This window comes from Klebsiella sp. 2-CIP_Kleb. (assembly GCF_050378715.1).
In the GTDB taxonomy this organism is placed as follows: domain Bacteria; phylum Pseudomonadota; class Gammaproteobacteria; order Enterobacterales; family Enterobacteriaceae; genus Klebsiella; species Klebsiella quasipneumoniae.
The window spans coordinates 1-55904 of sequence record NZ_JBNRLG010000003.1 but is presented as its reverse complement, the minus strand read 5'-3'; the positions used below and the strand labels follow the sequence as shown (position 1 = coordinate 55904).

Sequence of the window (55904 nt, the reverse complement as noted above, 5' to 3'; positions counted from 1 at the left end):
TATCGCCGGCTGGCGGACTGCCTCGCCGCCCCGCACGATGCGGTGCCGCTGGCCCCTCTGTTTGTCGCCTTCACCGACAGCGAAGCGCTTATCCATCGGGTTCGCGCCGAACCGCTGGGCACGTATGCCCACCCCTGGCCCCAGGCGAAAAACTGGCCGATGCGCGCCACCCTCGCCCGGGCCGAGGAGATCGCCCGCCTCACCGAAGGGTACCGGCTCAACGCCGCGCCGGGAGACCCGACCCTGGCCCGCTGCGCCGAACAGCTGCGGCGCTACGCCGAACGTATCGAACAGGAGGCAACGGCCCCTGCCGAACCGCTGGCCACCGACCTGGCTAACCCCTTTGGCCCGGCGCTGGCCGCCGCGCTGGCCACCCTGCCCGACTGGGGCCCGACACCGATAGCGACTGAGCAATAGGCTAAAACGTCATGATGATCCTTCCTTTCTCCGCGCGGCTGCGCGACACTCTCCTTACCCTGACGCTGACGCTGCTCAGCGGCTGCGCGCTGATTCAGGACGAGCCTGCCCAGGTCGCCATCGTCAATCCGCAGCAGGCCCAGCTGGCGCAGGTGATCCACCTGGCAAACAGCAACTGGCCGGCAGCCCGCTGGTGGGAGGCCTACGATGACCCTCAGCTCAATATGCTGATCAATCGGGCGCTGCAGAATTCGCCGACCATGCAGGCCGCCCGGCTGCGCATCTCCCAGTCGCAGTCTACGGTGGAACTCGCCCAGTCGGCGATGGGCCTGCAGGCTACCGCCGTCGCGGCGCAAAACCGCCTGCGGATCACCGACAAATCCTTTAGCTGGCCCTACTCCTACTCCCTGCCGGTGGATAAGAACGGTCCGTGGTATACGCTGAACACCGTTGGCGTCGGGGCGCAGCTGAATATCGATCTCTGGGGAGCCGATCGCGCCCGGGTCGCCGCCGCCATTGGCGAGAAAAACGCCCGGCTGGCGGAGACCGCCGGCATTGAGCTCGACATCGCCAGCAGCGTGGCGCAGCTCTATTTCGCCATGCAGGCGACATTCCAGAAAATCGCGCTGCTGCAGGAGCTGGAGGGCATTGCCCAGTTCTCGGTGGCGGCCCACGAGCACCGGACCCAACGCGGTGTGGAGGATAGCGTGGACGTGGCCAACGCCCAGGCCGAACAGCTCGCCGCCCGCCAGCAGATCATTAGCGCCGAGGGGATGCTGACCCAGTATCGTGAAACCCTGCGGGCGCTGATCGGCGCCGATGCGCAAAGCATGCCGGCGATCCATCCGGTAGCGCTGCCTGCGCTCCAGGAGACGCTGCCGCCGTCGCTCTCTTTCGAGCTGCTGGCCCGCCGCCCGGACCTGCAGGCGCTGCGCGGGTACGTGACCGCCTCCCTGAGCCAGGTCGACGCGGCGAAAGCGGCCTTCTATCCCCATTTTGATATCAAAGCGTTCTGGGGCTATAACGCCCTCAGCGTCGGGGATCTGTTTAAGTCCTCTTTCCAGCAGATCAACCTGCTGCCCGGGCTCTATCTGCCGATCTTCGACGGCGGTCGTCTGAACGCCAATCTGCAGTCGGTGCGCACCGCCAGCAATATTCTGATCAAACAGTACAACCAGGCGGTGCTGGACGCGGTTCGCGATGTCGCCATCAGCTCCAGCCAGCTTAACGACCTGAATCAGCAGCGTGCGCTGCAGCAGCTGAAGGTCACCGCGGCGCAGACCACCACCGACAGCGCTCGCGCCCATTATCAGCGCGGCCTGCTCAGCCGCTACGCCGCCGAAGAGGCCCGACGGGCGGTTCTTGCCCAGCAGTTGTTGCTCCTGGACATTGAGGCCCAGCGGCTGAGCACCGACATTACCCTGATCAAAGCCCTGGGCGGCGGCTACCGCGGCCAGTAACAAAAATGCCTTCCCCGGAGGGGAAGGCATTCAAACTGCAGCCAAAGGGCAATCTTCAGGGATTGCCCGGCGGCACTGCGCTTGCGCGGGCCTACAGCCAACCGCATAACGGTTTGATATTGCTGCCTTTCGTAGGCCGGGTAAGGCGAAGCCGCCACCCGGCAGAAATGCGGGCACAATAACCAAACAGGTTTGTCATCAGCCACCGGGCAATCTTCAGGGATTGCCCGGCGGCGCTGCGCTTGCGCGGGCCTACAGCCAACCGCATAACGGTTTGATATTGCTGCCTTTCGTAGGCCGGGTAAGGCGAAGCCGCCGCCCGGCAGAAAGGCGGGCACAATAACCAAACAGGTTTGTCATCAGCAAGAATGCCTTCCCGGATGGGGAAGGCATTTAACAGAAGACGCGGGATTGATGCGCGGCGATTACACCAGGGCGCGCAGCTCTTCGCGCATGTAGGTGGAAAAGAATTCCGGATGCTTAATCACCAGCCGTTCGCCGGCGGCGACCCGTTCAGCCCACTCCGCCACTTTGTCGGTAAACCCGGCGCTCCAGCCCTGCTGCTGACCGCGCTCAGCGACATCGGCCGGGCTGGCTGGCACGCCCAGTTCTTTCAAATATTTGAGAATTCCCTTCGCGGTACTTTCATCCATAGACTGTGGTACTGGCTCAGACGTATTCATACCACCAATGAAATCCAATGCTTTATCAATGACTGCTGGCATAGGTGTGTCCTTATATTAACCACATAGTAAACCTGACTACACTATGGACCGGAAAGCGACGTGATTTCAAAGAACACGCTCACGTTATGGGACATCGCGCATTCAGAAAAGGGGATTTTGCACAGCTGAGGCGGGGGTTGGACAAAAAACAAGCCGGTCCCGGGGGACCGGCCTGGGGATCGCGTCAGGCGTTGCTGACGGATTTTTGCGCGGCGCTGGACTGACTGTTCTCCAGCATCCGGCGGACCGGGACAATCAGCACGGCCAGTACGGCGGCGCAGATCAGCAGCGCGATAGAGCAGCGGGCAAAGAGGTCCGGCAGCAGCGACAGCTGATCGGCCTTCACATGACCGCCAATCAGCCCCGCCGCCAGGTTACCCAGCGCGCTGGCGCAGAACCACAGCCCCATCATCTGGCCGCGCATTCTCTCCGGCGCCAGCAGGGTCATGGTCGCCAGACCAATCGGGCTCAGGCACAGTTCGCCGAGCGTCAGCATCAGGATGCTGCCTACCAGCCACAGCGGCGACACACCGGCCCCGCCGTTGTTCAGGACGTTCTGCGCCGCCAGCATCATCAGGCCAAAGCCCGCCGCCGCGCACAGGATGCCAATGACGAATTTGGTCATACTGCCCGGACGGACGTTTTTGCGCGCCAGCGCTGGCCATGCCCAGCTGAAGACCGGCGCAAGCAGAATGATAAACAAGGCGTTAATCGACTGGAACCAGACCGCGGGGATCTCAAAACCGCCGATCATCCGGTTGGTGTAGTCGTTAGCAAACAGGTTGAAGGAGGTCGGTTTCTGTTCAAACGCGGACCAGAAAAAGGCCGCCGAGACCAGCAAAATAAAGCATACCAGCAGGCGCGCCCGCTCTTTACGGCTCAGGCCGGCGAAGACGAACAGCCAGATGAAATAGAGCGCCACGGAGGCGGCAATCACATAGACCAGCACGCTGGCCACCGCCACCGGGTTAATCACGATCGTGCCCAGGCTAATGAGCGTGACCAGCACCGCCACTCCCAGGGCCAGCGCCAGCAGCCACGCCCCAACGCCATTCTTTTTCGCCACCGGGCTGTTCCAGGTGGAATCGAGGCCAACCTCCGCGTCATAGCGCTTCATCGACGGTACGGCAAAGACACGGAAAATGATCAACGCCACCAGCATCCCGATCCCCCCGATGCCGAAGCCCCAGTGCCAGCCATGGGATTTAATCAGCCAGCCGGAGATTAACGGCGCGATAAACGAGCCGATGTTGATCCCCATGTAGAACAGCGAGAAACCACCGTCGCGGCGCGCGTCGCCTTTTTTATACAGGGTACCGACCATCACCGAGATACAGGTTTTAAACAACCCGGAACCGAGGACGATAAACATCAGGCCGATAAAGAACAGGTCGTTGCCCAGCCATGCCGACAGGGCGATCGACAGGTGCCCGAGGGCGATAAGAATCGAGCCGTACCAGACGGCGCGCTGCTGGCCTAGCCAGTTATCCGCCAGCCAGCCGCCCGGCAGCGCGGCCAGATACATACTGCCGGCAAAAATCCCGACGATCGCCGAGGCGTTCTCCCGCGCCAGCCCCATCCCGCCGTCGTAAACCGTCGCCGCCATAAACAGGATCAGTAAGGGACGGATCCCGTAAAACGAGAAACGCTCCCACATTTCAGTGAAGAAAAGGGAGCCCAGCGGATAAGGATGGCCGAAAAAGGTACGGCTTTCGTTTTTATTAACAGAGGAATGCATAAATTCTCCAGAAAAGGTGCGCCGCAGCGCAAGTTAACCGTATAAAGCGGGCTGACGATTTATAATTTGTTTGTCTTAACATCAGATACGAGCATTTTTAACCATTTGATAACCATGCAGTGGTTTTGTCCAGCCCCTTACCGTTCCTTTTTAGATGAAAAGTCGACAAACATCTAGTTTTATAGATTTAATGTTCGCAAAAACGTAAACGGCGTTGACATTATGCCATTGTGCAGAATACATAATTTTATTTATTAAAAACAGTAAGTTGATTGATTAACAAAGGACAAAAACCGTCGGTGCGGGCAGGGCATATAACGACAGGAAAAGTAAGGGAAACGGGCCGGAGGAGGCAGAAATAGCGCTAAGGGAGAATATTGTTAAGCCATCCAGGTGCTACCCCCGGAGAGCCAACCGTGCGGCAGGATTTACAAGGCTTGCCGGCTGCTATAGCCGGCGCCATTTTGCGCGCTATTTCACACGCTGCCCCGCCCGATCAATGACCCGCTCACCGTCTTCCTTCACGAAGGCGCCTTTTTGCGGCGCCGGCAGGATCTCCAGCACCACCTCTGACGGGCGACAGAGTCGGGTGCCCCGCGGCGTCACCACGATCGGGCGGTTAATCAGGATCGGATGCTGGAGCATAAAGTCGATTAACTGGTCATCTGTAAACCGGTCTTCCGCCAGGCCCAGCGCATCGTAGGGTTCGACGTTTTGCCGCAGCAGCGCCCGCACCGGGATCGCCATCGCGGCGATCAGCTGACGCAGCTCATCGCGCGACGGCGGCGTCTCCAGATAATAGATAATGGTGGGCTCAGCGCCGCTGTTGCGGATCAGCGCCAGGGTATTACGCGAGGTGCCGCAGTCAGGATTATGGTAAATGGTGATGCTCATAGCACGTTCTCATGGCTGATTGAAGGAAAGACGCAGCGCCAGCGCGGCCAGCGTCACAAGCAGCACCGGCAGGGTCATGATGATGCCGCAGCGGAAATAATAACCCCAACCGATGGTGATGTGCTTCTGCGTCAGCACATGCAGCCAGAGCAGCGTGGCCAGGCTCCCAATCGGCGTGATTTTGGGCCCCAGATCGCAGCCGATGACGTTGGCATATATCATGGCCTCTTTGATCGTCCCTGTTGCCGCGCTGCCATCAATCGACAGGGCGCCGACCAGCACGCTGGGCATATTATTCATGATCGAAGAGAGGAAGGCCGACAGGATACCGGTGCCCAGCGTCGCGGCCCACAGCCCGCGCTCCGCCAGCATGTTTAGCACCGTGGTCAGATAATCCGTTAATCCGGCGTTTCGCAGGCCATACACCACCAGATACATCCCCAGCGAGAAGATCACAATCTGCCATGGGGCGCCGCGCAGCACCTTGCCGGTGTTAATCACTCGCCCGCGCTTCGCTACAGCAAACAGGATCCCCGCTCCCGGCGCCGCGATGGCGCTGACCGGGATCCCCAGCGGGTCAAGAACGAAAAAGCCGACCAGCAACAGCAGCAGCACGCCCCAGCCGGTACGGAACGTCGCCGGATCTTTTATCGCCGTGGCCGGCGCTTTCAGTAACGCCATATCCCAGGCGGGTGGGATATCCTTGCGAAAGAACAGGTGCAGCATCGCCAGGGTGGAGAGGATCGCCGCGAGATCGACCGGCACCATCACCGAAGCGTACTCCCTGAAGCCAATGGCAAAGAAATCTGCCGACACGATATTCACTAAATTCGACACCACCAGCGGCAGGCTGGCGGTATCGGCAATAAACCCGGCTGCCATGACAAAGGCCAGCATCGTTCCCTTACTGAACCCCAGCGCCCGCAGCATGGCAATCACGATGGGCGTGAGGATCAGCGCCGCGCCGTCGTTGGCAAACAGCGCCGCCACCGCCGCGCCGAGCAGGATAATCCAGGTAAACAGCAGACGACCCCGCCCTCTTCCCCAGCGGGAAACGTGTAGCGCGGCCCATTCAAAAAAGCCGGACTCGTCGAGCAGCAGGCTGATAATGATCACGGCGATAAACGTGGCGGTGGCATTCCAGACGATATGCCACACCACCGGGATATCGGCTATCTGTACGCCACCGGTGACCAGCGCCAGCGCCGCGCCAAAGGCCGCGCTCCAGCCGATCCCTAAACCCCGCGGCTGCCAGATCACCAGCACCAGGGTCAGGACAAAAATCGCACCTGCCAGCAACATCGTTCCTCCACCAATCACATTCGAAAAATCATATATGATAAGATAAATTTTTTACCGGCAACCCGGCCCGTCAGTCAGTCTGCTGATCATCAGCCGCACATCGTCCTGCTGACTTAGCCAGGCCTGCTCAATCACCTGCGCCGCCCAGGCCGGCATCTGCGGAGAGAGGCGATAATGGACCCACTTACCCTGTTTTCGATCCCGCAGCAGCCCACTCTCCCGCAGCATTGCCAGATGGCGGGAGATCTTGGGCTGGGACTGGGCGAGCGCCGTACAGAGATCGCACACGCACAGCTCTCCCCGCGCCTTGAGCAACAGCACGATCCCCAGCCGGGTTTCATCGGCGAGGTTTTTGAACAGTTGCAGGGGTAATAAAGACATGGTTTCTCCTCAAGCGTGACGGACAGCATACGGGACCACGATTAAAGATCAATATACATTCGAAAATACATATATGTTTTTTTCACAGCTGCGATAAATCTCCCTGCAGTTGCAACACGCGCCTCCTGCTCAATAGCACGCAAAAATGCCGCGCTTTCTTTTATCCATCATTGAAATGTGTCAGGCTGAAGATCCCATCGGATTGACAGGGTTTTCAGGATGAGTACGATTTATGTGGTTGTTTTAACGTATATAAAACCGCTCGAAGAGATTGACAACGCGATCCCCGCCCACGTCGAATGGCTCAAAAAATGCTATGCTGACGGCCTCTTTCTCGCCTCCGGCCGCCGTATTCCTCGTACCGGCGGGGTGATTCTGGCGAAATGCGACAGCCGGGAAATTCTGGAATCGCGTCTGGGCCAGGATCCCTTCCAGCAGCTGGGCCTCGCCCATACGGAGATTATTCCCTTTGAGGCCAGCATGGCGTCGCCCGCGCTGCAGTCGCTGTTATAAGCCTGTTCCGGAGGAAAAATGCAGCCATCCTTTCACTGGATTAATGAACCTGCCGAGTGGCACCGCGATGCCGACGGCCTGACGGTGGTCACCGATAAGCATACCGACTTCTGGCGCCATACCTGGTATGGCTTCGAACGCTTCTCCGGCCATCTTTATGCCGCTGAGGTGGAGGGCGATTTTACCCTGCAGGCAAAAATCTGTGCGGATTTCACCACGCTTTACGACCAGGCCGGGCTGATGATGATGGCGGACGAGCAGACCTGGCTGAAAGCGGGGATTGAGTTTAATGACGATGCCCCGGCCATCGGCAGCGTGCTGACGTTAACCCACTCCGACTGGGCCACCGGGCTTTTCCCCGGCGACCCGCGCACTTTCTGGCTACGGCTGACCCGCAAAGGCGATGCGTTAAGGCTGCAGTATTCGACCGACGGCGAGCGCTGGCCGCTGCTGCGTCTTGGCTACTTTCCGCCAGGCCCGGTAAAAGCCGGCGTCATGTGCTGCTCACCGGAGCGCGGCGGACTGGCGGTTGCATTTCGGGATATTCAGCTTTCCCCGCCGCTGGACAAAGCGCTGCACGATCTGAGCTGAACGCTAGCGGGAAGACCCGACTTTCTCTGCATCCTGAGGGCCAGGATTGCAGGGTTCGCGGGTGCCGGGCAGGTAAAAATGGCCGTGCTTATCGGGATCGGTGCCGCCCGGGCACCCTGCCCGCCCCGAGGAATTATCGCTACTGCCGCCGTCCGAACCGTTGCCGCCGTCGGCGCCCGATATTACCGACTGGCCGTGATGGCCATGCGCTGCAGTCGCTGAAAACGCCACCAGCGCGAACACACAGACCATTAAGCGTCTGCCCATTGCTGCCTCTCCCTTATTGAAATTCCCCGCCCATCGCGTTGACGATGGGATAAGCCGTTACACCGCGATAAAAAACTGCTTTATCCGCAGGGAGTATAGGGTTAAGGCAGAGGGAAAGACAGTGCCGGTGTCTTCAGACATTTCGCACGCAAAATAGCCTTTATGCCGCAGTATGCGCTATCAGAAAATCAATCAGGGCTTTCACCCTTTTCGTTTTACCCGCGTTTTTCGGGTAATAGAGATAAACCGGCGGATAGGTTTTCCAGTAGTCCTCCATCACCGGTAGAAACTGTTCACGATCGGGCTGTAGCTGCCAGATAGGTTCAAACAAGCGGCCAATCCCCAGTCCATGGCGGATACCGTCTGCCATGACGTCAATATCATTGCTAATTAACTGCCCCGGCATCTCCACGGTGAGTTGCTCGCCGTGGTCATTGAGGATCAGCGGGAGGATACGGTGGTTGGTAATAAAGCGATAGCCAATCAGCCGGTGATGGATGAGATCGGCGGGCGACTCAGGCACGCCATATTCGGCCAGATAGGCTGAGGAGGCATATAACCCTTCGCGAAACGGTTTCATTAACGGGCGGGCGACCACCCCGCCTTCGAGAATATCGCCAAAGCGGATCCCAAGGTCGAATCGTTCTTCAATGATATTGACGGTACCGTCATAGACCGATATTTCCAGCTGGATCCCCGGGTATTGCTGACAGAAAGCCGCCATCGCCGGTTTAAGAATAAGCAGGTAGGCAAAGCGCGAGAGCGTAATTCTCACCGCCCCGGAGGGTTCCCGATTCTGGTCGCGGAGGCTCTCCAGCGATGTTTCCAGAACCTCGACCGCCGCAGCGGTTTGCTCCAGCAGCTGTTGGCCGGTTTCCGTCAGCTCGATTCGCCGGGTGGTACGCACAAAAAGCGGATGACCGATATGCTCCTCCAGCAGCTTAAGGGCATTGCTAACAGACGGCGGCGTGATTTCTAATTTCCTCGCCGCGGCCGAGATATTGCCTTCGCGCGCAATGCTCTGAAAGATGCGTATTTGATTATAAAGTGCGTTATTCATAGCATCTCCTTGCGACAGTCTCGCCTGATTATTAAGTACAGGCTAAATATTCTTAAGTCAATGACCGCCTAATCTTCACTCCCTGTGGCTCGTATACTTTTGTCTCTTCCCGCTGATAACGACTTTCCGGAGACAACGATGCGAATTTTATGTCTGGATATCCCCGCGCCCGGCGCAACGCTGGAACACTATGCGCCGCACCTTACCGCGGAAGCCCTCCATGCCTGGGGGCTGTATAAATCTGGCTTTATCCGCGACATCTATTTCCGTCAGGACCGACCCGGCGTCGCTATTTTCCTAGAGTGCGACACCGTGGAAGAGGCGAATAACGTCATGGCCGAATTTCCGCTGGCGAAGGCGGGTTTATTAACCTTCGAGTGTATTCCACTCGGCTCGTTTATTAACTGGGAAAACCTCTTCTCTGCCGAATTTAAACCTCAGGAGTAACGATGAGAAAGCCTCATATCCTTATCGTTTCCGGGCATCCGGATCTTAACCATTCCATCGCCAACGCCACCATCCTCGATGAGCTGGCGACCGCCCTGCCTGATGCGGAAATCCGTCGTCTGGACTGGCTCTATCCGGACGGCAAATTCAACATCGCCGCAGAGCAGGAAAGCCTGCTGCAGGCGGATGTGATTGTCTGGCAGTTTCCCTTTAGCTGGTATGGGCTGCCCGGGTTAATGAAACAGTGGCTGGACGAGGTCTTTGTCCACGGCTTCGCCCATGGCTCAACGGCGAAACTGGGTGGTAAAAAGCTGATCCTCTCCTTCACCACGGGAGCGCCACAGACGCTCTATACCGCTGACGGTTTCTTTGGCCATGCCATTGAGGAGTATCTCCTTCCCTTCGAGACCACGGCCAGGCTGTGCAATCTTGAGCTGCTGGCGCCGGTTTATACCTGCGGCATTAGCTACGCCGACCGGGATGCCGACAAAATCGCTCAGCAAAAAACGCGTGCCCGGGAACACGCGGCCAGACTGATCGCACGGCTTAAAACTCTGGTGGAATAACCCAAAGGGAGAAAATAAAGATGCAGTATACCCGGCTCGGGAAGAGTGACTTACTGGTCTCCCGCATCTGCATGGGATGTATGGGGTTTGGCGATCCGTCAACGGGCCAGCATCGCTGGACGCTGGACGAAACAGCCAGCAGGGAGATCATCCGCTACGCGCTGGAACAGGGCATCAATTTTTACGATACCGCCATCGCCTATCAGAACGGCTCCAGCGAACGGTACGTTGGCCGGGCGCTGCGGGAGATGGCAAAACGCGAGGATGTGGTGCTGGCCACCAAGTTTCTGCCACGAACCGCTGCCCAGATTGCCGGGGGGATCAGCGGAAAACAGGCGATCACCCGCTCGCTTGACCAGAGTCTGCGAAACCTCGGGATGGACTACATCGACCTCTACATTTACCACATCTGGGATTACAACACCCCGGTTATCGACGTGCTGGAGGCGCTGCATGCCGCTGTCGCCGCCGGCAAGGTGCGCGCGATTGGCATTTCCAATTGTTATGCCTGGCAGCTGGCGAAGGCGAACGCCCTTGCCGAACGCGAAGGGCTGACGTCCTTTGTTTCTGTGCAGAGCCACTACAACCTGATTATGCGTGAAGACGAACGAGAGCTGTTCGGGCTGTGCGCGGAAGATAATATCGCTATGACTCCCTATAGCGCACTGGCCAGCGGCCGTCTCGCCCGCTTAGAAGGCCACACGCGGCGAGCGGTGGAAGATGATTATGCCCGGGGCAAATACGACCGCACGGCAGAGCAGGATCGGAGCATTATTGCCCGCGTCGCCGAACTTGCCGAACGGCATCAGGTCTCCATGACCGAAATTTCGCTGGCCTGGCTGCTGACTAAAGTCACCGCCCCGGTGGTCGGTGCCACGCAAAAGCATCATGTTGACGGCGCGGTCAACGCTGTAGCCCTTCAACTGAGCCCGGAAGAAATCCGCTATCTGGAAGAAGCCTATCAGCCGCACTTCCTCACCGGCGTGATGGCGCAAAACACGCCGCAAACAAAAGACCATCCTCAGGTGTGGACGCGCTAACGATCCGCCCTGTGGATCGGAAAGGAGCAAATATGAAAAACGTGATTGCCGCGGCAGCCTTGTCGCTTGTGCTGTCTGATTTTGCTTATGCCAACGAACAAAGAGATGAAGCTATGATGAAAATTACCCCTTCTACCCTTACGGACGCTGATATTCAAGCGGTGTCGCCGGCGCTGGCGCGCTTCGGCCGCGAGGCCATCAGCAACGACCTCTGGCAACGTGACGCCCTGTCCGCCCGCGACCGTAGCATCGTGACCATGGCGATGCTGATTGCCCGCAACCAGCCAGGAGAGCTGAAGCACTATATTGCCGTCGCGCTCGATAGCGGCGTGACGCCAGCGGAAGTGTCAGAGATCATTACTCACCTCGCCTTCTACGCTGGCTGGCCCAATGCGATGTCAGCCGTCAGCGTCGCTAAAGCCATCTTTGAAGCCAGGGGCGTGACGGCAGAGGCCCTGCCCGCCGCCTCGCCGACGCTGCTGCCCCTCAATGAACAGGTAGAAAAGCAGCGTGCAGATACCGTGGAGAAAAATGTCGGCCCCATTTCGCCTGGCCTGGTTAAATTTACCGCCGACCCGCTGTTTCTCGACCTCTGGCAACGGCCCGCGCTTACCCCCCGCGACAGAAGCCTGGTGACGGTCAGCGCGTTAATCGCCGCCGGACAGAGCGCGCAGATTGGCTACCACCTGAACAGAGCGATGGATAATGGGCTTTCGGCTGAAGAGGCCGGAGAAGTGGTTGCCCAGGCGGCGTTCTACGCGGGATGGCCAAATGCGTTTACCGCTGCTCCTGTGGTCGGTGAGGTATTGCGATCGCGCGAGAGCAAAACTGAATAAAAAAGAATAAAGGGCAGGGAAGCTGTCCTTTATTCGTCGTTAATTGTTAATTTAAAGGTACCACGAGGGTTTTCGATTAGGTCTCACGGAATGAACATAAACGGTCTATCGAAGTATGGAGACTTCGATCGTGAGTCTGTTCAGATCGCTCATTGAGAAAATTTCCGTTCCGTATGCCGTCATGAGTCTCATCCTTTGAAAGCAGCGATCGCTGTGGCGAGACTGTAGCGCGGACATGTCTATTTGGTCAGGCCATGACTGACCTCCCCCCACCGCATATCGCAAGAATTTGCTTTCTCAGCCAGCGGTGACCGGGGTCGCGTTCCATCCTTGGGTGCCACATCTGCGATACCGTAATACGACGGCTTTTGAACGGCAGCTCGAAAACGTGTACCTGGTCCGTTACCTGCTGATTGAGTAAATAGAGTGCGGGTATCATGGCGATAAGATCCGATTCCAGCGCCACGGACAGTGCTGTCGGAAATCCCGGTACGACGCTCGCAATTTTACGTTTTGTCCCCAGTTCGGCCAGCGCATCGTCAACGGATCCGTGCAACGCGCCCTCGGGTGACGCTACCACATGGCCCCAGGCGACATAATCACCCACGCCTATTTCTGCCTGCTTAGCCAACGGGTGCCCTTTACGCACGACGCCAACAAACCGATCCTCAAACAGTCGTTGCAGCCGTATTTCTGGCCCCATATTACTCTGAACGCCAATCTCCAGATCAACCAGCCCTTCCCGAAGATAGCGCGACGTTTTTTCCGGCTTAGGCGCGAAGCGTATACAGACGTCAGGCGCGGCGTCGGCAACCGCTGCGATGAGCGCAGGCCCAAACGCCACCACAAAACCATCGTTTGCCCTGATGGTAAAAAGACGCGCCAGACTTCGCGCGCAGAACGTTTCCGTTGAGGGCTGCAATACTGCCCTGGCCTCGTGCACTGCACGCCTGGCGCGATCCCGGGTCGCTTCGGCCCACGGGGTCAGTACCATGTTACGCCCGGCGCGCACCAGAATCGGGTCTCCTGTGACATCGCGTAATCTGCTTAATGTTCGGCTCATGGCCGAGGTGCTGAGGTTCAGACGACGTGCCGCACCTGCGACACTCGCTTCACTCAGCAATATGTCGAGAGCTACCAGCAAATTAAAATCGGGATCAGACATTACCCTTTCTCCCAGCACATTAAGATAAGGCGTTTGATGCAACAATAAAGTGAAAATAGTGCGCCTTCCGCCTGGTAAAAGCCATCTTTATAGTTTTGTCATCCATACACTCTTCTCAGAGGACAAATGATGACGCTCTTTTCCAGCCAACCCGGCGACGAAGGACTGCCTGGCCCGGCGCGCGCACGGGTGATGGCCGCAATCATGACCACCACCTTAATGGGCGTGTTTGATGGCACCATGATCAACATTGCCCTGCCCTCAATGGCTCAGGAGATGCAGGTACCTGCCGGTATTGCCGTCTGGTTCGCCAACGGGTATCTGCTGGCGGCTGCGATGACGCTGGCGATATTCGCGGCGCTTGCGGCCCGTCTGGGTTATCGCCCCGTATTTCTGGCGGGCCTGACGACCTTTACCCTGACATCACTGGGTTGCGCGCTGGCGAATAAGCCCGAAGTGCTTATCGGTATGCGCGTGCTTCAGGGGATCGGCGGCGCGGCAACGCTGAGTATTGCCCCCGCAATACTCAGGTCCGTATTTCCCGGACGATTACTTGGCCGCATTCTGGGGTTCCATGCCCTGCTCATTGCCTCCAGCTCCGCTATCGGCCCGGTATTGGGTGGTACGATCCTTCACACCCTGAGCTGGCAATGGCTGTTTGCGATAAACGTTCTTCCCGGCACCCTCGCCTTACTGCTGGCGGTCAGAGCGCTGCCGCGGGATGCGATCCGTATACAGGCGCCCTTCGACACCCTGGGCGCCATATTGTCGGCGCTGCTGTTGGGTTCGACGATCATGGCGGCGAACAGCCTACAGAACGCCACTTATCAATTCGGCAGCCTTTGCTGGATGGCTCTCGCTGCGCTGAGCGGCATGGCTTTTATCTGGCAAATCCGCCGCACGGGTCATCCCTTACTGCCGCCGACCATGTTTAAAAATGAACGTTTTACCCTCGCGGCCTTCACGTCGATGATTGCTTTTGTCAGCCAGGGGATCACCTTTATTGCGCTACCCTTCCTGTTTCAGAGCGAATACGGCTACAGTCCGGTAGTGTCTGCCCTGCTGTTTACGCCGTGGCCATTAGGGATCGTGGTGATTGCGCCGCATGCAGGCCGTTGGGCGGACACGATATCAGCCCCGGCGATATCCACTCTGGGGCTGGTGATATTTGTCGTCGGTTTGATCCTGCTGGCGACGTTACCCGCCAGCCCTTCAATGTGGGATATCTGCCTGCGAAGTCTGGTGTGCGGAATAGGGTTTGGCTGCTTTCAGAGTCCCAATAACCGGGAAATGCTCTCAAACGTTATTCGTGAGCACGCGAGTTATGCGTCCGGTGTTTTATCCATTATGCGCACTTTCGGGCAGTGCCTGGGAGCCGCCGCTGTAGGCGTTCTGCTGGCAGCAGATGAAAGGGCAATTCATGTTGCGCTGTGGAGCGCCGCCGCGGCCTCTGCGGTATCGGTCGTCGTCAGCGCGAGCCGGTTGCGTAAAATCACTCATCCTGCGGAAACAGGATAAGTGCGAAAATATCACTAAACGCTACGACTCCAGCGCCAGCAGCGCAAAACGCCGATCCGGCAACCAAAGTGGAGTCCTCCGTCGGAGTTCAATAGACTAACAGAAAGCTATAACCGCTTATTTTTCAAGGGAAAATTGAGTTGGGTAGACTTCAGGAGACTTGAAATTGGAGCGGGCGAAGGGAATCGAACCCTCGTATAGAGCTTGGGAAGCTCTCGTTCTACCATTGAACTACGCCCGCGAAGAGGTGCGAGAAGCATTATAGCCCTTACGCACCCTGTGACAAGCCTGCCGGATGCTGACTGGCGATAAAATAACCTTTTAGCACTTAGGTTTACTTCCCTGCGGCGGCAGGTAACGCAGCGGATCGATGGCCGTCGCCCGGTAGCGGATCTGGAAATGCAGCCGCACTGAGTCGGCATCCGTACTGCCCATGGTGGCAATTTGCTGGCCGGCCTTCACGCTCTGGCCATTATTCACCATTAGCTTATCGTTGTGGGCATAGGCGGTGATGTAATCCTCGCTGTGCTTAATCATGATCAGATTGCCATAGCCGCGCAGCTGATTGCCGACGTAGACCACCTTGCCCGCCCCGGCGGCATACACCGGCTGACCGCGGGTTCCGGCGATATCAATGCCTTTATTGCCGCCATCGGCGGTGGAATAAGGCAGGACCACTTTGCCGCTGGTCGGCCAGCGCCAGCAGCGCTGTCCCACCGGCGGCCAGGAGGACTGAGGTACTGCGGACGAAGGCGTGACCGCCGCGGTGCGCGTAGAGGAAGATTTTTTCTTCGTTGTCTTCGTTGAACTGCTGCCGTTAAGCTTCAGCTTCTGCCCCACCTCAATGGTGTAAGGCGGGGAGATGTTATTCAGGCGGGCCAGATCGCGAACGCTGGTGCCGGTGGTGCGGGAGATGCCATACAGGGTATCGCCGCGTTTAACGGTGTAGGTCGTACCGGAATCGGAGGTGCTGGAGCAGCCAGCCAGCGCCAGGCTTACCACCAGCATCAGTGTCATATAAACGCGTTTCATCATCAGGCATCCTGCACTTAACACAACCACTTACCTCGCAATCAGGGCGAATATCATACCAGTCCGCGGCGCAGGGCGTCATCCCTGATGGCGAAACCAATCCCCCCAGCCATCGAATACGGCCCGTGACGAACAGTGATTACTGTTGGTGCCGCACGTCATGGTGGTCTTCCCCAACATGCGGGTGGCCGCTCACAGAGCCGCCTCCAGGGCTTGTTTTGGTAATGCCTTTCTGCCATTTATGGGCTAACCTAGTGGCCTGAGTACATGACCCGGCGGGTTTGTGCCGGGTCTTTATTTATTTTCAGGAGTCGTCATGGCCGGGGAACACGTCATTTTACTGGATGAGCAGGATCAGCCTGCCGGTATGCTAGAGAAGTATGCCGCCCATACGCTTGATACCCCTTTACATCTCGCGTTTTCCTGCTGGCTGTTTAACCAGCAGGGTCAGTTGCTGGTCACTCGTCGTTCGTTGGGCAAAAAAGCCTGGCCCGGGGTATGGACCAACTCGGTCTGCGGACACCCCCAGCAGGGCGAGACCTTCGAGCAGGCCGTCACGCGCCGCTGCCGCTTCGAACTCGGCGTGGAGATCGCCGACATCGCGCCGGTTCACCCGGCCTTCCGCTACCGGGCGGTCGCCCCAAACGGCATCGTTGAGAACGAAGTATGCCCGGTGTATGCCGCGCGCGTGGTGAGCGAAGTGCAGCCTAATGACGATGAAGTCATGGATTATCAGTGGGTTGACCTGGCAACGATGTTAAGCGCGCTGGCCGCCACGCCCTGGGCGTTTAGCCCGTGGATGGTGCTGGAAGCGGAAAATCGGGACGCCCGCCAGGCGCTGACCGACTTTGTTGCGCGTCTGCGCGGGTAAGCTGACTCGTCTCGCTGCCGCCACCACCCGGCGTAAAAAGCGGCGCCATAACTGTCATCGTTGCCTGGCGGCGCTACGCTTGCACAGGCCTACGGTTCTGCGCTGTTGCGTAGCCCGGATAAGGCGTTTACGACGCTATCCGGGAGCCCCCGGCCTGCGCTGAGTCGGGTTACGCCAGCCTTCAGACCTCACGTCAGACATAAAAAAACCCGGCAAGCCGGGTTTTTTTGCAATGCACAAGACGCGATTATTTCTGCGGACGCATTGCCGGGAAGAGGATCACGTCGCGGATGGTGTGGCTGTTAGTGAACAACATCACCATGCGGTCGATACCAATACCCAGACCGGCGGTCGGCGGCAGGCCGTGCTCCAGCGCGGTCACGTAGTCTTCATCGTAGAACATTGCTTCGTCGTCGCCTGCGGCTTTCGCATCAACCTGATCCTGGAAGCGCTGCGCCTGGTCTTCGGCGTCGTTCAGCTCGCTAAAGCCGTTACCGATCTCACGGCCGCCAATGAAGAATTCAAAGCGGTCGGTGATTTCCGGGTTCACGTCGTTACGGCGCGCCAGCGGAGAAACTTCCGCCGGGTATTCGGTGATGAAGGTTGGCTGGATCAGGTGCGCTTCCGCCACTTCTTCGAAGATCTCGGTCACGATACGGCCCAGACCCCAGCTCTTCTCCACTTTGATGCCGATAGACTCAGCGATCGCTTTCGCGGAATCGAAGTTATCCAGATCCGCCATCTCGGTTTCCGGACGGTATTTCTTGATCGCTTCGCGCATGGTCAGTTTTTCAAACGGCTTGCCGAAGTCGAACACCTGGTCGCCGTAAGGCACTTCAGTGTTGCCGAGGATGTCCTGCGCCAGGGTGCGGAACAGGGATTCGGTCAGCTCAATCAGATCTTTGTAATCCGCATAAGCCATGTAGAGTTCCATCATGGTGAACTCTGGGTTATGACGAACGGAGATCCCTTCGTTACGGAAGTTACGGTTGATCTCGAAGACGCGTTCGAAGCCGCCCACCACCAGACGCTTGAGGTACAGTTCCGGCGCGATACGCAGGTACATGTCCAGATCCAGCGCGTTATGATGGGTGATAAACGGACGCGCGGAAGCGCCGCCCGGGATCACCTGCATCATCGGGGTTTCCACTTCCATAAAGCCGCGGCCAACCATGAACTGACGGATGCCCGCCAGGATCTGCGAACGCACTTTGAAGGTATTGCGCGATTCATCGTTGGAGATCAGGTCGAGGTAACGCTGACGATAGCGCGCTTCCTGATCCTGCAGGCCATGGAACTTGTCCGGTAACGGGCGCAGGGCTTTGGTCAGCAGACGCAGCTCGGTGCAGTGGATAGACAACTCACCGGTTTTGGTCTTGAACAGCTTACCGCGGGCGGCAATGATGTCGCCGAGGTCCCACTTTTTGAACTGGTCGTTGTAAACGCCTTCCGCCAGATCGTCACGCGCCACGTACAGCTGGATGCGGCCGCCAACGTCCTGCAGGGTGACGAAGGACGCTTTACCCATGATACGACGGGTCATCATGCGGCCAGCCACGGCCACTTCAACGTTCAGCGCTTCCAGCTCTTCGTTTTCTTTGCCATCGAAGTCAGCGTGCAGTTGGTCAGAGGTATGGTCACGACGGAAATCGTTCGGGAAAGCGACGCCCTGCTCACGCAGCGCAGCCAGCTTCTCGCGACGGGTTTTCAGTTCATTATTAAGGTCAATTGCCGCGTCAGCGCCCTGTGCTTGTTGTTCAGACATGTTGGTTCCTCATAACCCTGCTTTCAAACTTGCTTCGATAAATTGGTCCAGGCTGCCGTCGAGCACCGCCTGAGTGTTGCGGGTTTCCACCCCGGTACGCAGATCTTTAATACGCGAGTCATCCAACACGTAAGAGCGGATCTGGCTGCCCCAGCCGATATCGGACTTGTTGTCTTCCATCGCCTGCTTCTCGGCATTTTTCTTCTGCATCTCCAGCTCATAAAGCTTCGCTTTCATCTGCTTCATGGCCTGGTCTTTGTTTTTGTGCTGCGAACGGTCGTTCTGGCACTGCGTTACCAACCCGGTCGGGATGTGGGTAATACGCACCGCGGATTCTGTACGGTTAACGTGCTGCCCACCGGCGCCGGAGGCGCGGTATACGTCGATGCGCAGATCGGCCGGGTTAATTTCGATATCGATATCGTCTTCGACTTCCGGGTAAACGAACGCGGAGCTGAAGGAGGTATGACGGCGGCCGCCGGAATCGAACGGGCTCTTACGCACCAGACGATGAACGCCGGTTTCGGTACGCAGCCAGCCGTAGGCGTAATCACCAATGATCTTGATGGTCACGGATTTAATCCCTGCGACTTCCCCTTCGGATTCTTCGATGATTTCGGTCTTAAAGCCGCGCGCTTCCGCCCAGCGCAGGTACATGCGCATCAGCATGCTGGCCCAGTCCTGGGCTTCGGTGCCGCCGGAACCGGCCTGAATATCAAGGTAGCAATCGGCGCTGTCGTATTCGCCGGAGAACATGCGGCGGAACTCAAGCTGCGCCAGCTTCTCTTCCAGCGTATCCAGCTCGGCGACGGCTTCGTTGAAGGTCTCTTCGTCGTCCGCTTCCACGGCCAGATCCAGCAGGCCGGCAACGTCTTCCAGCCCCTGCGACATCTGATCCAGGGTATCTACGATGGCTTCCAGGGAAGAACGCTCTTTACCCAGCGCCTGAGCGCGTTCAGGTTCGTTCCAGACGTCCGGCTGTTCCAGCTCGGCGTTTACTTCTTCGAGACGCTCTTTCTTGGCATCGTAGTCAAAGATACCCCCTAAGAACGTCGGAGCGCTCCGTGAGGTCCTGAATGCGGTTTTTTACCGGATTTATTTCAAACATGGTCGGTTTCTTTTAATGGATTTGTCAAAATGCGGTGATAAGAGCGGAATTCTACCGGATTCGCGCCCTTATTCATACACTGTTGTCAATTTGGCCAGAGGTGATCGATGATCAGCTGCAGGCTGCGGTTGCCGCGGAACTCATTGATGTCGAGCTTGTAGGCTAACTGGACTTCGCGCACGCCGTTGTCGGGCCAGATGGAAGTATCCACGTTGAAGGCGATACCGTCCAGCAGGGGGCCGCCGTCAACTGGCTCGACCATCACCTTCAGGTGACGCTCGCCCACTAGCCGCTGCTGCAGCAGACGGAAACGGCCGTCAAAGAGTGGTTCCGGGAACATCTGTCCCCACGGCCCGGCGTCGCGCAGCATCTGCGCTACTTCCATGCTCATCTCCGCCGCCGTCAGCGGGCCGTCGGAGACCACCTCGCCCTGCAACAGCGCAGGATCCAGCCACTCGGTCACCAGCTCGCCGAAGCGCTGCTGAAACTCCTCAAAGCGCGCCTCTTCCAGCGATAATCCTGCCGCCATCGCGTGGCCGCCGAACTTCAGGATCAGCCCCGGATAGAGCGTATCAAGGCGCTCCAGCGCATCGCGCATATGCAGCCCCTGAATGGAGCGGCCAGAGCCTTTCAGCGTGCCGTCGCCGGTGGGCGCAAAGGCGATCACCGGCCGGTGGAAACGTTCCTTAATTCGCGAGGCGAGGATGCCGACCACCCCCTGGTGCCACTGCGGATGGTACATCGCCAGCCCGCCGGGCAGGGTGTCGCTACTGCGTTCCAGCTGTTGACACAGGGTTAACGCTTCCGCCTGCATCCCCTGCTCGATCTCTTTGCGCGTCTGGTTGAGCGCGTCAAGCTCGTTGGCTAACACGCGCGCTTCGCCGATGTTATCGCACAGCAGCAGCGCGACGCCGACCGACATGTCGTCCAGCCGTCCCGCCGCGTTCAGGCGCGGCCCGAGGGCGAAACCGAGGTCGCTGGCCGCCAGCTTTTGCGGATCGCGGTTGGCAATCTCCAGCAGCGCCTTAATGCCGGGCCGGCACTTGCCGGCGCGAATGCGGCTTAACCCCTGCCAGGTGAGAATACGGTTGTTAGCATCCAGCGGCACGACGTCGGCAACGGTGCCAAGCGCCACCAAATCCAGCAGCTCGGCAAGGTTCGGCGCGGCGATGCCGCGGGCGTTGAACCAGCCGTTATCACGCAGAAAGGTGCGCAGCGCCAGCATCAGATAGAACGCCACCCCCACCCCGGCCAGCGATTTCGATGGGAAGTCGCAATCGCGCAGGTTAGGGTTAACGATGGCCTCCGCCGCCGGCAGCGTCTCCCCCGGCAGGTGGTGATCGGTCACCAGCACCGGGATCCCCAGCGCATGGGCATGATCGACGCCGGCATGGGACGAGATCCCATTGTCGACGGTCATGATCATCTGCGCGCCGCGGGCGTGAGCCTGATCGACCACTTCCGGGCTTAAGCCGTAGCCGTCTTCAAAACGGTTCGGCACCAGGTAGGAGACGTTGCCGTAGCCCAGCGCGCGCAGGGCCAGCACGCTGAGCGCGGTGCTGGTGGCGCCGTCGGCGTCAAAATCGCCGACCACGACAATGTGCAGCCCTTTCTGGAATGCGTCGTGCAGCATCCCGACCGCTTTTTCAACGCCGGTGAGCTGTGTCCAGGGGAGCATGCCTTTGACGCTGCGCTCCAGCTCCTGGGCGCTGCGCACCCCGCGGCTGGCATACAGCCGCTGCAGCAGCGGCGGCAGATCGGCGGGTAAATCGACGCCGTCAACCGCCTCGCGGCGGCGTAGTTGTATCTGTTGTTTCACGCGAATCAGTTACCGCTTGTCTGTTTTTTATGCTCGTCGAGGAACGCCTTCAGCTCTTTCGGCCCCTGATAGCCCGGCAGCACCATGCCGTTGCTGAGGACCATCGCCGGGGTGCCGTTGACGCCCATCTGCACGCCGAGGGTGTAATGTTTGGCGATATCCACGCTGCAGCTCGCCGGCTGCACGCCCTTGCCGTTCATGGCGTCATCCAGCGCTTTGTTGCGATCTTTCGCGCACCAGATGGCCTTCATGTCCTGCTCCGCCTGGCTCTGCAGCCCCTGGCGCGGGAAGGCCAGGTAGCGCACGGTGATCCCCAGCGCGTTGTAGTCGCTCATTTGCTCATGCAGCTTGTGGCAATAACCGCAGGTGATGTCGGTGAAGACGGTAATGACGTGCTGCTCCTTCGGCGCTTTGTAGACAATCATTTCGTTGCTCAGCGCGTTCAGCTTCCCCAGCAGCAGCTGGTTAGTGACGTTGACCGGCTGCGCGCCGCTCACGTCGTACATCGGCCCCTGGATGATGTGCTTGCCATCGTCGGTGACATACAGCACGCCGCTGTCGGTCAGCACCGTGCTCATCCCGGAAACCGGCGACGGTTGAATATCGGTGCTCTGTACACCCAGCTTCGCCAGCGACTGTTTAATTGCCGCGCTATCGGCATGCGCCGCCCCGGAAAGGGAAGCCGCCAGCAGGGTGAACATCAATAAACCTTTTTTCATACTCAGTCCTTTTATTCAGCACTCACGCCCGCGGGTGGTGCTGTTGATGAAGTTGTCGCAGACGCTCGGTCGCCACGTGGGTGTAAATCTGCGTGGTGGAGAGATCGCTGTGTCCTAACAGCATCTGCACCACACGCAGGTCGGCGCCATGATTGAGCAAATGCGTGGCGAACGCATGGCGCAACACGTGCGGGGAGAGCTTTTCGCTGTCGATCCCCGCCAGCACGGCATAGTGTTTAATCCGGTGCCAGAAGGTCTGGCGCGTCATCTGCTGGGCGCGCTGACTGGGAAATAAGACATCCGACGCCACGCCGTTCAGCAGCCAGGGGCGACCATACTCGAGGTAATTTTCCACCCACAGTACCGCCTCTTCCCCCAGCGGCACCAGCCGCTCTTTGTTGCCTTTCCCCACCACCCGCAGCACGCCCTGTCGCAGGCTGATGTCGCTCATCGTCAGCCCCACCAGCTCCGAAACGCGCAGGCCGGTGGCATACAGCACCTCCAGCATCGCTTTATCGCGCAATTCCAGCGGCTGCTCCACCAGCGGGGCCTGCAGCAGACGCTCAACCTGCGCCTCACTGAGATCCTTCGGCAGCCGCTGCGGCAGCTTTGGCGAGGCCAGCAGCGCGCTGGGGTCGTCCGGGCGAATTTTTTCCCGGTACAGATGCTGGAAGAAGCGACGCACAGCGCTCAGCAGGCGCGCGGTGCTGGTGGCTTTATAGCCGCCGGACTGCCGCTCGGCCAGCAGCGCCTGCAGGTCGTCGCTGCCGACGCTTGCCAGCGACAGACCGCGATGGTGCAGCCACTCCACGAGCATCGTCAAATCACGACGATAGGCGCTGAGCGTATTCTCCGCCAGGTTGCGCTCCAGCCAAAGGGCATCGAGAAACTGTTCGATTAGTGCCAGATCCTGTTTCACATCGGCCTCTTTGTTCGTTAAACGCTCTCATTATGCCTTAAGAGGACGCCTTTCTGGTACACTGCCCGCCATTCACGGCAAGAATCGAGATGTTTACGCGATGAATATAGGTCTGTTTTACGGCTCCAGTACCTGCTATACCGAAATGGCCGCGGAGAAAATCCGCGATATCATCGGCCCCGAGCTGGTGACGCTGCACAATCTGAAAGATGACTCCCCCGCGCTGATGAGCCAGTACGACGTACTGATCCTCGGCATCCCGACCTGGGATTTCGGCGAAATTCAGGAAGACTGGGAAGCGGTCTGGGACCAGCTGGACACCCTGGACCTGGAGGGAAAAATCGTCGCGCTCTACGGCATGGGCGATCAGCTGGGCTACGGCGAATGGTTCCTTGACGCGCTGGGCATGCTGCATGACAAGCTGGCGACCAAAGGCGTGAAGTTTGTCGGCTACTGGCCAACCGAAGGCTATGAGTTCACCAGCCCGAAACCGGTGATCGCGGATGGCCAACTGTTCGTTGGCCTGGCGCTGGATGAAACCAACCAGTACGACCTGAGCGACGAGCGCATCCAGAGCTGGTGCGAGCAGATCCTCGGCGAAATGGCCGAACACTTTTCCTGACGCGGCTTACTCCTGCGCCGGTTTTTGCAGCACCAGCCGGCGCAGATCGCGCCACTCTCCGGCGTCCATGCTGTCCGCCGCCAGCCAAAGATGCTGTCCGCGCCGGGTATCGACATGGCGCAAACGCAGCAGCATACCGCTATTGATGACCCACGGCGTCCCGAGGATCTCCCAGTCGGCGTTTTGCCAGCGCAGCCGGGAATCGGTGAGCAGTTTTATCTCCCCGCGACGGGCATGGATCCGTCGCTGGCTGCGCACACAGTCAAAGACCACCAGCGACAGCAGCAGCAGCCAGATCGGGGTGTAGCTTAACGGCCAGGGAACCAGCAGCACCAGCGCCGCCACAACGCCGTGGAGCAGCAGAGAAAACCACTGCGCGCGCCAGGAGATACGGAGATCAGATTGCCACAGGACCACGTTCCCGATTCCGTGTCTGAATTAAGGTTACCATCCGCTGCAGCTCCGCATCGGCCGGTTTGCCATGGTTCATCAGCCAGTTGAATAGATCCGGATCGTCATTTTCCAGCAGGCGAATGAACAGCTGTTTGTCAGCGTCGCTGAGGGTATCGTACTCATACTCAAAGAACGGCATGATGGAGATGTCGAGTTCGCGCATCCCGCGGCGGCATGCCCAGTGGATACGAGCTTTATTGTTAATGTCCATGTTGACCTTCCAGCAGCAAAATATTGGTTAGTTTAACCCGTTTTCTGCCGTAACTTTACAGGAATATCGCTGAATGCGAGCATCCTTCCATAAAAACCATAAAATAATGATGGGCTTATTGTTTTCCCACGCCGGGCCTTCACCAAACGTCAGCGCACAAATGGCCTGTTGAAAGCACTTGCAATGCACTATAGCTCTTTTACCATTGGTCACACACACTGCGTTAAGCGATTCAGGATATGACTATGGCTTTTACACCTTTTCCTCCGCGTCAGCCTTCCTCTTCCGCTCGTCTGCCGTTAACGCTGATGACCCTGGATGACTGGGCGCTGGCGACGATTAGCGGGCCAGACAGCGAAAAATACCTGCAGGGGCAGATTACCGCCGATGTGAGCAGTCTCACCGATGCTCAGCATCTGCTTGCCGCCCACTGTGACGCCAAAGGCAAGATGTGGAGCAACCTGCGCGTATTCCGTCGCGACGGCGGCTTCGCGTGGATTGAACGCCGCAGCCTGCGCGACGCGCAGCTGACCGAGCTGAAAAAATATGCCGTCTTCTCCAAAGTCACCATCGCCGCCAACGACGATCTGGTTCTGCTGGGGGTGGCCGGCTTCCAGGCGCGCGCCGCGCTGGCGCCGCTGTTCGCCGCTCTGCCCGACGCCGCCACTCCGGCGGTCAGCGAAGGCGCCACCAGCCTGCTGTGGTTTGAGCACCCGGGCGAGCGCTTCCTGCTGGTGACCGATGTCGACACCGCCAACCGCGTCACCGACGCGCTGCGCGGCGAAGCGCAGCTCAACAACAGTCAGCAGTGGCTGGCGCTGAATATTGAAGCCGGTCTGCCGGTTATCGACAGCGCCAACAGCGGGCAGTTCATTCCGCAGGCCACCAACCTGCAGGCGCTGGGCGGCATCAGCTTCAAAAAAGGCTGCTACACAGGTCAGGAGATGGTGGCGCGGGCGAAATTCCGCGGCGCCAATAAGCGCGCGCTGTGGACGCTGTCAGGTACCGCCAGCCGGGTGCCGGAGGCCGGAGAAGATCTGGAGCTGAAGATGGGCGACAACTGGCGCCGCACCGGTACGGTGCTTGCGGCGGTTCAGCTGGATGATGGCCAGCTGCTGGTGCAGGTGGTGATGAATAACGATATGGAGCCGGACAGCATCTTCCGCGTGCGCGACGATGCCGGAAGCCTGCGCATCGAACCGCTGCCCTATTCGCTGGAAGACGTGTAATTAAGCGTTATGACTCCCGGCTTGCGGCGCTTTCGCCTTAGCCGGGCTACCCGGCCGCAGTATATTGTAGCCACGGTAAGCGTAGCGCCACCGTGGAATTTCCAGGCCGTAGCGTATCGTAGCCACGGTAAGCGCAGCGCCACCGTGGGATGTTTATCAGGACTGGCCGATGTAAAGATAGATCGCCAGGAAGTGACACACGCTGCCGCCGAGCACGAAGCCGTGCCAGATAGCGTGGTTATAGGGAATACGTTTGCAGACGTAGAAGATGACCCCCAGTGAGTACACCACCCCGCCAACCGCCAGCAGCGTTACGCCACCCACCGCCAGCTTCACCGCCAGCTGATAGACCACGATAAGCGACAGCCAGCCCATCGTCAGATAGGTCACCAGCGACAGAATTTTAAAGCGGTGCGCGATGGTCAGCTTAAACAGGATCCCCAGCAGCGCCAGGCTCCAGATGACGATCATCAGCCCCTTCGCCAGCGGAGAGTTCAGCCCCACCAGCAAAAACGGCGTATAGGTCCCGGCGATTAACAAGTAGATAGCGCAGTGGTCGAATTTCTTCAGCCACTGTTTCGCCCGCTGATGCGGGATCGCGTGATAGAGCGTGGAGGCGAGGAACAGCATAATCATGCTGCCGCCGTACAGGCTGTAGCTGGTGATCGCCGTCGCGCTGGCGTTGGTGTCCACCGCCTGCACCAGCAATAGCACGAGCCCGACGATACCGAACACCAGCCCGATCCCGTGGCTGATGCTGTTGGCAACTTCCTCTGCCAGAGAATATCCCTGAGTGATTAATGGTTTGCGCACCATATTGGACTCCTGAAAACAAGAACGCTTTCATTGCTCACTTAGGGTAACTGAGAATGATTCCAGTGAACACCTGTTAGCTAAAATAAAAAGATGTATATTTGTAAATACATTAAAATCAAAAGGTTAAATTTTTATTTCAACTCACAGCTGTTCCTGCTTACCTTAAAGCGTTTTGAATTCAATGACATAAAACTGGCTCTCGCCAGGATAGATGTCGCTGATGACCTGCCGCAGCTGCCCCAGGGTCATATTCTCCTGTTGAGCATGCTGTTCAGTCAGCGTATCGAGGGTCACTGTCGAGGTCGCGGTCACGGCGATGGTGCAAAAATAGCCGTCGTCTTCATAGCGCCCAACGCGCAGCACATCGCCGACCTTAAAGTGCGACTCCGCCGCATCGCGAATAGTAATGGTTTTGCGCCCGGCGAGGATGTCGTTCTGAAAACGCTGAAAAAAGGTAATGTCATTGGCCTGCATGATATAATTCCGTCCTGGTCATTATGAATTGTGAGTTCGCCCTGTGAGTATGTTCTCCCACGCCGCTGTCGCCAGTCTCAATAATCTTGAGATGATGGTCTACCACTACGTCATAAAGAATCGCGACAAAGTGATGTACATGACCATCCGCGAACTGGCCGAAGCCGCCGGCGTCTCCACCACCACCGTGTTGCGCTTCTGCCGCAAACTGCAGTGCGAGGGCTACTCTGAATTTCGCGTACGTTTTAAATTATATCTTGAGCAGAACGAGCCTCAACAGGCAAATATCGGCGCCAGTGAAATCATGAGCTTTTTTAAAAGCGTTAATAATGACGAGTTCGATGGGTTACTAGACCAGGCCGTCGATATTATTCTCGCCTCAGAACGTATTATTTTTGTCGGCGCGGGCACCTCGGGCGCGCTGGCGAAATACGGCGCCCGTTTCTTCTCCAACGTCGGGAAATTTAGCAACCATATTGACGACCCCTATTTTCCGGTGACCAACGATATGGCCCGCAACGCGCTGGCGATCGTGCTTTCCGTCTCCGGCGAAACAGAAGAGATCCTGCGTTTCGCCAGCCAGTTCAGCCTGCATCATTGCAAGGTGATGTCGATTACCAGTCACGAGCATTCGCGGCTGGCCAAACTGGCCGATTTCAATCTCTCCTGGCACGTCCCGCAGACCCGCATTGGCGGCGTCTACGATATTACCACGCAAATTCCAGTGATCTATATTCTCGAATCGCTCGGGCGTAAATTAGCGCGCAAAATCAGCTAAAAATAACAGCCTGTTTTTTTGATGTAACATATTACCTTTGGAGAAATTTGTTATATCGTGACATTCAATTTCACTTTGCTAGACTCGAGCGCAATAGTTATTAGAGAGATTAGCCAGGATGAAAAAATTAACCCTTCCGAAAGATTTTTTATGGGGCGGCGCGGTTGCCGCGCATCAGGTTGAAGGCGGCTGGGATCAGGGCGGCAAAGGCCCCAGCATCTGCGACGTGCTGACCGGCGGGGCGCACGGCGTGCCGCGTGAAATCACCCACCAGGTGGAAGCCGGCAAATATTACCCCAACCACCAAGCGGTCGATTTCTACGGCCGCTACAAAGAAGACATCAAACTGTTCGCCGAGATGGGCTTCAAATGCTTCCGCACCTCCATCGCCTGGACCCGCATCTTCCCGCAGGGTGACGAAACCCAGCCGAATGAAGAGGGACTGAAGTTCTACGACGACATGTTCGACGAGCTGCTGAAATACAACATCGAGCCGGTGATCACCCTCTCCCACTTCGAGATGCCCCTGCACCTGGTGCAGCAGTACGGCGGCTGGACCAACCGCAAAGTGGTCGATTTCTTTGTGCGCTTTGCCGAAGTGGTTTTCGAGCGCTATAAGCACAAAGTGAAATACTGGATGACCTTCAACGAGATCAACAACCAGCGCAACTGGCGCGCGCCGCTGTTCGGCTACTGCTGCTCCGGGGTGGTCTATACCGAGCATGACAATCCGGAAGAGACCATGTACCAGGTGCTGCACCATCAGTTCGTCGCCAGCGCGCTGGCGGTGAAAGCGGCGCGGCGCATCAACCCGGACATGCAGGTCGGCTGCATGCTGGCGATGGTCGCCCTCTACCCTTACTCCTGCAAACCGGAAGATGTCATGTTTGCCCAGGAGTCGATGCGCGAGCGCTACGTCTTTACCGACGTCCAACTGCGCGGTTACTACCCGAGCTATGTGCTGAATGAGTGGGAGCGCCGCGGCTTCAACATCAAGATGGAAGATGGCGATGCGCAGATCCTGCGCGAAGGCACTTGCGCTTACCTCGGCTTCAGCTACTACATGACCAACGCGGTGAAAGCCGAAGGCGGCACCGGCGACGCCATTTCCGGCTTCGAAGGCAGCGTGCCGAACCCGCACGTCAAAGCCTCCGACTGGGGCTGGCAGATTGACCCGGTCGGTCTGCGCTATTCCCTGTGTGAACTGTATGAGCGCTACCAGAAGCCGCTGTTTATCGTCGAGAACGGCTTTGGCGCCTACGATAAAGTCGAAGCCGACGGCAGCATCAACGATGACTACCGCATCGACTATCTGCGCGCCCACATCGAAGAGATGATCAAAGCGGTCACTTATGACGGCGTCGATCTGATGGGCTATACCCCATGGGGCTGCATCGACTGCGTCTCCTTCACTACCGGGCAGTACAGCAAACGCTACGGCTTCATCTACGTCAACAAACACGACGACGGCACCGGCGACATGTCCCGCTCGCGCAAGAAGAGCTTTAACTGGTACAAAGAAGTCATCGCCAGCAACGGCGAGAATCTGTAATTGACCGCCCTCTCCCGGCCGGGAGAGGGCAAATCGCTTATCTGCCAGACACTTCTTTACAGCTTTACCATTGCCAAAACGCGTTCGCCCGATAAGATAGGCCTCGCGAATATTTGAGGCGCTCATGATTAAGCGACAACGCAAAGCCATTCTTTTTGTCCTCCTGGCCTGTCTGGTGGTGCTGGTCTGCACCGCCCAGCGAATGGCCGGGATGCACGCGCTGGTCATGAACCTCACCGCCGACAGCCCGTCACTACAGCAAACCCAGGATAAAGCCGACGCGCCGGTCACGCCGTGCGAACTCAGCGCCAAGTCGCTGATGGCCGTCCCGCCGATGCTGTTTGAAGGGGCGCTGTTGGCTATCTCCCTGCTGCTGGCGGTGCTGGCGGCGATCCCGCCGCGTATCGAGCGCCAGTGGCCTCCCCGCGTTATCTCCCCGCCCCGATTGCGGGTGCATCTGCGATTATGCGTCTTCCGTGAGTGACTGATTTTCCTGACAGTTCAGGTTAATTCATTATTTATGGAGCAAATTTATGTCTATGTTATTCAGGCGACTACTGGTCTGCCTGCTTTGGCTATGGCTGCCCGTCAGTCAGGCCGCCGACAGCGGCTGGCTACGCGCCGCCGACAATCAACACGCCAGCGTCCGCCTGCGGGCGCAAACCGAGAGCAATGGCGATACCCGCCTGCTTTTAGAGGTGGCGCTGGAAAAGGGCTGGAAAACCTACTGGCGCTCGCCGGGGGAAGGCGGCATCGCGCCGGCTATCGCCTGGCACACGCCGCTGGAGGTTGACTGGCGCTGGCCGACGCCGCAGCGCTTCGACGTCGCGGGCATTTCCACTCAGGGCTATCACGGTGACGTCAGCTTCCCGATGACGCTGCGCGGGAAGATACCACCGACGCTCAGCGGCGTACTGACGTTATCCACCTGCAGCAATGTCTGCATTCTTACTGACTATCCCTTTTCGCTGGATATGACGGCCCCGCCAGGGGAGGGTTTTGGCTACGATTTCACCCGCGCGATGGGCACGCTGCCGCTGGGCGATGGTCTGACTTCGCAGCTGACCGCCAGCTACGTCAGCGGCAAACTGACGGTGACCGCTCGCCGCGATGCCGGCTGGCAGCAGCCAGCGCTGTTTATCGACAGCATGGAGGATGTCGATTTCGGCAAGCCGAGCTTTACCAGCCGCGGCGATACGCTGACCGCCACCATACCGGTCACCGATAGCTGGGGCGAAGCGGCACCGGATCTGCGCGGTAAAACCTTGTCGCTGGTGCTGGCGGATAGCGGCCAGGCGCAGGAAAGCCAGATCGCCATCAGCGCCGGCAGCGCCGCGCCGGAGCTGACGTTAGGCTGGGTGCTGCTGATGGCGTTGGCCGGGGGGCTTATCCTCAATGTGATGCCTTGCGTGCTGCCAGTGCTGGCCATGAAGCTCGGCTCGCTGGTGCAAACCGAACATCGCGAACGCGGCGCGGTACGCCGACAGTTCCTCGCCTCGGCGTGCGGGATCGTCGTCTCGTTCCTGGCGCTGGCGCTGATGATGACCGCGCTACGCCTGGGTAATCAGGCGCTCGGCTGGGGGATCCAGTTCCAGAGCCCGTGGTTTATCGGCGCGATGGCGCTGGTGATGATCCTGTTCAGCGCCAGTCTGCTGGGGCTGTTCGAAATCCGCCTCTCCTCCAGCGCCAGTACCTTCCTCGCCACCCGCGGCGGCAACGGCTTAATGGGCCATTTCTGGCAGGGCACCTTCGCCACCCTGCTGGCGACCCCCTGCACCGCGCCGTTCCTTGGCACCGCCGTGTCGGTGGCGCTGGTGGCGCCTCTGCCGCTGCTGTGGGGCATTTTCTTCGCCATGGGGATCGGCATGAGCCTGCCGTGGCTGCTGATCGTTGCCTGGCCGGGGCTGGCGCAACGACTGCCACGTCCCGGCCGCTGGATGAATCATCTGCGCGTACTGCTGGGGCTAATGATGCTTGGTTCAGCGCTATGGCTGGTCAGCCTGCTGACGATCCACATCGGCCGTACGCCGGTGCTTACCCTGCTGGTAATTCTGGCCATCGCCCTGCTGCTGGCCACCGCCTGGCGCTACCGCTGGCGGACGGCGCTGCGCGCGGGCGCCCTGGCCATCGTGGTGGCGGGCGCCGTCGCCTTAGTCTCCCGATCTGACGGCGAGGGCCCGCGCCGCGACCGGGTTAACTGGCAGCCGCTCAGCGAGCAGGCTATCGCCAGCGCCCTGGCGGAACATAAGCGGGTGTTTATTGATGTCACCGCCGACTGGTGCGTGACCTGTAAAGCCAATAAATACAACGTGCTGCTGCGCGATGACGTCCAGCAGGCGCTGTTAGCGCCGGACGTGGTCGCCCTGCGCGGCGACTGGAGCCGACCCTCCGCCACGATTAGTCAGTTTTTAACCACTCGCGGCAGCGCTGCGGTGCCGTTTAACCAGATTTACGGACCGGGATTGCCGCAGGGAGAGATCCTGCCTGCGCTGTTAGATCGCGAACACCTTCTCGCCGCCCTGTCCGTCGCCCAAGGAAAATAACATGAGAGCTATCACCGCCTTATTGCTGCTGTGCATATCCGCCTTCAGCTTCGCCGCCCCGGCGGAAGAACCACAAGCAAACGCTAATGACCAGCTGGCGCAGCTGCTGTTTAACGATCCGAACAGCCCGCGCACCGGCGCGAAAGCGCCAAAACTGACGATCGTCTCGTTTACCGATTACAACTGCCCTTACTGCAAACAGTTTGATCCGCTGCTGGAAAAAATCGTCCACGATAACCCGGACATTCAGCTGATCGTTAAGCTGCTGCCGTTCAAGGGGCAAAGTTCGGTCAATGCCGCCAAAGCGGCGCTATCGACCTGGCGCCAGCAGCCCGATAAGTTCTGGGCGCTGCATCAGCGGCTGATGGCGAAAAAAGGCTATCACGATGACGCCAGCATCGCCGCGGCGCAGAAGAAAACCGCCACCGATAGTGTAAATATCGATGACAAGACCATGGATTCGCTGAAGATGAACCTGATTTTGTCGCAGGTGCTGAATATTCAGGGCACCCCGGCGACCATCATCGGCGATCAGATGGTGGCCGGCGCGATCCCTGCTGATGAGCTGGAGGGGCTGGTGAAAGAGCAGCTGGCGAAAGCCCGTGGCCAGTAAAATCAGGCGCTGGCTGCGCGAGCTGGCGGTGTGGCTGCTGATTGGCGCGGCGGTGAGCCTGGCGGTGGATTATTTTCGCCAGCCCGCGCTGCCGCAAAACGTCAGCGCCACATCGCTGCACGCCCTCGACGGCAGGACGGTGGATCTGAACGCCATGAGCCAGCAAAAGCCGCTGCTGCTGTACGTTTGGGCCACCTGGTGCGGAGTTTGTCGCTACACCACGCCGTCGGTGGCATCGCTTGCCGCCGACGGCGGCAATGTGCTGACGGTGGCCCTGCGCTCCGGCGATAACGCCGCGCTGGAGACGTGGCTTGCCAGAAAGAAACTGACGCTGCCGACGGTAAATGACCCGAGCGGCCAGCTGGCGCGGCAGTGGGATATTCGGGTGACGCCAACGCTGGTGGTGATTTATCGAGGCGAGGTGAAGTCGGTTACCACCGGCTGGACCAGCAGTTGGGGAATGCGCCTGCGGCTGTGGCTGGCCTCCTGGTAGGCCGCCGGGTTACCCGGCTCGCGCTGCGCTTAGCCGGGCTACGGGTACTGAGGCTGTGGCCGGCCTCCTGTTAGACCGTCGGGCTTTAGCGGTTTTTATGCCGGGTGGCGGCTACGCCTTACCCGGCCTACCATTCGGCTTTGACCCCGTAGGGCCGGCAAGCGCAGCGCCGCCGGGCAATAGACATCTACGGGTTATTTCCCGCCCGCCAGTTCAAGGAAGCTACCCGTTACATACGACGCTTTGTCGCTCAGCAGCCAGGCAATGGCCTGAGCGACCTCTTCCGGCTGGCCGCCGCGCCGCATCGGTAGCGAACCTTTCACTCGATCCACGCGCCCCGGTTCACCGCCGGAGGCGTGCATTTCGGTATAAATCAGCCCCGGACGGACGCCGTTGACCCGGATCCCCTGCGCCGCCACCTCCAGCGCCAGCCCGGTGGTCAGGGTATCTACCGCCCCTTTCGACGCGGCATAGTCAACGTACTCCCCCGGCGCGCCAAGGCGCGACGCCGCCGACGACACGTTAACTATCGCCCCGCCCTTACCGCCATGCCGATGCGCCATGCGCTTGACTGCCTCGCGGCAGCAGAGGAAATAGCCGGTGACGTTGGTCGCCAGCACGCGGTTAATGCGCTCGGCGCTCAGGCTCTCCACCGTACACTGGGTAAAGAGGATCCCGGCGTTGTTGACCAGCGCCGTCAGCGGCTCGCCCATGCGGTCAATCGCCTCAAACATCGCCATCACCTGCGCTTCATCGCTGATGTCCGCCCGCAGCGCCGTGGCTTTGCCGCCAGACGCCAAAATGGTATTCACCACCTCGGTGGCGGCGTTAATGTTGTGATGGTAATTGACCGCCACGGTATACCCTTCCTGCGCCAGCAGCAGCGCCGTCGCCCGGCCTATTCCGCGGCTCGCGCCGCTTATCAGAGCGATTCCCATACCTTCCCTCCAAAAAATAAAGGCGCCGCAGCGCCTTTAAAAGTATAGATAATACGCAAACTTACTGGTATTCGCTCATCGGTACGCAGGAGCAGAACAGGTTGCGGTCGCCGTACACATCGTCCAGACGTTTCACCGTCGGCCAGTACTTGTTGTGCAACCCAGCCGGGAATACCGCCAGCTCGCGGCTGTACGGATGGTTCCACTCGCCCACCAGCTCGCCCTGGGTGTGCGGTGCGTTCACCAGCGGGTTGTCTTCCAGCGGCCATTCACCGGCTTTGACGCGGTCGATTTCAGCGCGGATCGCCAGCATCGCGTCGATAAAGCGGTCCAGCTCCACTTTGCTTTCCGATTCCGTCGGCTCAACCATCAGCGTACCCGCTACCGGGAAGGACATGGTTGGCGCATGGAAGCCAAAGTCGATCAGACGCTTGGCGATATCCAGTTCGCTAATGCCGGTCTCTTCTTTCAGCGGACGAATATCGAGAATACATTCGTGCGCCACGCGACCATCGCGACCGGTGTAGAGCACCGGGTAGGCGTCTTTCAGACGGGTAGCGATGTAGTTGGCGTTAAGGATCGCGTTCTGGCTCGCCTGCTTCAGCCCTTCCGCGCCCATCATGCGAATATACATCCAGCTGATCGGCAGGATGGACGCGCTGCCGAACGGCGCGGCGGAAACCGCGCCCTGACGGGTCAACATCCCTTCAATCTGCACCACGCTGTGACCCGGCACGAACGGCGCCAGGTGCGCTTTCACGCCGATTGGGCCCATACCCGGGCCGCCGCCGCCGTGCGGAATGCAGAACGTTTTATGCAGGTTGAGGTGCGAAACGTCGGCGCCGATATAGCCCGGAGAGGTGATCCCGACCTGGGCGTTCATGTTAGCGCCGTCAAGGTAAACCTGGCCGCCGAACTGGTGCACGATCTCGCACACTTCGCGAATGGTCTCTTCATATACGCCGTGGGTCGACGGATAGGTGACCATGATGCAGGAGAGATTCGCCCCCGCCTGCTCTGCTTTTTCACGCAGGTCAGCGAGATCGATATTGCCGTTTTTGTCGCACGCAACCACCACCACCTGCATACCCGCCATCTGCGCGGAAGCCGGGTTGGTGCCGTGCGCGGAGCTTGGGATCAGGCAGATATCGCGATGGCCTTCGTTGCGGCTCTCGTGATAGTGGCGAATCGCCAGCAGGCCAGCATATTCGCCCTGCGCGCCGGAGTTCGGCTGCATGCAGACGGCGTCATAGCCGGTCAGTTTCACCAGCCAGTCGGAGAGCTGGGCGATCATCTGGTGATACCCTTCCGCCTGCTCGACCGGGCAGAACGGGTGCAGCTCAGCGAATTCCGGCCAGGTGATCGGGATCATCTCCGCCGCGGCGTTCAGCTTCATGGTGCAGGATCCCAGCGGGATCATCGCCTGGTTCAGCGCCAGATCTTTACGCTCCAGGGCGTGCATGTAGCGCATCATCTCGGTCTCGCTGTGGTAGCGGTTGAACACCGGATGGGTGAGGATCGCATCGTCGCGCAGCATCGCCGCCGGGATGGAACGGCTGTCCAGCGCCACGTCTTTATCCAGGGTATCAATGTCCAGACCATGATCGTCGCCGACGATGGCGCGGAACAGGTTGAGCACGTCTTCGCGGGTGGTTGCTTCGTCGAGCGTAATGCCCACCGCGCCGTGAATATCGCTGCGCAGGTTAATCTGCAGGGCTTCGGCACGCGCCAGCACCGCGGCTTTATCCGCCACTTCCACGCACAGGGTGTCGAAGTAGTGCGCATGGCGCAGCTTCAGCCCTTTCTTCTGCAGGCCGTCGGCCAGAATGTCGGTCAGGCGATGAATGCGGCCTGCGATACGTTTCAGACCCGCCGGGCCGTGGAAAACCGCGTACAAGCTGGCGATGTTGGCCAGCAGCACCTGCGAGGTACAAATGTTGGAGTTCGCTTTCTCGCGGCGGATGTGCTGTTCGCGAGTCTGCATCGCCATGCGCAGCGCGGTGTTACCCGCCGCATCTTTCGATACGCCGATAATCCGGCCCGGCATGGAGCGTTTGAATTCATCTTTCGCTGCGAAGAAGGCCGCGTGTGGGCCGCCGTAGCCCATCGGCACGCCGAAGCGTTGGGCGGAGCCGAAGACGATATCCGCGCCCTGCTTGCCCGGCGCCGTCAGCAGCACCAGCGCCATAAAGTCGGCGGCGACGCTGACTATCACTTTGCGCGCTTTCAGCTCGGCGATTAGTTTGCTGTAATCGTGGATTTCGCCGGTGGTGCCCACCTGCTGCAGCAGCACACCGAAGACATCCTGGTGATCGAGCACTTTGTCGGCGTCATCGACGATCACGTCGAAGCCGAAGGTTTCCGCACGGGTGCGCACCACGTCCAGGGTTTGCGGATGGACATCGGCGGCAACGAAGAAGCGGTTGGCGTTTTTCAGTTTGCTGACGCGTTTGGCCATCGCCATCGCTTCGGCGGCGGCGGTCGCTTCATCGAGCAGCGAAGCGGAAGCGATATCCAGCCCGGTGAGATCGAGAGTGACCTGCTGGAAGTTGAGCAGCGATTCCAGGCGGCCCTGGGAGACTTCCGGCTGGTAAGGGGTATAGGCGGTATACCAGCCCGGATTTTCCAGCATGTTGCGCTGAATAACCGGCGGCAGCTGCACGGCGGTGTAGCCCATGCCGATGTAAGACTTGAAGCGCTTGTTGCGACCGGCGATCGCCTTCAGCTCTGCCAGCGCGGCGAATTCGGTTGTCGCGTCGCCCACCTGCGGTGGGGTCGCCAGCTGGATATCCTGCGGCACAATCTGGCCGATCAGGGCGTTAAGCGAATCCGCGCCGACGGTCTTCAGCATCTCTTGCTGCTGCTGAGCGTCCGGGCCAATGTGACGTTCAATAAAGGCGTCGCGGTTTTCAAGCTGACTTAAAGTCTGAGTCATGAGCGATGGTTCCTGAAACGTGCGGTGAATCGTGATTGTCTGACTGGTTTGCCCGGCAAGCGCTGATGCTTACCGGGCCGGAATACGCAAAATCATTCGCGCGGCAGGAAGCCAACGCCCCTGCAGCGTGAAGGATGACGCGTATTTATTCGTCTTCTAACAGAGCTTCATACGCGGCGGCATCCAGCAGCGCGGCAACCTGCGCTTCGTCGCTGGCTTTGATCTTGAAGATCCAGCCGTCGGTGTACGGGTCGCTGTTGACCAGTTCCGGCGAGTCGTTCAGCTCTTCGTTAACGGCAACGATTTCACCGCTAATCGGGGCATAAATATCGGAAGCCGCTTTCACGGATTCGGCAACCGCGCAATCGGCGCCCGCTTCGACGGTGGCGCCCACTTCCGGCAGATCAACGAATACCATATCGCCCAGCAGCTCCTGCGCATGCTCGGTGATCCCGACGGTATAGGTGCCGTCCGCTTCTTTACGCAGCCATTCGTGTTCTTTGCTGTATTTCAGTTCTGCTGGTACGTTGCTCATCAATTCATCTCCAAAAAAGGGAAATCACACAATGGCTTTGCCATTGCGTACAAAACCAGGTTTAGTCACTTTTACCGGCATTTCACGGTTACGAATTTGCACCACCGCGGTGTCGCCAATCCCGGCCGGCACGCGAGCCAGCGCGATGCTGTAGCCCAGCGTCGGCGAGAAGGTGCCGCTGGTGATAATGCCTTCTTTTTGGTTACCGTCGCTATCGGTAAAGCGCACCGGCAGGCCGCCGCGCAGGACGCCTTTCTCAGTCATCACCAGGCCAACCAGCTGTTCGGTGCCCTTTTCACGCTGCATCTCCAGCGCTTCGCGACCGATAAAGTTACGATCCGCCGGTTCCCAGGCGATAGTCCAGCCCATATTCGCCGCCAGCGGAGAGACGCCTTCGTCCATCTCCTGGCCATACAGGTTCATTCCGGCCTCCAGGCGCAGGGTATCGCGCGCGCCGAGACCGCATGGCTTAACGCCAGCGTCCAGCAGACCGCGCCAGAAATCCGCCGCCTGCTCGTTCGGCATGGCGATTTCATAGCCCGCTTCGCCGGTATAGCCTGTGGTGGCGATAAACAGCTCGCCGGCCTGCACGCCGAAGAACGGCTTCATACCTTCCACGGCCTGACGCTGCGCGTCGGTAAAAAGCGTCGCCGCCTTCGCTTTCGCCTGCGGACCCTGGACCGCGATCAGCGACAGATCGTCGCGGACGATGATTTCGAGGCCGTAGGGTTCAGCTTGTTCGGAAATCCAGGCGAGGTCTTTTTCGCGGGTGGCGGAGTTAACAACGAGGCGGAAATAATCTTCAGAGAGGAAATAGACAATCAGGTCGTCGATGACGCCGGCGGAGGCGGTCAGCATGCCGGTGTAGAGCGCTTTGCCTGGGGTGGTGAGCTTCGCCACGTCGTTGGCCAGCAAATAGCGCAAGAACTCTCTGGTCCGGCTGCCGTGGAAATCAACGATGGTCATATGCGACACATCGAACATGCCTGCGTCGCCGCGCACCGCATGGTGCTCATCAATCTGGGATCCGTAATGCAGCGGCATCATCCAGCCATGGAAATCCACCATGCGCGCGCCGCACAGCGTGTGTTGTTCATACAACGGAGTCTGTTGAGCCATCTTTTCCTCATCGAATAAAAACGGAACCAGCCACAAGATTGTCGGCGATTTTTCGCCACGAAATCGGGTGTCGGCATCGCTGACGAACGCCGACGCAAACGTTCTCTTTTGCCTGAACTTACCACCGAACCCGGCACTAAACCATAAGCTCATTCAGGGCATCACATTAGCTTATGACTAAAATCCGCCGAAAAGCCTACAGAGTTATTGACTGGAAAAAAGCGATTTATGCCACATAAAATTAACATTAAGGCGGCACTGATTAGGTAATGATGGTGTTTTGTGCGATTTTATCGTCCTAATTTCTTTAACAAAAAAAAGGACGCATTAATAAATCTAATGCGAAAAAAGAGGTGAAATTAGAATATTTCAAATGAGGGGGAAAACCCGGCGCGCAGGCCGGGTGAAAGAAGTGTGACGCGGTTAACGTAACCAGGCAGGCAGATCGTTGAGGCCCATCGCCTGGCGAATCAGCTGCGGTTTCACGCCCGGCAGCGTATCGGCCAGTTTCAGCCCCATGTCGCGGATGAATTTCTTCGCCGGATGGCTACCGGAAAACATGTCGCGGAAGCCCTGCATGCCCGCCAGCATCAGCGCGGCGCTGTGCTTGCGGCTACGCTCGTAGCGGCGCAGATAAAGATGCTGGCCGATATCCTTGCCCTGGGCGTGCAGGCGCTTCAGTTCGTCAATAAGCTCGGCGGCATCCATAAAGCCGAGATTGACGCCCTGCCCGGCCAGCGGGTGGATGGTATGCGCGGCATCGCCGACCAGCGCCAGGCGGTGGGCGGCGAACTGGCGGGCATAGCGGCCGGTCAGCGGGAAGACTTCACGTGCGCTTTCCAGCTGGCAGAGGCCAAGGCCATTATCGAAGGCGATATTCAACGCCTGATTAAAGGTGGCTTCATCAGCCTCCTGCATCCGCTGCGCCTCCGCCGGCGACAGCGACCAGACGATCGAGCACAGATGCGGATCGCAGAGCGGCAGGAAGGCGAGGATCCCGTCGCCATGGAACGCCTGGCGGGCCACCGCCTGATGCGGCTCAGCGGTACGGATGGTCGCCACCAGCGCATGATGATGATAATCCCAGAAAGTCAGCGGAATATCGGCTTTATTGCGCAGCCATGAATTGGCACCATCGGCGCCGATCACCAGCCGCGCGGTGAGCATGCTGCCGTCCTGCAGGCTGAGAAAGGCTTCATTCTCGCCCCACGCCACCTGCTGCAGTTGCGCAGGCGCCAGCAGGGTGACGTCGGCGCAGCGCTGCGCCTTCTGCCACAGCGCATAATGCACCACAGCGTTTTCAATAATGTGGCCCAGATGGCTGAAGCCCATGCTCTGGTCATCAAAGCTAATGCGGCCGAAGCTGTCTTTGTCCCACACTTCCATTCCGTGATAGCAGCTGGCGCGCTGGGCGACGATCTCTGACCAGACGCCGATGCGGGTCAGTAGCTTTTCGCTGGCGGCGTTAATTGCCGACACGCGCAGCGCCGGCGGCGCATCGGCGGCCAGCGGCTGCGGCTCCGCTTTCTCCAGCACCGCGACGCGCAGGCCGCTGCCCTGTAAACCGCAGGCTACAGCCAGCCCCACCATTCCACCGCCAACAATGGCAACATCAACACTTTGCACGTTCTACTCCTTAACGGGGAACCCAACCGAGGGTACGCTGCGCCAGCGCATCGCGCGCCGGGGTAAATAATTCCATGGCCATCAGACCGACATTGCGCCCCACCACCAGCGGCGCCCAACGGTTGGCAAACAGATGCACCAGCCCATCGGTCACGCCGATGGTGGTGGCTTTATCCCCTGCCCTGCGCGCCTGATAGCGACACAGCAGCGGATAATGGCCGACATCTTCGCCGCTGAGATGGGCGTCAGCGAGCAGCTCCGCCAGGCTCATCACATCGCGCAGGCCGAGATTAAAGCCCTGCCCGGCAATCGGGTGCAGCGTCTGCGCCGCGTTGCCGACCAGCGCCAGGCGGTGCGACACCGCGCGGCTGGCGGTGGTGAGAGCCAGCGGATAGACGCTGCGCTTCCCGGCGTGAGTAATGCGCCCCAGCCGCCAGCCGAACGCCTGCTGCAGCTCCTGACAAAAACGTTCGTCAGACCAGCTCAGCACCTCATCGCGGCGCGACTGCGGATGACACCACACCAGCGAGCAGCGCCCTTGCGACATCGGCAGCATCGCCAGCGGGCCATGCTCGGTAAAACGTTCGAACGCGCGGCCTTCGTGGGGCAGCGCGGTGCTCACGTTGGCGATAATCGCCAGTTGCTCATAGGGCTGCTGTTGCCAGCTGATGCCGCAGCGGGCGCCCAGCGACGAACGCGAACCGTCCGCCGCCACCAGCAGCTTACCGCTGATCGTTTCGCCCCCCTCAAGGGTAAGGCTGACGCTCTCCTGGCTGCGACTGACCGCTTCCACTTTCGCCGGGCAATGTAGCGTCACGCCCGGCGCCTCGCGCAGCAGGCTAAACAGTCGCTGGCCGACATCGTGGAGTTCAACTACCTGACCCAGCGCCGACAGGCTATAATCCGCCGCCGCCAGATTCACAAAACCAGCATGGCCGCGGTCGCTGACATGTACCCGCTGGATAGGCGTCGCCCGCTCGGCGAGACGTTGCCAGACGCCGATGCGCGCCAGTTGCTGGCAGGTGCCGGCGGCCAGGGCGATCGCCCGGTCGTCGAAGCCGGGATGGCGAGCCGACTGGGGATCCTGCGCCTCAATCAGATGGACCGGCAGCGCGCCGCCGGTCAAACGGGAGATGGCCAGGGCGAGCGTCGCCCCGGTCATCCCGCCGCCGACGATCAGCACGCTCATGACTGGCGCGCCGCCGCCATCAGCGCCTCGATCTCATCCGCCTTCTTCACCACGCCGGCGGTGAGATTTTCGTTCCCGTCTTCAGTGATCACGATGTCATCTTCAATACGGATGCCGATGCCGCGGTACTGCGCCGGCACGTCGGCGTCGGCGGCGATATACAGCCCCGGCTCGACGGTCAGCACCATCCCCGGCTCCAGGACGCGCGAACGGTCGGTGTCGTAGTGGCCGACATCGTGTACATCCAGCCCCAGCCAGTGGCTCAGACCGTGCATAAAGTACGGGCGGTGGGCGTTGTTGGCGATCAGCTCGTCAACCTCGCCTTTGAGGATCCCGAGCCGCACCAGGCCGGTGATCATGATGCGCACCACTTCCTGATTCACCTGGCAGATTGAGGTGCCCGGGCGGTAGAGTTCCAGCGCGGTCTCCAGCGATTCCAGCACGATATCGTAGATTTCGCGCTGCGGCTGGCTGAATTTGCCGTTCACCGGGAAGGTGCGGGTAATGTCGCCGGCGTAGCCGCGATACTCGCAGCCGGCGTCAATCAACACCAGATCGCCGTCGCGCAGTTCAGATTCATTTTCGGTGTAGTGCAGAATGCAGCCGTTTTCGCCGCCGCCAACGATGGTGTTATAGGAAGGGAAACGCGCGCCGTGGCGATTGAATTCATGAAGAATTTCGCCTTCCAGCTGATACTCGAACATGCCTGGGCGGCATTTTTCCATCGCCCGGGTATGGGCCAGAGCGCTAATTTCACCGGCGCGGCGCATCACGGCCAGCTCTTCCGCCGATTTGAACAGGCGCATCTCATGCACAATGGGCCGCCAGTCGATGACCGAGTTCGGCGCCTGCAGGTTCTGGCGCGAGCCTTTGCGTAGTTTTTCGAGGGCGTTGAACACAATCTCATCGGCATAGGCATATTCGCCCTGGGCGAAATAGATAGCGTCCAGACCGTTGAGCAGCTGATACAGCTGCTGGTTGATTTCGCTGAACGCCAGCGCCCGGTCAACGCCAAGCTTCGCCGGCGCGGCCTCCTGGCCCAGACGGCGACCGAACCAGATCTCAGCGGTCAGATCGCGAACCCGGTTGAACAGCACGCTATGGTTGTGGGTTTCATCGCTTTTAATCAACACCAGCAGCGCTTCCGGTTCGTTGAAGCCGGTGAAGTACCAAAAATCGCTGTTCTGCCGGTAGGGATATTCCGAATCTGCACTGCGTACCGCTTCCGGTGCGGCGAAAATCAGCGCCGCGCTGCCTGGCTGCATCTGCGCCAACAGCGCCTGGCGACGCGAGAGAAATTCCTGCTGAGTCATGACGCCCCCTGAACGAATTTTAGTTAGTGTAATGTCGGTTTGCGGACTTCCGGTGCGGTTGGCTGCTGACGCGCAAAGGTGTCGTGGCACAGCAGTGCGGCAACGCGGACATACTCGATAATCTCCTCCAGAGACATCTCCAGCTCTTCCTGATCTTCGTCTTCATCGTAGCCCAGCTGGGCAATATTACGCAGATCGTCAATCGCTTCCCCGGTTTCGTCTTTCACTTTATCCAGCTTCGGCTGGCTCACGCCAAGGCCAAGAAGGAAGTGGTTGACCCAGCCGGCGAGAGCGTCGGCGCGATCAAAGACGCTCACCGCATCGCCTTCCGGCAGATACAGTTGAAAGAGGAAGCCGTCGTCATCCAGTGAGTCGCTGATGGCGGAATGCATGTTACGCAGCGCCTGGGCCAGCTCATGGCCGAAGGCGAGACCTTCGTTGGTCAGGTCGTGCACCAGCGGCTGCCAGCTGCTGTCCGTGTTGCCGCCGCACAGCAATCCGCTGATCAAACCGTGCATCTCGGCCGGGGTAAGCCCTACCCCTTGTTGGTTCAGTAACTGGTCTACATCGTTGTAACCAGGCATTTCGTTCTGTATAGACATGCGCATTCGTCATCGTTGGGAGGAATATTCATGGTATGCTACCACTTTGGACCCTGGTGAACCAGAATAGGGCTTGTATCTTCGCACCAGGGTAGCTATAGTGTCGCCCCTTCGCAGACCCGGGTCAGGGTGTGAAGGCAGCGCAGTCAATCAGCAGGAAGGTGGCATGTCTGCACAACCCGTAGATCTCCAAATTTTCGGCCGTTCACTGCGAGTGAATTGCCCGCCTGAACAAAGGGATGCCCTGAATCAGGCAGCTGAAGACCTTAATCAGCGGTTGCAAGATTTAAAAGAACGCACTAGAGTCACAAATACTGAGCAGCTGGTCTTCATCGCCGCGTTGAACATCAGCTATGAGTTGACTCAGGAAAAAGCGAAGACCCGCGACTACGCTTCCAGCATGGAGCAGCGCATTCGCATGCTTCAGCAGACCATCGAGCAAGCATTGCTTGAGCAAGGTCGCATAAGCGAAAGACCAGGGTCGAAGTTTGAATAACACTTTGCAGTTAACTGTGTTAGAGTAACTCCAGGAACAAAATTTCTCTGAGATGTTTGCAAGCGGGCCAGTCCCCTGAGCCGATATTTCATACCACAAGAATGTGGCGCTCCACGGTTGGTGAGCATGCTCGGTCCGTCCGAGAAGCCTTAAAACCGTGACGACACATTCACCTTGAACCAAGGGTTCAAGGGTTACAGCCTGCGGCGGCATCTCGGAGATTCCCTTCCTCACTTCGCATTATTCCCCCACACCTGTTTTCGGCTGACGCCGCACTGTATTACACTGCTTTCTATTGTTTCGCCTGCTCGCCATGAGACCTGCATGACCCTACAGCCCGATACCCTGCTTTCCCGCCAGCATATTCGCCAGCAGATCCGCGAGCGTCGACGCGCGCTCAGCCCTGAGCAACAGCGGCAGTTTGCCCTGCAGGCCGCAGAGCGAATGATGGCCTGGCCGCCGGTGGTTCTCGCCCACACCGTGGCGCTGTTTCTCTCCTTTGACGGCGAGCTGGACACCCAACCGCTGATTGACCAGCTCTGGCGGGCCGGCAAGCGAGTGTATCTCCCGGTGCTGCATCCGTTTAGCCCCGGTAACCTGTTGTTTTTACATTACCATCCGCAGAGCGAACTGATAGTGAATCGCCTGAAGATCCGTGAACCGAAGCTCGACGTGCGCGACGTGCTGCCGCTCGCTGATCTCGATGTGCTGGTCACCCCGCTGGTGGCCTTCGATGCCGGCGGACAACGGCTGGGGATGGGTGGAGGTTTTTACGACCGGACGCTGCAAAACTGGCAGCAGTATCGCCTGCAGCCGGTGGGCTACGCGCACGACTGCCAGCAGGTGGACACCCTGCCGAGCGAAGAGTGGGATATTCCGCTGCCGGCGGTGATCACCCCGGGCAAAACCTGGTGTTGGTAGGTACGTGGGGAGAAGAATTTCTGCCTGGAAGGTGTTAACAAAAAAACGGGCAGGCACGCGACCTGCCCGAGAGGCAAAAATGGTTAGAACAGCAGACGGGCGCGGATAGTCCCCGGGATCGCTTTCATCGCCTGCAGCGCCTGCTGGGCAACATCTTCTTCCGCTTCGATATCAATAACCACGTAACCCATCTGCGGCGACGTTTGCAGATACTGGGCGGCAATATTGATGCTCTGCGCGGCGAAGATCTGGTTGATGGCGGTCAGGATGCCCGGCCGGTTCTCATGGATGTGCAGCAGACGGCGTCCACCGTGCAGCGGCAGAGAAACTTCCGGGAAGTTGACCGCCGACAGGGTAGACCCATTGTCAGAGTACTTCGCCAGCTTGCCGGCCACTTCCAGACCGATGTTCTCCTGCGCTTCCTGAGTGGAGCCACCGATATGCGGCGTCAGGATCACGTTATCAAACTCGCACAGCGGCGAAGTGAAGGGGTCGCTGTTGGTCGCGGGTTCGGTCGGGAAGACGTCGATCGCCGCCCCGGCCAGATGCTTACTCGCCAGCGCATCGCATAGCGCCGGAATATCCACCACGGTACCACGGGAGGCGTTGATCAGCAGCGCGCCCGGCTTCATCAGCGCCAGCTCTTCCGCGCCCATCATATTTTTGGTGGAGGCGTTTTCCGGCACGTGCAGGCTAACCACATCACTCATGTTCAGCAGGTCGGAGAGATGCTGTACCTGAGTGGCGTTGCCCAGCGGCAGTTTGTTTTCAATATCATAGAAGAAGACATGCATCCCCAGCGATTCCGCCAGAATGCCGAGCTGGGTGCCGATGTGGCCGTAACCGATAATCCCCAGTTTCTTGCCGCGCGCTTCAAAGCTCCCCACCGCCAGCTTATTCCATACGCCGCGATGCGCCTTGGCGTTGGCTTCCGGCACGCCGCGCAGCAGCAGCAGCAGCTCACCGATCACCAGCTCGGCCACCGAACGGGTATTGGAGAATGGCGCGTTAAACACCGGAATACCGCGTTTCGCGGCGGCGTCCAGATCGACCTGGTTGGTACCGATGCAGAAGCAGCCGACGGCAACCAGTTTTTCCGCCGCGGCGAAAATCTCTTCAGTCAGGTGGGTACGGGAACGCAGGCCGATGAAATGGGCATCACGGATCGACGCTTTCAGCTGTTCGGAATCCAGCGCGCCTTTATGAAATTCAATGTTGGTGTAACCTGCCGCGCGAAGGCTATCGATTGCCTTTTGATGCACACCTTCAACCAGCAGAAATTTAATCTTGTCTTTTTCCAGTGATACCTTAGCCATTTCCCCGTCCTGTTTTGTCTTAACTGATGTCGTGCTGAACGAAAGTTCGTCTCAGCAACATATCAAAAAAAACTATCGCGGCAATATGAACGTTTGCGTCGCCGTCCTGAAGAAATGTCATTCAGAAGGAAATGGCAGGACAAAACACCAGAAAGATAATGAACGGTAGCGCGTTAATCAGAATGGTTGCACAAATGTGACAGAAGTCACTAAATTGCGCCAGGTGAAAAAATATTTGCGAGGGAGCCGGTTGGCTCCCTGCGGACAGACTATTTTACGATGGTTTTCACACCGTCAGCGGTGCCGATCAGCGCCACGTCGGCGCCGCGGTTGGCGAACAGCCCCACGGTCACGACGCCAGGAATGCCGTTAATCGCGTTTTCCAGCGCGATAGCATCGAGAATTTCCAGGCCGTGCACGTCAAGGATCACGTTGCCGTTATCGGTCACCACGCCCTGACGGTATTCCGGACGGCCGCCCAATTTGACCAGCTGGCGCGCCACGGCGCTGCGCGCCATCGGAATGACCTCAACCGGCAGCGGGAATTTACCCAGAATATCGACCTGCTTGGAGGCATCGGCGATGCAGATAAATTTATCCGCTACCGAGGCGATGATCTTCTCACGGGTCAGCGCCGCGCCGCCGCCTTTGATCATCTGCATGTGGCCGTTGATCTCATCCGCGCCGTCAACGTAGATCCCCAGGCGATCGACGCTGTTGAGATCGAAGACGGTGATCCCGAGGCTTTTCAGCTTCTCGGTGGAGGCATCGGAGCTGGAAACCGCCCCTTCGATTTGCCCCTTCATGGTGCCCAGCGCGTCAATAAAATGGGCCGCCGTCGAGCCGGTGCCTACGCCCACAATGGTCCCTGGCTGTACGTATTGCAGCGCCGCCCAACCTACCGCTTTTTTCAGTTCATCCTGCGTCATAATTATGGTCCGAGATGTGAATGCCTGTGGCGCATTATAGAACATCGACAGTGGAAATGTCCCTGCGATGCAGATCACACAACAGAGCAGACCAATTTCGTCTGTATCAAATAAAAATTTATGTCATAGTGCGAGATAACGATTAGTTATGGGGGCACGCCAGAATAATGAAACGACCGGACTACAGGACACTACAAGCGCTGGACGCGGTGATTAGAGAACGAGGATTTGAGCGCGCCGCGCAGAAGCTATGTATTACCCAGTCCGCCGTCTCACAGCGTATTAAGCAACTGGAAAATATGTTCGGCCAGCCGCTGCTGGTACGTACCGTGCCGCCGCGCCCAACCGAGCAAGGGCAAAAATTGCTGGCGCTGTTGCGCCAGGTTGAACTGCTGGAGGAAGAGTGGCTGGGGGACGAGCAGACTGGCTCCACGCCGCTGCTGCTGTCGCTGGCGGTGAACGCCGACAGTCTGGCGACCTGGCTGCTGCCGGCGCTGGCTAATGTGCTGTCGGACTCCCCTATTCGTCTCAACCTGCAGGTGGAAGATGAAACCCGCACCCAGGAACGCCTGCGCCGTGGCGAAGTGGTCGGCGCGGTAAGTATCCAGCCACAGGCGCTGCCAAGCTGCCTGGTGGATCAGCTCGGCGCGCTCGATTACCTGTTTGTCGCCTCAAAAGAGTTTGCGCAACGCTATTTCCCCAACGGCGTAACGCGCTCGGCGCTGCTGAAAGCGCCGGTCGTCGCTTTCGATCATCTGGATGATATGCATCAGGCATTTCTGCAGCAAAACTTCGACCTGCCGCCGGGTAGCGTCCCCTGCCATATCGTCAACTCGTCGGAAGCCTTCGTCCAGCTGGCGCGCCAGGGCACCACCTGCTGCATGATCCCCCATCTGCAGATCGAAAAAGAGCTCAACAGCGGCGAGCTTATCGACCTCACTCCCGGCCTGTTTCAGCGCCGTATGCTTTACTGGCACCGCTTTGCCCCGGAAAGCCGCATGATGCGCCGGGTGACCGATGCGCTCATCGACTACGGCCACAAGGTGCTGCGTCAGGATTAAGCCGCGGGCATAAAAAAAGCCACTTCGCTGAAGTGGCTTTTTTGTTTCTATCGCTTACTGGGCCGGTTTCGGCGCTTCAGCCGGTTTCGCCGGCGTGGCCGGGGCCGCAGCCTGCGCCGGCTGCAGTTCAAACACGACGTCGACCTGGTCGTCAAACTGGATGGTGGCCTGCTCGTAGGTTTCCTGGGCGGAAACCGGCGCAGCGTCAGCGGCCTTCATCATGCGAACCATCGGGCTCGGCTGATAATTAGAGACGTGGTAGCGCACGCTGTACACCGGACCCAGCTTGCTGTGGAAACCTGCGGCCAGCTCCTGCGCCTGATGCACGGCGTCGTCGATCGCCGCTTTACGCGCTTTATCTTTGTAGGCGTCCGGTTGCGCAACGCCCAGCGAGACGGAGCGAATTTCGTTCAGACCGGCTTTCAGGGCGCCGTCCAGCAGACCGTTGAGTTTATCCAGCTGGCGCAAGGTCACTTCGACAGTGCGCACCGCGCGGTAGCCTTTCAGAATGCTTTTCCCGTTCTGATAGTCGTAATCAGGTTGGGTGCGCAGATTCGCCGAGTTGATGTCTTTTTTCGCAATGCCGCTCTTTTCGAGGAAAGAGAGGTATTGCGCAACGCGATCGTCAGCCTGTTTTTTTGCCGATGCGGCATCTTTTGCCGCCACGTTCACTTCGATCGCCAGGGTGGCGATATCCGGAACCGCAGCAACGCTTGCTGTGCCTGAAGTCACAATATGCGGACCGTCCGGCAATTCGCTGGCCTGTGCCGCCATCGTGCTAAATCCGAGTGTTGCCGCCAGGGCTAAGACTTTTAACTTCACTGTCGTTTCTCCATGTTACTTAAATCGCCCTTACGGGACGCATGCCAGCAAGCTTAGCGCGTACAGCGGGAAAGTCCATCGGACAACGCTTAGTTGAGCAACGCCTGGATATGGCCGACGCCCTCTTTTGCCAGCTGAAACGCAATAAACCACATGACGGCGCCGACCACAATGTTGATGATCCGCTGGGCTCTGGCGGTACGCAGCCGCGGCGCCAGCCATGCGGCCAACAGCGCCAGACCAAAGAACCACAGGAAAGAGGCGCTAATGGTTCCCAGCGCAAACCAGCGCTTCGGCTCCATCGCCAGCTGGCCTCCCAGGCTGCCCAACACCACAAAGGTATCCAGATAAACGTGCGGATTCAGCCAGGTGACCGCCAGCATAGTGATAATGATTTTCCAGCGCCCCTGCTGCATCACCTCGGCGCTGGCGAGCTCAAGATTCTGGCTGAACGCTGTTTTCAATGCGCCAAAGCCGTACCACAGTAAAAAGGCCACGCCGCCCCAGGTCACGAGCGCCAGTAGCCAGGGGGACTGCATCAGCAGCGCGCTGCCGCCAAAAATGCCGGCGCAGATCAGCAGCAAGTCGCTGACGGCGCACAGCAAGGCAATCATCAGGTGATACTGACGACGGATCCCCTGGTTCATCACGAAAGCATTTTGGGGGCCAAGCGGCAAAATCATTGCCGCTCCCAGGGCAAGGCCCTGAAAGTAATAGGTAAACATGAGGATTTTTCCGCTGTGTTCGAGAGTGGCGCTGACTATAACGCGAATAAATTATTAGCGGAAATTGAAAGTATTAATCATTAATAAGCAAAGCTAATGATGAGCCATTAAAAAAGGCCGGCATCGCCGGCCTGAGTCACTGAGTGGCGGTTTACTCGGCTTTTTCCGGCAGACGCACCACATGAACATCCATCTGCGGATAAGGGAAGCTGATGCCGTTGGCGTCAAATTCACGCTTGATGCGCTCGAGGATATCCCAGTAGACGTTTTGCAGATCGCTGCTTTTGCTCCAGACGCGCACCACAAAGTTCACCGACGAGGCGCCGAGTTCGTTCAGGCGAACCGTCATTTCCCGATCGCGCAGAATACGATCGTCAGATTCGATAATCGAGGTCAGGAGCTGCTTCACCTTGTCGATATCGGCATCGTAAGAGACGCCGATAATAAACTCATTGCGGCGCGCCGGTTCACGGGAGAAGTTAATGATGTTGCCGGCGATGATTTTGCCGTTCGGCACCACCACCACTTTACCGTCGGCGGTACGCAGGGTAGTGGAGAAAATCTGTACGTTAAGCACCGTACCCGCTACACCACCAAGGTCGACATACTCGCCGGCGCGGAAAGGGCGGAACATCACCAGCAGTACGCCAGCCGCGAGGTTAGACAGTGATCCCTGCAGCGCCAGACCGACGGCTAAACCCGCGGCGCCCAGCACCGCAATGACCGAGGCGGTCTGCACGCCCACGCGTCCCAGGGCGGCAATCAGCGTAAAGGCGATAACCGCATAGCGCACCAGCGCGGAGAGGAAATCGGCAACGGTGGCGTCAATTTTACGCGCCAGCATCAGGCGGTTGACGGTATTAGAGACGACGCGCGCCACGATCATCCCGACGATCAGGATAGCGATAGCCGCGACGATGTTGACGGCATAGCTCAGCAGCAGCTCCTGGTTGCGTGCCAGCCACGTCCCGGCGTGGTTGATGCTATCGACAACGTTCAAATCTTCCATTTAACATTCCTTATGAATCCCCCAGGGGGAAGTAAATAACTCAGCCTGCGACAGGGCAGTCAGGTTATAGGGTAAACAATAAGTGCACGTTTTGCCAAATGGATCACAGTTTTCTGCCGCGCTATCCTGTTGTTAAGATAATAAAAAAGCCCGCATTGCTGCGGGCTTCGGGGTAAGAAACAGATTTTTCTTACAGAACGTCGATCGCGTTCAGCTCTTTAAATGCCTGCTCCAGACGAGTCACCATGGAAGTCTGTGCAGCACGCAGCCATACGCGCGGGTCGTAGTATTTCTTGTTCGGCTGGTCTTCGCCTTTCGGGTTGCCCAGCTGGCCCTGCAGGTAAGCTTCGTTCGCTTTGTAGTACTGCAGGATACCGTCCCAGGTTGCCCACTGAGTGTCGGTATCGATGTTCATTTTCACTACGCCGTAGCTGACGGAGTCTTTGATTTCCTGAGCGGAAGAACCGGAACCGCCGTGGAAGACGAAGTTCAGGCTGTTGTGCGGCAGGTTGTGTTTCTTGGAAACATATTCCTGAGAATCGCGCAGGATAGTCGGGGTCAGAACGACGTTACCCGGTTTGTACACGCCGTGTACGTTACCGAAGGAAGCGGCGATGGTGAAGCGCGGGCTGATTTTGCTCAGCTCGGTGTACGCGTAATCCACGTCTTCCGGCTGGGTGTACAGGGCGGAAGCGTCCATGTGGCTGTTGTCCACGCCGTCTTCTTCGCCACCGGTGCAACCCAGTTCGATTTCCAGGGTCATGTCCATTTTGGCCATGCGCGCCAGGTATTTAGAGCAGATTTCGATGTTTTCGTGCAGGGACTCTTCAGACAGGTCGATCATGTGAGAAGAGAACAGCGGTTTGCCGGTAGCGGCGAAGTGTTTTTCACCCGCGTCCAGCAGGCCGTCGATCCACGGCAGCAGTTTCTTCGCGCAGTGGTCAGTGTGCAGGATAACCGGCACGCCGTAGTGCTCAGCCATCTGGTGCACGTGGTGCGCGCCAGAGATAGCGCCGAGGATAGCAGCACCCTGAGGAACGTCAGTTTTCACGCCTTTACCTGCGATGAACGCTGCGCCGCCGTTAGAGAACTGAACGATAACCGGAGAGCGTACTTTCGCAGCAGCTTCCAGAACGGCGTTGATGGAGTCAGTCCCTACGCAGTTTACCGCCGGCAGTGCAAAGTTGTTTTCTTTCGCTACCTGGAACACTTTCTGAACGTCGTCGCCAGTGATGACGCCCGGTTTTACGAAATCAAAAATTTTAGACATGTTACTTAGTCCTGTATCTGTATCTTCGACCGTTGAAGAAGGTTCGCGAGCCCTTAAGCGCGCTGAAAAACAGGCGGGTTTCCCCGCCTGAACTGAATTACTGCTTAGCGCGCTCTTCGAGCATCGCTACTGCCGGCAGGACTTTGCCTTCGACGAATTCAAGGAACGCGCCGCCGCCAGTGGAGATGTAGGAAATTTTGTCAGCGATGCCGAACAGGTCGATCGCTGCCAGAGTGTCACCGCCGCCGGCGATGGAGAAACCTTCGCTGTCCGCGATAGCGTTAGCCACGATTTCAGTCCCTTTACGGAAGTTCGGGAATTCGAATACGCCAACCGGGCCGTTCCACAGAATGGTTTTGGCGTTCTTCAGAATTTCAGCCAGTTTCTGTGCGGAAACGTCGCCAAGGTCCAGGATCTGCTCATCATCTTTGATGTCGTTAACAGATTTCAGAGTCGCCGTTGCGGTTTCGGAGAACTCGGTCGCGACGCGAACGTCAGTCGGAACCGGGATATCGCAGGTGCTCAGCAGGCGCTTGGCTTCATCAACCAGGTCCGCTTCGTACAGGGATTTGCCGACGTTGTGGCCCTGGGCGGCAACGAAGGTGTTAGCGATACCGCCGCCGACGATCAGCTGGTCAGCGATTTTAGACAGGGAATCCAGCACGGTCAGCTTAGTGGATACTTTAGAACCACCGACGATAGCGACCATCGGACGAGCCGGCTCTTTCAGCGCTTTACCCAGCGCGTCCAGTTCAGCGGCCAGCAGCGGGCCTGCGCACGCCACGTCAGCAAATTTGCCGATACCGTGGGTGGAAGCCTGCGCGCGGTGCGCGGTACCGAAGGCGTCCATCACGAACACGTCGCACAGCGCGGCGTATTTTTTGGACAGCGCTTCGTCGTCTTTTTTCTCGCCTTTGTTGAAGCGAACGTTTTCCAGCACCACCAGCTCGCCGGCAGCCACTTCAACGCCGTCCAGGTAGTCTTTAACCAGACGTACCGGGTTGGACAGTTTGTCTTTCAGGTAATTAACAACCGGCAGCAGAGAGAATTCTTCGTTGTACTCGCCTTCGGTCGGACGACCCAGGTGGGAGGTTACCATCACTTTCGCGCCCTGCTTCAGCGCCAGTTCGATGGTCGGCAGAGATGCACGGATACGCGCGTCGCTGGTTACTTTCCCGTCTTTAACTGGTACGTTCAGATCCGCACGGATAAAAACGCGTTTACCAGCCAGATCCAGATCGGTCATCTTAATTACAGACATGGTGAATCCTCTCGTTGATTCATAAAGTTTTGTCGACGTTTACGCGTCGAACCTGAAACCAATAGCCGCCATCGCTAACGTCGTGTCGAGCATTCGGTTAGCAAAGCCCCATTCGTTATCGCACCAGACCAGCGTTTTGATCAGATGCGCGCCACTGACCCGGGTTTGCGTGCCATCAACAATAGCACTGTGCGGATCGTGGTTAAAATCTGTCGAGACCAACGGTAATTCCGTATAGTCAACTATACCATGAAATGCACCTTGTGCTGCTTTTTGCAGCAACTGGTTGACTTCACATGCTTTTACCGGTTTTTTAACCGTCACGCTCAGGTCAATTGCCGTCACGTTTATCGTCGGCACCCGCACGGCAATCGCTTCAAAACGGTCGTTAAACTGCGGGAAAATACGGGTTATCCCTGCCGCCAGTTTGGTATCCACCGGAATGATCGACTGGCTGGCCGCGCGGGTACGCCGGAGATCCGGATGATAGGCGTCAATCACCTGCTGGTCATGCATCGCCGAGTGAATGGTGGTGACGGTGCCGGACTCGATGCCATAGGCATCATCTAACAGTTTAATGATCGGAATAATGCAGTTGGTGGTACAGGAGGCGTTGGAGACAATACGGTGCTCGGCGCGGAGTTCATCCTGATTGACGCCGTACACCACCGTCGCGTCGAGGTCGTTGCCGCCGGGATGGGAGAAGAGCACTTTCTTCGCCCCCGCCTGCAGGTGCGCCTCACCGTGCTCACGGCTTCCGTAAACGCCGGTGCAGTCGAGCACCACGTCTACCGCCAGCTCGCGCCAGGGCAGCGCCGCAATGGTCGGCTCGTGCAGCAGACGGATGGCATCATCGCCAACAAACAGCTGCTCGCGCTCCTGACGAACATCCCAGGCGAAACGGCCATGGCTGGTGTCATATTTCAACAAATGCGCGATGCCCGCAGCATCCGCCAGCTCATTGATTGCCACCACGGTGATTTCCGCACGGCGCCCGGATTCATATAGCGCACGAACCACATTGCGTCCAATACGACCGAAGCCATTAATCGCGATGCGAATGGTCATAGATCTCCTGCAAGGCTGTCCCTGTGATGAGGTGGCTGACAGAGTAATCCAGCTACGCTCTGAGGGAAACCTTACCAGCTGCAAACTGCGACTGATTGATTAATTGTCGAACATTTAAACGACTGAAACGCTTCAGCTAGAATAAGCCAAACGAGGAATAAAAGGAATGTTTGTCCAGCGCAATAAACCAGCTATATGACTCACATCACATTTTTGCTGGAATAATTTACAACCGTATTACATGGTTCAGGAATAGCAGATACAAAAAAGCCGGGTGACGAGGTAAAAGCAAAAACGGTAACCCTTGGGTTACCGTTTTTGGTGCTTGCCCCCTCTCCTGTGGGAGAGGGTTGGGGTGAGGGCATTAGCCCGCACCGTACCAGCGATTACAGCAGCGCTTTCGCTTTAGCGACCACATTGTCGACGGTGAAGCCGAACTCTTCGAACAGCTGCTCAGCCGGCGCAGACTCACCGAAGGTGGTCATGCCAACGATAGCGCCGTTCAGGCCAACATATTTGAACCAGTAGTCAGCGATACCCGCTTCCACGGCAACGCGCGCGGTCACGGCTTTCGGCAGTACGGATTCACGATAAGCCGCATCCTGCTTGTCGAACGCGTCGGTGGACGGCATGGAGACCACGCGCGCCTTCACGCCTTCGGCGGTCAGTTTGTCCCACGCGGCAACCGCCAGCTCAACTTCCGAACCGGTGGCGATGAAGATCAGCTCCGGCTGGCCGGCGCAATCTTTCAGCACGTAACCGCCGCGGGCCACGTTCGCCAGCTGCTCTGCGGTACGCTCCTGCTGCGCCAGGTTCTGACGGGACAGGATCAGCGCGGTCGGGCCGTCCTGACGCTCAACGCCATATTTCCACGCAATCGCGGATTCCACCTGGTCACACGGACGCCAGGTGGACATGTTCGGGGTCACGCGCAGGGAAGCCACCTGCTCTACCGGCTGGTGAGTCGGGCCATCTTCGCCCAGACCGATGGAGTCATGGGTGTAGACCATCACCTGACGCTGCTTCATCAGCGCCGCCATACGTACCGCGTTACGCGCATATTCCACGAACATCAGGAAGGTGGAGGTGTACGGCAGGAAACCGCCGTGCAGCGCGATACCGTTGGCGATAGCGGTCATACCGAACTCACGCACGCCGTAGTGAATGTAGTTACCGGCAGTATCTTCGTTGATCGGCTTAGAACCAGACCACAGGGTCAGGTTAGATGGCGCGAGATCTGCGGAGCCACCGAGGAATTCCGGCAGCAGCGGACCGAACGCTTCGATGGCGTTCTGAGAGGCTTTACGGCTGGCGATTTTCGCCGGGTTGGCCTGCAGCTTCGCGATGAACTCGTTGGCTTTCGCGTCGAAGTCAGACGGCATCTCGCCTTTCATACGACGGGTGAATTCGGCGGCTTCCTGCGGGAAAGCTTTGGCGTAGGCAGCGAACTTCTCATTCCAGGCCGCTTCTTTCGCCTGGCCAGCTTCTTTGGCATCCCACTGCGCATAGATGTCAGACGGGATGTCAAACGGCGCGTGTTTCCAACCCAGCGCTTCGCGGGTCAGGGCGATTTCGGCGTCGCCCAGCGGCGCGCCGTGGGAGTCGTGGGTACCGGCTTTGTTCGGCGAACCGAAACCGATGATGGTTTTGCACATCAGCAGGGATGGTTTGTCGGTAACCGCGCGCGCTTCTTCTACCGCGCGTTTGATGGCGTCAGCGTCGTGACCGTCAACGCCGCGCACCACGTGCCAGCCGTAGGCTTCAAAGCGTTTGGCGGTATCGTCGGTGAACCAGCCTTCAACGTGGCCGTCGATGGAGATGCCGTTGTCATC

The 55904-nt window shown here is 58.5% G+C and carries 56 protein-coding genes, 1 tRNA gene and 1 other RNA gene (1 of these 58 running past the window's edge); 22 read left to right on the top strand and 36 right to left on the bottom strand.

Annotation, left to right across the window (positions count from 1 at the left end; translation table 11 throughout):
• Positions 1-417, top strand: partial view of a multidrug efflux transporter permease subunit MdtO gene (mdtO, locus tag ACQUTP_RS13215; protein ID WP_285756298.1) — the 3' end only. It extends 1506 nt beyond the left edge of the window; the window shows 417 of its 1923 coding nt (coding positions 1507-1923); its start codon lies off the left edge, out of view; its stop codon occupies positions 415-417.
• An 11-nt stretch (positions 418-428) separates the two neighbouring features.
• Complete coding sequence (locus ACQUTP_RS13210; protein ID WP_048325651.1) at positions 429-1877, top strand: MdtP family multidrug efflux transporter outer membrane subunit; 1449 nt, start codon at positions 429-431, stop codon at positions 1875-1877.
• A 425-nt stretch (positions 1878-2302) separates the two neighbouring features.
• On the opposite strand, the gene ACQUTP_RS13205 is transcribed toward ACQUTP_RS13210, so the two are convergent.
• The 5 genes from ACQUTP_RS13205 to ACQUTP_RS13185 form a co-directional block, all read right to left on the bottom strand.
• Positions 2303-2602 (bottom strand): DUF1889 family protein, encoded by a 300-nt coding sequence (locus tag ACQUTP_RS13205; RefSeq protein WP_004205347.1) that lies wholly within the window; start codon positions 2600-2602, stop codon positions 2303-2305.
• A gap of 184 nt (positions 2603-2786) precedes the next feature.
• Positions 2787-4340, bottom strand: a complete 1554-nt coding sequence (locus ACQUTP_RS13200) for a peptide MFS transporter (RefSeq protein ID WP_049003996.1) — start codon at positions 4338-4340, stop codon at positions 2787-2789.
• Positions 4341-4811: 471 nt separating this feature from the next.
• Positions 4812-5234 carry a glutaredoxin-dependent arsenate reductase gene (gene arsC, locus ACQUTP_RS13195; protein ID WP_017899271.1) on the bottom strand — a complete coding sequence of 141 codons (423 nt, stop codon included), beginning with the start codon at positions 5232-5234 and terminating at the stop codon, positions 4812-4814.
• A gap of 9 nt (positions 5235-5243) precedes the next feature.
• Positions 5244-6536, bottom strand: coding sequence for an arsenic transporter (locus tag ACQUTP_RS13190; protein WP_064178216.1), 1293 nt, complete (start codon positions 6534-6536; stop codon positions 5244-5246).
• 51 nt (positions 6537-6587) lie between these two features.
• A complete protein-coding gene (locus tag ACQUTP_RS13185) occupies positions 6588-6917 on the bottom strand; it encodes a metalloregulator ArsR/SmtB family transcription factor (protein ID WP_004205342.1) in 330 nt (109 codons plus the stop codon).
• Between the two features lie 219 nt (positions 6918-7136).
• Here ACQUTP_RS13185 and ACQUTP_RS13180 point away from each other — a divergent pair, with 219 nt between their 5' ends.
• Together ACQUTP_RS13180 and ACQUTP_RS13175 are read left to right on the top strand one after the other, a co-directional pair.
• Positions 7137-7430 carry a YciI family protein gene (locus ACQUTP_RS13180; RefSeq protein ID WP_004205341.1) on the top strand — a complete coding sequence of 98 codons (294 nt, stop codon included), beginning with the start codon at positions 7137-7139 and terminating at the stop codon, positions 7428-7430.
• An 18-nt stretch (positions 7431-7448) separates the two neighbouring features.
• Positions 7449-8021 carry a DUF1349 domain-containing protein gene (locus ACQUTP_RS13175; RefSeq protein WP_004205340.1) on the top strand — a complete coding sequence of 191 codons (573 nt, stop codon included), beginning with the start codon at positions 7449-7451 and terminating at the stop codon, positions 8019-8021.
• Positions 8022-8024: 3 nt separating this feature from the next.
• Here ACQUTP_RS13175 and ACQUTP_RS13170 read toward each other — a convergent pair whose 3' ends face one another.
• Together ACQUTP_RS13170 and ACQUTP_RS13165 are read right to left on the bottom strand one after the other, a co-directional pair.
• Positions 8025-8288, bottom strand: a complete 264-nt coding sequence (locus ACQUTP_RS13170) for a hypothetical protein (RefSeq protein WP_017899808.1) — start codon at positions 8286-8288, stop codon at positions 8025-8027.
• A gap of 160 nt (positions 8289-8448) precedes the next feature.
• The gene (locus ACQUTP_RS13165; protein ID WP_285756521.1) at positions 8449-9348 is read right to left on the bottom strand and encodes a LysR family transcriptional regulator; all 900 of its coding nucleotides are present in this window, start codon (positions 9346-9348) and stop codon (positions 8449-8451) included.
• A gap of 138 nt (positions 9349-9486) precedes the next feature.
• Here ACQUTP_RS13165 and ACQUTP_RS13160 point away from each other — a divergent pair, with 138 nt between their 5' ends.
• Genes ACQUTP_RS13160 through ACQUTP_RS13145 form a run of 4 tightly spaced genes read left to right on the top strand, consistent with a single transcriptional unit; the run spans position 9487 to position 12237 of the window.
• A complete protein-coding gene (locus tag ACQUTP_RS13160) occupies positions 9487-9795 on the top strand; it encodes a hypothetical protein (protein WP_004205336.1) in 309 nt (102 codons plus the stop codon).
• 2 nt (positions 9796-9797) lie between these two features.
• The gene (locus ACQUTP_RS13155; RefSeq protein ID WP_048295566.1) at positions 9798-10361 is read left to right on the top strand and encodes an NAD(P)H-dependent oxidoreductase; all 564 of its coding nucleotides are present in this window, start codon (positions 9798-9800) and stop codon (positions 10359-10361) included.
• Positions 10362-10381: 20 nt separating this feature from the next.
• Positions 10382-11401, top strand: coding sequence for an aldo/keto reductase (locus tag ACQUTP_RS13150; RefSeq protein WP_017899804.1), 1020 nt, complete (start codon positions 10382-10384; stop codon positions 11399-11401).
• Positions 11402-11433: 32 nt separating this feature from the next.
• Positions 11434-12237, top strand: coding sequence for a carboxymuconolactone decarboxylase family protein (locus tag ACQUTP_RS13145; RefSeq protein WP_057212995.1), 804 nt, complete (start codon positions 11434-11436; stop codon positions 12235-12237).
• A 247-nt stretch (positions 12238-12484) separates the two neighbouring features.
• Here ACQUTP_RS13145 and ACQUTP_RS13140 read toward each other — a convergent pair whose 3' ends face one another.
• The gene (locus ACQUTP_RS13140) at positions 12485-13402 is read right to left on the bottom strand and encodes a LysR family transcriptional regulator (RefSeq protein WP_004205331.1); all 918 of its coding nucleotides are present in this window, start codon (positions 13400-13402) and stop codon (positions 12485-12487) included.
• Between the two features lie 129 nt (positions 13403-13531).
• Between ACQUTP_RS13140 and ACQUTP_RS13135 the strand changes: the two genes are divergently transcribed.
• Entirely contained in the window at positions 13532-14920 is a 1389-nt protein-coding gene (locus tag ACQUTP_RS13135; RefSeq protein ID WP_048295570.1) for an MFS transporter, read from the top strand.
• A 167-nt stretch (positions 14921-15087) separates the two neighbouring features.
• Here ACQUTP_RS13135 and ACQUTP_RS13130 read toward each other — a convergent pair.
• Together ACQUTP_RS13130 and actS are read right to left on the bottom strand one after the other, a co-directional pair.
• Positions 15088-15161: transfer RNA gene (locus tag ACQUTP_RS13130), tRNA-Gly, on the bottom strand.
• Between the two features lie 80 nt (positions 15162-15241).
• Positions 15242-15955 (bottom strand): amidase activator ActS, encoded by a 714-nt coding sequence (actS, locus tag ACQUTP_RS13125; protein ID WP_017899801.1) that lies wholly within the window; start codon positions 15953-15955, stop codon positions 15242-15244.
• 313 nt (positions 15956-16268) lie between these two features.
• On the opposite strand from actS, the gene idi reads away from it, so the two are divergent.
• Positions 16269-16823, top strand: coding sequence for an isopentenyl-diphosphate Delta-isomerase (gene idi / locus ACQUTP_RS13120; RefSeq protein WP_004205328.1), 555 nt, complete (start codon positions 16269-16271; stop codon positions 16821-16823).
• A gap of 247 nt (positions 16824-17070) precedes the next feature.
• Here the strand turns inward: idi and lysS are convergent, their stop codons facing one another.
• The 5 genes from lysS to xerD all read right to left on the bottom strand — a co-directional run bounded on the left by lysS (position 17071) and on the right by xerD (position 23153).
• Positions 17071-18588 (bottom strand): lysine--tRNA ligase, encoded by a 1518-nt coding sequence (gene lysS, locus ACQUTP_RS13115; RefSeq protein WP_094309127.1) that lies wholly within the window; start codon positions 18586-18588, stop codon positions 17071-17073.
• Between the two features lie 9 nt (positions 18589-18597).
• A protein-coding gene (gene prfB, locus ACQUTP_RS13110) for a peptide chain release factor 2 (RefSeq protein ID WP_095858446.1) occupies positions 18598-19696 on the bottom strand; the annotation gives its coding sequence in 2 pieces (ribosomal slippage) (positions 18598-19620 and positions 19622-19696; 1098 coding nt in all).
• 85 nt (positions 19697-19781) lie between these two features.
• Positions 19782-21515 (bottom strand): single-stranded-DNA-specific exonuclease RecJ, encoded by a 1734-nt coding sequence (recJ, locus tag ACQUTP_RS13105; protein WP_017899799.1) that lies wholly within the window; start codon positions 21513-21515, stop codon positions 19782-19784.
• A gap of 5 nt (positions 21516-21520) precedes the next feature.
• A complete protein-coding gene (dsbC, locus tag ACQUTP_RS13100) occupies positions 21521-22234 on the bottom strand; it encodes a bifunctional protein-disulfide isomerase/oxidoreductase DsbC (RefSeq protein ID WP_002916301.1) in 714 nt (237 codons plus the stop codon).
• Positions 22235-22256: 22 nt separating this feature from the next.
• Positions 22257-23153, bottom strand: coding sequence for a site-specific tyrosine recombinase XerD (xerD, locus tag ACQUTP_RS13095; protein ID WP_004144729.1), 897 nt, complete (start codon positions 23151-23153; stop codon positions 22257-22259).
• A gap of 100 nt (positions 23154-23253) precedes the next feature.
• Here xerD and fldB point away from each other — a divergent pair, with 100 nt between their 5' ends.
• On the top strand, positions 23254-23775 hold the full coding sequence (gene fldB / locus ACQUTP_RS13090; protein ID WP_004205324.1) for a flavodoxin FldB: 522 nt from the start codon (positions 23254-23256) through the stop codon (positions 23773-23775).
• A 6-nt stretch (positions 23776-23781) separates the two neighbouring features.
• Here the strand turns inward: fldB and ACQUTP_RS13085 are convergent, their stop codons facing one another.
• Both ACQUTP_RS13085 and sdhE read right to left on the bottom strand, forming a co-directional pair.
• A complete protein-coding gene (locus ACQUTP_RS13085; protein WP_004205323.1) occupies positions 23782-24192 on the bottom strand; it encodes a protein YgfX in 411 nt (136 codons plus the stop codon).
• Entirely contained in the window at positions 24173-24439 is a 267-nt protein-coding gene (gene sdhE, locus ACQUTP_RS13080) for an FAD assembly factor SdhE (RefSeq protein WP_002916312.1), read from the bottom strand. Before sdhE ends, ACQUTP_RS13085 begins: the two co-directional genes overlap by 20 nt.
• Positions 24440-24684: 245 nt before the next feature.
• Here sdhE and ygfZ point away from each other — a divergent pair, with 245 nt between their 5' ends.
• The gene (ygfZ, locus tag ACQUTP_RS13075) at positions 24685-25668 is read left to right on the top strand and encodes a tRNA-modifying protein YgfZ (RefSeq protein ID WP_049116109.1); all 984 of its coding nucleotides are present in this window, start codon (positions 24685-24687) and stop codon (positions 25666-25668) included.
• 156 nt (positions 25669-25824) lie between these two features.
• On the opposite strand, the gene trhA is transcribed toward ygfZ, so the two are convergent.
• Positions 25825-26484 carry a PAQR family membrane homeostasis protein TrhA gene (trhA, locus tag ACQUTP_RS13070; protein WP_004205319.1) on the bottom strand — a complete coding sequence of 220 codons (660 nt, stop codon included), beginning with the start codon at positions 26482-26484 and terminating at the stop codon, positions 25825-25827.
• Between the two features lie 162 nt (positions 26485-26646).
• Positions 26647-26958 carry a N(4)-acetylcytidine aminohydrolase gene (yqfB, locus tag ACQUTP_RS13065; RefSeq protein ID WP_004205318.1) on the bottom strand — a complete coding sequence of 104 codons (312 nt, stop codon included), beginning with the start codon at positions 26956-26958 and terminating at the stop codon, positions 26647-26649.
• Between the two features lie 49 nt (positions 26959-27007).
• Between yqfB and ACQUTP_RS13060 the strand changes: the two genes are divergently transcribed.
• The 6 genes from ACQUTP_RS13060 (at position 27008) to ACQUTP_RS13035 (ending at position 32937) form a co-directional block, all read left to right on the top strand.
• Positions 27008-27736, top strand: a complete 729-nt coding sequence (locus ACQUTP_RS13060; RefSeq protein WP_004205316.1) for a MurR/RpiR family transcriptional regulator — start codon at positions 27008-27010, stop codon at positions 27734-27736.
• A gap of 118 nt (positions 27737-27854) precedes the next feature.
• Complete coding sequence (bglA, locus tag ACQUTP_RS13055) at positions 27855-29288, top strand: 6-phospho-beta-glucosidase BglA (protein WP_004205314.1); 1434 nt, start codon at positions 27855-27857, stop codon at positions 29286-29288.
• A gap of 124 nt (positions 29289-29412) precedes the next feature.
• Positions 29413-29772, top strand: coding sequence for a hypothetical protein (locus tag ACQUTP_RS13050; RefSeq protein ID WP_004205312.1), 360 nt, complete (start codon positions 29413-29415; stop codon positions 29770-29772).
• Between the two features lie 49 nt (positions 29773-29821).
• Positions 29822-31831, top strand: a complete 2010-nt coding sequence (locus ACQUTP_RS13045; protein WP_285756522.1) for a protein-disulfide reductase DsbD family protein — start codon at positions 29822-29824, stop codon at positions 31829-31831.
• Between the two features lies 1 nt (position 31832).
• Positions 31833-32444: a DsbA family protein gene (locus tag ACQUTP_RS13040; protein ID WP_017899795.1), complete on the top strand. Its 612-nt coding sequence runs from the start codon at positions 31833-31835 to the stop codon at positions 32442-32444.
• Positions 32434-32937, top strand: a complete 504-nt coding sequence (locus tag ACQUTP_RS13035; protein ID WP_004205308.1) for a protein disulfide oxidoreductase — start codon at positions 32434-32436, stop codon at positions 32935-32937. Before ACQUTP_RS13040 ends, ACQUTP_RS13035 begins: the two co-directional genes overlap by 11 nt.
• A 194-nt stretch (positions 32938-33131) precedes the next feature.
• On the opposite strand, the gene ACQUTP_RS13030 is transcribed toward ACQUTP_RS13035, so the two are convergent.
• The 8 genes from ACQUTP_RS13030 to ACQUTP_RS12995 form a co-directional block, all read right to left on the bottom strand.
• Positions 33132-33875 carry an SDR family oxidoreductase gene (locus ACQUTP_RS13030; RefSeq protein WP_004205307.1) on the bottom strand — a complete coding sequence of 248 codons (744 nt, stop codon included), beginning with the start codon at positions 33873-33875 and terminating at the stop codon, positions 33132-33134.
• Positions 33876-33936: 61 nt separating this feature from the next.
• Entirely contained in the window at positions 33937-36810 is a 2874-nt protein-coding gene (gcvP, locus tag ACQUTP_RS13025) for an aminomethyl-transferring glycine dehydrogenase (protein WP_048295577.1), read from the bottom strand.
• Positions 36811-36955: 145 nt separating this feature from the next.
• The gene (gene gcvH / locus ACQUTP_RS13020; RefSeq protein ID WP_002916479.1) at positions 36956-37345 is read right to left on the bottom strand and encodes a glycine cleavage system protein GcvH; all 390 of its coding nucleotides are present in this window, start codon (positions 37343-37345) and stop codon (positions 36956-36958) included.
• Between the two features lie 24 nt (positions 37346-37369).
• Positions 37370-38464 carry a glycine cleavage system aminomethyltransferase GcvT gene (gcvT, locus tag ACQUTP_RS13015; protein WP_004205303.1) on the bottom strand — a complete coding sequence of 365 codons (1095 nt, stop codon included), beginning with the start codon at positions 38462-38464 and terminating at the stop codon, positions 37370-37372.
• Between the two features lie 423 nt (positions 38465-38887).
• Positions 38888-40090 carry an FAD-dependent 2-octaprenylphenol hydroxylase gene (gene ubiI / locus ACQUTP_RS13010; protein ID WP_017899791.1) on the bottom strand — a complete coding sequence of 401 codons (1203 nt, stop codon included), beginning with the start codon at positions 40088-40090 and terminating at the stop codon, positions 38888-38890.
• 10 nt (positions 40091-40100) lie between these two features.
• Positions 40101-41279 (bottom strand): 2-octaprenyl-6-methoxyphenyl hydroxylase, encoded by a 1179-nt coding sequence (gene ubiH / locus ACQUTP_RS13005; protein ID WP_053809967.1) that lies wholly within the window; start codon positions 41277-41279, stop codon positions 40101-40103.
• Positions 41276-42592 (bottom strand): Xaa-Pro aminopeptidase, encoded by a 1317-nt coding sequence (pepP, locus tag ACQUTP_RS13000; protein WP_004205299.1) that lies wholly within the window; start codon positions 42590-42592, stop codon positions 41276-41278. The genes ubiH and pepP overlap by 4 nt, the downstream gene beginning before the upstream one ends.
• A gap of 23 nt (positions 42593-42615) precedes the next feature.
• On the bottom strand, positions 42616-43194 hold the full coding sequence (locus ACQUTP_RS12995; protein WP_002916486.1) for a YecA family protein: 579 nt from the start codon (positions 43192-43194) through the stop codon (positions 42616-42618).
• A gap of 166 nt (positions 43195-43360) precedes the next feature.
• Between ACQUTP_RS12995 and zapA the strand changes: the two genes are divergently transcribed.
• The 3 genes from zapA to ACQUTP_RS12980 all read left to right on the top strand — a co-directional run bounded on the left by zapA (position 43361) and on the right by ACQUTP_RS12980 (position 44611).
• Positions 43361-43690 carry a cell division protein ZapA gene (zapA, locus tag ACQUTP_RS12990; RefSeq protein ID WP_004205298.1) on the top strand — a complete coding sequence of 110 codons (330 nt, stop codon included), beginning with the start codon at positions 43361-43363 and terminating at the stop codon, positions 43688-43690.
• 41 nt (positions 43691-43731) lie between these two features.
• Positions 43732-43915, top strand: a non-coding RNA gene (gene ssrS, locus ACQUTP_RS12985) — 6S RNA.
• Between the two features lie 99 nt (positions 43916-44014).
• Positions 44015-44611 carry a 5-formyltetrahydrofolate cyclo-ligase gene (locus tag ACQUTP_RS12980; protein ID WP_004205297.1) on the top strand — a complete coding sequence of 199 codons (597 nt, stop codon included), beginning with the start codon at positions 44015-44017 and terminating at the stop codon, positions 44609-44611.
• A gap of 83 nt (positions 44612-44694) precedes the next feature.
• Here the strand turns inward: ACQUTP_RS12980 and serA are convergent, their stop codons facing one another.
• Positions 44695-45927, bottom strand: coding sequence for a phosphoglycerate dehydrogenase (gene serA, locus ACQUTP_RS12975; RefSeq protein WP_017899786.1), 1233 nt, complete (start codon positions 45925-45927; stop codon positions 44695-44697).
• 269 nt (positions 45928-46196) lie between these two features.
• Positions 46197-46856 carry a ribose-5-phosphate isomerase RpiA gene (gene rpiA / locus ACQUTP_RS12970; protein ID WP_002916495.1) on the bottom strand — a complete coding sequence of 220 codons (660 nt, stop codon included), beginning with the start codon at positions 46854-46856 and terminating at the stop codon, positions 46197-46199.
• 167 nt (positions 46857-47023) lie between these two features.
• Here rpiA and argP point away from each other — a divergent pair, with 167 nt between their 5' ends.
• Positions 47024-47917, top strand: a complete 894-nt coding sequence (gene argP / locus ACQUTP_RS12965; RefSeq protein WP_002916497.1) for a DNA-binding transcriptional regulator ArgP — start codon at positions 47024-47026, stop codon at positions 47915-47917.
• Positions 47918-47971: 54 nt separating this feature from the next.
• Here the strand turns inward: argP and ACQUTP_RS12960 are convergent, their stop codons facing one another.
• From ACQUTP_RS12960 to tkt, 7 genes are all read right to left on the bottom strand, one after another.
• The gene (locus ACQUTP_RS12960) at positions 47972-48739 is read right to left on the bottom strand and encodes an oxidative stress defense protein (RefSeq protein ID WP_004205295.1); all 768 of its coding nucleotides are present in this window, start codon (positions 48737-48739) and stop codon (positions 47972-47974) included.
• Between the two features lie 89 nt (positions 48740-48828).
• Positions 48829-49464, bottom strand: a complete 636-nt coding sequence (argO, locus tag ACQUTP_RS12955) for an arginine exporter ArgO (RefSeq protein ID WP_004205294.1) — start codon at positions 49462-49464, stop codon at positions 48829-48831.
• A 151-nt stretch (positions 49465-49615) separates the two neighbouring features.
• A complete protein-coding gene (locus ACQUTP_RS12950; RefSeq protein ID WP_017899785.1) occupies positions 49616-50473 on the bottom strand; it encodes a small-conductance mechanosensitive channel MscS in 858 nt (285 codons plus the stop codon).
• Positions 50474-50663: 190 nt separating this feature from the next.
• On the bottom strand, positions 50664-51743 hold the full coding sequence (gene fbaA / locus ACQUTP_RS12945) for a class II fructose-bisphosphate aldolase (protein WP_004205292.1): 1080 nt from the start codon (positions 51741-51743) through the stop codon (positions 50664-50666).
• A gap of 97 nt (positions 51744-51840) precedes the next feature.
• Positions 51841-53004 (bottom strand): phosphoglycerate kinase, encoded by a 1164-nt coding sequence (gene pgk, locus ACQUTP_RS12940; RefSeq protein WP_004205291.1) that lies wholly within the window; start codon positions 53002-53004, stop codon positions 51841-51843.
• A 39-nt stretch (positions 53005-53043) separates the two neighbouring features.
• Positions 53044-54072 (bottom strand): erythrose-4-phosphate dehydrogenase, encoded by a 1029-nt coding sequence (epd, locus tag ACQUTP_RS12935; protein WP_004205289.1) that lies wholly within the window; start codon positions 54070-54072, stop codon positions 53044-53046.
• 386 nt (positions 54073-54458) lie between these two features.
• On the bottom strand, positions 54459-55904 hold a 1446-nt coding region (gene tkt / locus ACQUTP_RS12930; protein ID WP_428902393.1), incomplete at its 5' end, for a transketolase.

Coding starts and splice junctions, on each gene's coding strand:
- actS (WP_017899801.1), bottom strand. CDS start 15,955: ATGATGAAACGCGTTTATATGACACTGATGCTGGTGGTAAGCCTGGCG.
- ACQUTP_RS13200 (WP_049003996.1), bottom strand. CDS start 4,340: ATGCATTCCTCTGTTAATAAAAACGAAAGCCGTACCTTTTTCGGCCAT.
- ACQUTP_RS13190 (WP_064178216.1), bottom strand. CDS start 6,536: ATGTTGCTGGCAGGTGCGATTTTTGTCCTGACCCTGGTGCTGGTGATC.
- ACQUTP_RS13060 (WP_004205316.1), top strand. CDS start 27,008: ATGTTCTCCCACGCCGCTGTCGCCAGTCTCAATAATCTTGAGATGATG.
- bglA (WP_004205314.1), top strand. CDS start 27,855: ATGAAAAAATTAACCCTTCCGAAAGATTTTTTATGGGGCGGCGCGGTT.
- fldB (WP_004205324.1), top strand. CDS start 23,254: ATGAATATAGGTCTGTTTTACGGCTCCAGTACCTGCTATACCGAAATG.
- ACQUTP_RS13175 (WP_004205340.1), top strand. CDS start 7,449: ATGCAGCCATCCTTTCACTGGATTAATGAACCTGCCGAGTGGCACCGC.
- yqfB (WP_004205318.1), bottom strand. CDS start 26,958: ATGCAGGCCAATGACATTACCTTTTTTCAGCGTTTTCAGAACGACATC.
- pgk (WP_004205291.1), bottom strand. CDS start 53,004: ATGTCTGTAATTAAGATGACCGATCTGGATCTGGCTGGTAAACGCGTT.
- ACQUTP_RS13170 (WP_017899808.1), bottom strand. CDS start 8,288: ATGGGCAGACGCTTAATGGTCTGTGTGTTCGCGCTGGTGGCGTTTTCA.
- epd (WP_004205289.1), bottom strand. CDS start 54,072: ATGACCATTCGCATCGCGATTAATGGCTTCGGTCGTATTGGACGCAAT.
- ygfZ (WP_049116109.1), top strand. CDS start 24,685: ATGGCTTTTACACCTTTTCCTCCGCGTCAGCCTTCCTCTTCCGCTCGT.
- ACQUTP_RS13040 (WP_017899795.1), top strand. CDS start 31,833: ATGAGAGCTATCACCGCCTTATTGCTGCTGTGCATATCCGCCTTCAGC.
- idi (WP_004205328.1), top strand. CDS start 16,269: ATGGCCGGGGAACACGTCATTTTACTGGATGAGCAGGATCAGCCTGCC.
- lysS (WP_094309127.1), bottom strand. CDS start 18,588: ATGTCTGAACAACAAGCACAGGGCGCTGACGCGGCAATTGACCTTAAT.
- ACQUTP_RS13160 (WP_004205336.1), top strand. CDS start 9,487: ATGCGAATTTTATGTCTGGATATCCCCGCGCCCGGCGCAACGCTGGAA.
- gcvH (WP_002916479.1), bottom strand. CDS start 37,345: ATGAGCAACGTACCAGCAGAACTGAAATACAGCAAAGAACACGAATGG.
- ACQUTP_RS13165 (WP_285756521.1), bottom strand. CDS start 9,348: ATGAATAACGCACTTTATAATCAAATACGCATCTTTCAGAGCATTGCG.
- pepP (WP_004205299.1), bottom strand. CDS start 42,592: ATGACTCAGCAGGAATTTCTCTCGCGTCGCCAGGCGCTGTTGGCGCAG.
- ACQUTP_RS13045 (WP_285756522.1), top strand. CDS start 29,822: ATGTCTATGTTATTCAGGCGACTACTGGTCTGCCTGCTTTGGCTATGG.
- ACQUTP_RS13180 (WP_004205341.1), top strand. CDS start 7,137: ATGAGTACGATTTATGTGGTTGTTTTAACGTATATAAAACCGCTCGAA.
- zapA (WP_004205298.1), top strand. CDS start 43,361: ATGTCTGCACAACCCGTAGATCTCCAAATTTTCGGCCGTTCACTGCGA.
- ubiH (WP_053809967.1), bottom strand. CDS start 41,279: ATGAGCGTGCTGATCGTCGGCGGCGGGATGACCGGGGCGACGCTCGCC.
- trhA (WP_004205319.1), bottom strand. CDS start 26,484: ATGGTGCGCAAACCATTAATCACTCAGGGATATTCTCTGGCAGAGGAA.
- ACQUTP_RS13185 (WP_004205342.1), bottom strand. CDS start 6,917: ATGTCTTTATTACCCCTGCAACTGTTCAAAAACCTCGCCGATGAAACC.
- ACQUTP_RS13145 (WP_057212995.1), top strand. CDS start 11,434: ATGAAAAACGTGATTGCCGCGGCAGCCTTGTCGCTTGTGCTGTCTGAT.
- dsbC (WP_002916301.1), bottom strand. CDS start 22,234: ATGAAAAAAGGTTTATTGATGTTCACCCTGCTGGCGGCTTCCCTTTCC.
- fbaA (WP_004205292.1), bottom strand. CDS start 51,743: ATGTCTAAAATTTTTGATTTCGTAAAACCGGGCGTCATCACTGGCGAC.
- ACQUTP_RS13140 (WP_004205331.1), bottom strand. CDS start 13,402: ATGTCTGATCCCGATTTTAATTTGCTGGTAGCTCTCGACATATTGCTG.
- ACQUTP_RS13030 (WP_004205307.1), bottom strand. CDS start 33,875: ATGGGAATCGCTCTGATAAGCGGCGCGAGCCGCGGAATAGGCCGGGCG.
- ACQUTP_RS13135 (WP_048295570.1), top strand. CDS start 13,532: ATGACGCTCTTTTCCAGCCAACCCGGCGACGAAGGACTGCCTGGCCCG.
- rpiA (WP_002916495.1), bottom strand. CDS start 46,856: ATGACGCAGGATGAACTGAAAAAAGCGGTAGGTTGGGCGGCGCTGCAA.
- arsC (WP_017899271.1), bottom strand. CDS start 5,234: ATGAGCATCACCATTTACCATAATCCTGACTGCGGCACCTCGCGTAAT.
- ACQUTP_RS12995 (WP_002916486.1), bottom strand. CDS start 43,194: ATGTCTATACAGAACGAAATGCCTGGTTACAACGATGTAGACCAGTTA.
- ACQUTP_RS13155 (WP_048295566.1), top strand. CDS start 9,798: ATGAGAAAGCCTCATATCCTTATCGTTTCCGGGCATCCGGATCTTAAC.
- gcvT (WP_004205303.1), bottom strand. CDS start 38,464: ATGGCTCAACAGACTCCGTTGTATGAACAACACACGCTGTGCGGCGCG.
- ACQUTP_RS13050 (WP_004205312.1), top strand. CDS start 29,413: ATGATTAAGCGACAACGCAAAGCCATTCTTTTTGTCCTCCTGGCCTGT.
- ACQUTP_RS13150 (WP_017899804.1), top strand. CDS start 10,382: ATGCAGTATACCCGGCTCGGGAAGAGTGACTTACTGGTCTCCCGCATC.
- ACQUTP_RS12950 (WP_017899785.1), bottom strand. CDS start 50,473: ATGGAAGATTTGAACGTTGTCGATAGCATCAACCACGCCGGGACGTGG.
- ACQUTP_RS13205 (WP_004205347.1), bottom strand. CDS start 2,602: ATGCCAGCAGTCATTGATAAAGCATTGGATTTCATTGGTGGTATGAAT.
- sdhE (WP_002916312.1), bottom strand. CDS start 24,439: ATGGACATTAACAATAAAGCTCGTATCCACTGGGCATGCCGCCGCGGG.
- argO (WP_004205294.1), bottom strand. CDS start 49,464: ATGTTTACCTATTACTTTCAGGGCCTTGCCCTGGGAGCGGCAATGATT.
- gcvP (WP_048295577.1), bottom strand. CDS start 36,810: ATGACTCAGACTTTAAGTCAGCTTGAAAACCGCGACGCCTTTATTGAA.
- ACQUTP_RS13210 (WP_048325651.1), top strand. CDS start 429: ATGATGATCCTTCCTTTCTCCGCGCGGCTGCGCGACACTCTCCTTACC.
- ACQUTP_RS12980 (WP_004205297.1), top strand. CDS start 44,015: ATGACCCTACAGCCCGATACCCTGCTTTCCCGCCAGCATATTCGCCAG.
- serA (WP_017899786.1), bottom strand. CDS start 45,927: ATGGCTAAGGTATCACTGGAAAAAGACAAGATTAAATTTCTGCTGGTT.
- argP (WP_002916497.1), top strand. CDS start 47,024: ATGAAACGACCGGACTACAGGACACTACAAGCGCTGGACGCGGTGATT.